Below are 54,209 nucleotides of genomic sequence, written 5' to 3'. Positions count from 1 at the left end.
GCATGGCTTCAGCACCAATTTCAGAAGTTATATTTGGAGTTCCATAAAGCATAGATTCCAATAATTTACCTTTAATACCAGCGCCAAACGGAATGGGAGCAAGCAAAGTTCTGTATTTTTTAAATACGGCAGCACTATTTTCAGCTCTTCCTTTTATAATAAAACCTTCTTTTGAATTATGTAATTGTTTGGCCTTTTCTGGAATATACGCACCGTAAATATGTAATTCAGCTTGAGGTAATTGTTTTCTAATTTTGGGCCAAATTGAATTTTTTAGTTGCAAAACGGTTTCCCAATTAGGCTTATGATGAAAATTTCCGATGGAAAAAAAATGTTCTCTTTCTTCAAATTTTGGATAATCTTCTAAAACAATTTCATTTAATTCATCATACATCATTGGAATATAATGTACTAATTCAGATGAAATATTAAATGTATTAACTAATAAATCATGTTCAAATTTTGAAATAATTAAAGTCAAGTCACATCGATAAATTGAAGCAATTTCGCGTAAAGCAATATCATTTTGAAGATGTTTTGTTTCGCATTTAATATTTAGTTTGAAACATTGTGATCTTGCCTCACGTAAAAAATGTAAATCTTCAGAATCTAATATTCGCAATGCATTTGGACAATTTTCTGAAACTCTCCAGCCAAATTGTTCTTCGGTCATAAATCTATCAAAAAGAACAATTGTTGGGTTTTGTACTTTTATAAATTCATCAAAAGAAGAATCATTTAATTGAATGGCATTAGTTTCTATTCCTAATTCATCTAGATTTATAGTATATTCAGAAGTTGCAGCAATAGAAGTAAAGGTGAGTTTATAATTTAATTGTTTAAAAACAGCAATTAATTGCATCATTCGTTGACCAGCAGCAGTTGAATTTGGTTCTGGCCAAACAGCACCAATAATAACAATTTTTTTCATAGAAGATAAGTTATGGCAAAGGTATAAAATAAAAAGTGTTGTATAAAAATATGATTATGAATTAGATAAGTATATCTTTAAAAAAAATATTTAAATTAAATTAAAAAAGGTTTGTAGAAATAAAAAATGATACTATATTTGCACTCGCATTACGGAAGTAGTGTGGTCTTATTGGAGAAATGGCAGAGCGGTCGAATGCGGCAGTCTTGAAAACTGTTGACTGTAACAGGTCCGGGGGTTCGAATCCCTCTTTCTCCGCTGAAATTGGGAAGTACTATTTATAAAGGCTTCCCAGTTTTTTTTTAAAAAAAGTGAACAAAAAAGTGAACACTTTTAAGATTGATTAAATGTTTCCCTCAAGCATTTTAATTTTTAAAACAATTAAAATGAAATCAATCTACTCAATCCCAAAGGTTGTCAAATACGACGATCTAAAAAAATCATGGTTTGTATATTTTAGATACAACAAAATTCTTTACCGTTTTAAATACGGGATCAACTACATTAATAATTACAAGGAAAGAGAATCAGAAGCAAATGCCCTTCGTGATGCTTTACATCAAAAATTAAAAGAAGGCTGGAATCCATCTGTTCCAGAAATTGAATCAGAAAATAAAAATTTGCTTTTTTCTGCAGCTTTGGATTTTGCAATTGAAAAAAAATCTAAAAACATTTCCAAAAAAACATTATCAGGATATAATGGAACGATCAAGTTTATTAAAACTGCACTTTCAGATATTTCATTAGATAATCTTACCATTTCAGATACTAAACGTTCACACATTAAACTTCTGGTTGAAAAGGCAGCAGATAGTCGTAAGTGGTCAAATAATGCTTATAACAAACACTTAAATCATTTAAAGGCTATTTTAAGCGAACTTTTGCAATGGGATATAATAGAAGTTAATCCAGCACATAATATTAAAAATAAATACGTCGAGGATTCAATTGCTCATATACCAGCAAATGAAAACCAACACAAATTAATTAAGAAGTGTCTTCAGGAGAATCATCCTTATTTTTATAACTTTATGCAGTTCATGTATTATTCTGGAGCACGTCCAAAAGAAATACTTCAAATTAAATTATCATTTATTGATATTAAAACTAGAGAGATACTTTTACCAGCTAAAATAACAAAAGGAAAAATAAGTTATAGAAATATAGTGATTGATGATGGTTTGCTTGATGTCCTTTTAGATATGGAAATTGATAAATATCCTAAAGACTTTTATTTATTTGGAAGTTTTAGAGAACCAGGAAAAGGGAATGTTGGAAAATATATCGATTTTATTCCTGGTCCAACTTCTATTAAAAGAGATACTGCCACTAAGAGATTTAAAAAAATTGTAAAAGATGGTTTAGGTATCGATATTACAATGTATTCTTATAAAGGAAAAGGTGGTGATGATAAATTACGAGCTGGTGTTGATTTAGATTCAATTAGAAATCAATATGGCCATACTAATAAAAAAATGACTAAGGTTTATGTTAGATCAATAACCGGTTATTACAAAGATGATATAATTAAAAACAGTACTAAGTTTTAATTATATAATTTTGAAGAAATGTTGTATATAATTTTAATCAAAAATTGTAATTATGGAATGGTATGAAATAGTTTTTGTTGTGATAGCTTGGATTATTGGTTTGATACTTATTGGAAAATCAAAAAATAAGAAGTTTTAATTGTGGCTTATGCCATAATAAGAAATGAACTGTAAAGTATTATTTTACAGTTCATTTTTATATATTCCGTTTTTATGGAATAAAATCGATTATTACCTATTTATGGAATAATTACTTTGCCAATAGAAACCCACCAACTAATCCAACACCAACTTGAAATAAAGTTGTTTCATAAAACCTTTTTGGAACAGCTACTTCATACGTTTGCACTTCTTCTATGTTAATGTATGGATTTGTGAATGAAATGTCTGAATGATATGTTTTTTTACCTAAAAACCATTTTCTTTTAAAACCATCAACGCGTTGAATTTCTGTCCAGGTACTGAATGGTTCGATTGATAATGAATCTTGTGTTACGTTATATCCGAATTCATACCATTCATTAAAATAAGCACCGTTTCTTTTGAATTTCAATTCGTTCGTAGTTGAATCAATTTCTGTAATTGATATTGGTTTGTCAAATTCAATTGAAGATTTTGGAAAAGATGCTTTTATTTTTACAGTTTGAGCTGCAGTTATTTTTGAGAATTCGGCAGCCATTTCTTTCATTTGTGCATTCATCATTTTCTGAATGTCTTTTTCTGAAATAACTGCAATTTCTTGACTAGTCACATTTTGACCATTTTTGAGTTTGTATGTTTCAACTTCTGAAGTTAATGCTGAAATTGAATCGAGTGCAATCTTTTCATTATGGCATTGCACAAATGAATAACTTGCTAAAAATAGAATAACTATCATTAAAGTTGACACTAATAACCTTTGTTGTGTTTTTGTTTCCATAGTTTAAAAATGAAATTTAAAATCGTTTAGTCTGTTTTTCCATCCTTTGATGAATCGTTTTTGTGATGGATTGTTCTTTACAATATCATCCAAGAATTTAACTCTAGCTGCAAAAATCCTATTGAATAACGCTTCTGCATCTTTGTCGATTTCTGTATTTAGTTTTCCTAATGTTATTGGTCCAACTGAACCATCTTGTGTTAAACCAAGCAATCTTTGTGGAATAACAATTCCCCATTTACCAGAACCCCAATACCAATCCACTAAAATATTAGCAATAGATTGATTTTTGATTTCATCGGCTTTCCATTTGTCCCAATATTTGCGAAGAATTACTTTAAAATCTTCTTTTGAAAGTAACTTTACATCATTGGCATCAATATCACCATCATTGTCTTTATCGTAGCCAAGAAGCTTCCAAGTGTTTAATGTGATTCCCATATTAGTTGCTCCACCTTTGTCTAATGGATCATTCACATAACCACCTTCCCATTTTGCAACAATTGGTGCTAATTTTTCAATTTTTGACTTTTGGTAGTTTGTTTTTCCAAAAGGTGCTTTTTCTAGTGTTGCCATTATTCCTCTGTTTTATCGTTTAATTCTTTTTTTACTTCTTTATAAAATCCTATCATTTTTTTGAATGACTTCCAAAGGTTAAAACCACATTTTGGAAGGTTTTCGTGAAAGATTGAAAATCCTTCATTAGCTATAAAAATCAACAAAATAAAAGTTGCAATATCAAATTCGGCAGCAGATAAAACTTCATACTTAAATCTTTTTATATGAAAAGATTCTTGAAATTTGATTACAGCCATTGGTGTCATTAAATAGACAATTAGCTTGACAAACATTTTTTTGAATTTATCTGAAGAAAATCCTTCTCCCTTACCAAAAAACCATTTTTCTTTTCGGTTTGGATTTTCTTTCCAAATGAAATATGAAGCTGTAATTCCTGTTACAAAATCGGCTATAAATGCAAAAGCTAATAAACTTGCAACTGAATAGAAATCAACAACCAAAACAGATAATGTAGCAGTTGTTGGTATAGTTAAAATTGCCACTTTAGGATTCATAAACAAATCTCCTAAAAAAGTGAATTTTGGAAATATTGTGTTGATGGTGTTGTAAAAATTGTTTTTCATTTTTTATAAAAATATTTAGGTGTGAAAAAATAGCAATAAGGCACGAAGAATATTCCTAAAATAAGCAATCCTATGAAACGAAATAATTGATTTCCGTTGCCTAATTTGAAATGATTTAGATAGTAATTATAAGCTGATTTAAACCAAAGTTTGAAGCTTCTATTTGCCCCAATTAAACATTCGTAATCGTGTAGCATTGCTTTTAAATCTAAACCTCTTATGTCGTGTAAATCTTTGACGATTGTTGCACCATCAAACTTTGAGGTGAACTTGCAAAAGAAGTCATAAGCATCTGTGAATGGTTCAATTTCTTCTACAGATAATCCTTTATAGGTTAGTAGCATTATTACTTCGTGTCTTTTTTCGGCAAGTGTTTCTCTGTCTTGTGAGAAGAATGTGTTTTTACTTCTTTTGTAGAAGTAATAGATAACTAAAAGCGTGATGTATAGGCTAAAACTCCACATATATTAATAATTTTCAGTTATATAATTTGATATTTGGTTATGCAACCTATCGTATAAATCAACTCCAATAGTTGAATTTCCAATTAATTCTAATTCGTTTTTTGCTGAAATCCATTGACCAGCTAAAACTTCATTTCTAACAGGAATTAATATTCTTTCAATTGCTGATTGAGTAGATTCTGACATTAAGCCATTTAGTTTTGCCAAACGAAATTCTGCTGAAATTTCTGCATACATTTGAACTCCATCGGCTTGACGTTGTTTGTATTTTTCTGTTTCAGAAGAAAGAGCTTGTTTTATTTGTTGTTCTTGAATTTCTTGTGGTGTTGGTTCTGTTATTATAATTGTTTCAAAAAACCCATTTTGTGGTTTCTCAAAGGTTTCATAATAACCTCCATTACTTGTATTAATTCTGTATTTTTCCATAATTTAAAAATCTGTTAGAAATGAAGGTTTTGAAGCCCAAAAACCCATTGATTGTAATGCAAAAATATTTGTGTCAGACGTTCCAGATGTTCTAATAGCTCTCATTCCTGTTGACATACCACCATAATAATCAAAAGATTGAATATTTGATATTATATCCTCATTGTAAATTAATGTCCCATCTATTTTTCTTGCTTTAAATCTTATTCTTTTTGATATTGCATTATTTTCTATTACTTCTATGCATAACAATAACCATTCTCCAGCTATAATTGTCACAGCAGTGGCGGCAGTTGATGCTCCTCCAAAAGCACATTTTCCTTGTAATTGATTTCCAGATATTGAGAACCACGCTCCAGTCGTTAATATTTCTGAAGGTGTGTTGATTGTGTTACTTGCTGGCATTCCTATAACCGCTGATAGATTTGTTGTTATAATTGGACATACAATTGCAAAAAAAGTTGTTTCCTCTAATAATGATGTCGGATGTGAATTTCCATCTGAAAATCTAAAACCTGAATTTGCATTTGAGCCAACAGCTATGAATCTAACGTGTGCATTTGAATATTTAGTTATTAAAGAAGTATCTGCACCCTGTATTACTCCAGAACTCATTTGAGCTCCAACAAATGGGTAGTGACTCGTTGCCGCTTGATTGAATTTTACATATACGCCTAGATTATTAAGAATTGTTTCTAAAGAACCACCACCACCAACAACCAAATCACCACTTCCTAAAATAGAGTTTCCATTAAGAGTTTTAATATTTGTGCCTGAAACTAAAATAGCTTGAAAATAAGATAAAGCCTTAGTCCAAATTGCATTCCAAGTCGGAAACTTTGAAGTTGAAGCAAAATCTGTATCGCTATTTGATTTATTTGAAACATCTTCTTTTCCAGAAATATCGACAACACCAGAAAGCTTATCCCAATCAGAACCATCCCAAGCATAATTATCTCCTGTATCTAATAGATTGTATGTCCAACCAACTTTTTGACCTGAAGATGGTAAAGCAGCAAAGTTTGCAACATTCCCTTTAAAAATATAAACTGCTGAAAGTTTTGAATCAACTTCTGTTTTTGTGTAAGTATCTGATTTATCTGCTTTATCATTTAATACTGAAGTTAAAGCTGCATTATCGGATGGTGAACCGGTTAATCCACTAAAAGGAGTTGATGTTGCAGTTATCCAACTTCTATCTAAATCTTTTGTTCCTGATGCAAAATATTTAATCCTTAAAAATTCAAATGGAGGAACTACAATATCAGCCCCACTTCTCCACCAAAAAGGTAAATTATCAGCATTATCAGTATTTAAATATTGTAATGTTAAAGTTGTGTTTTTATTATTTACAATTATAAATTCTTTTCCCTCTTCTGGAACTTCTGCACCAACAACTCCTATTATTTCAGATAAATTAAAACCAGCTAATGAAGTTAATGCTGGATTGTTGAATGTTAAAAAAGTTTTTCCTGATGCTGGAAAAGGAAATGATACATCTATACCAGAAATCATTGTAGTAATAGCACCGCTTGAAATTTTCTTTACAAAAGCATCACCAATGATAGCATCAACTGGACTTCCAATTGATGAATCATTTACTAGAATTTCAGTTATGTAAACAGAGTCTAAAGGAAGTATTGGAGTAGTAGCAATTGCTCCTTCAACACCTGAAATAATTAATACATTACCTAAAGAATTAATAAAGAATATATCTTTTCTAATTAATCCAGTATCAGATAATGTTATTGGGAATATAGTATCTGTTGATTTTGAAACTGTGATATTATTTATCATTGCTTCAACAGTAGCTCCAATAGTTAATTCATTTGTCATTTCATCAACTGAAATTGCACCAACACTGATTAAATGATTATAATTATCATTGTTAATAGCTGAAATAATTTGTTGAATATTAACGTGCTCAGTTTCTCCACTTCTTGAAACTGCTATCTTTGAATTTGGGTCTAAAGTCGTTTGAAAAGGCAGTTCTTCAATCTTTTTAGAATTAGTTTCTATTAGATTAAGTTTTGATATGGCTTGTTGAACCAATTGAGTTAAATAAGTTATAGCACTCATAATTCCTTTTTTATTGTACAAATATAATTATTTATATTTATTTAGACTAAATAAGAATAATAATTAAATGTAAAATCTTAATAGTTAAATTACTAACTTTGTGAAATGGGATTTATACTAGTTTTATTCTTTATTATTGTTGGAAGTTGTTACCTAATTGCGAAGTCATTAGGTAATGCATTATTTCCAAAAAGTAAAGATTATAGAGTAGGAGATTATGTCGATAAATCTGTGCACCATCATCATTATCATAATGACAATAGAACCATCAATGTAAATGGTGAGGAATTTAAAAGTTTGAAGAAATGATAGATAAAGGAGAATATTTTCAAAAAGCAATGAATGAAGCTTCTGAAAAACTTGAAGATTTATTAAATAAAGAATCAGTAAAATTTACTTCTAATATTGTTGAATTACCAAAAGAAAATAATAAACCCGAAATTATTGTTAATAAATTTGGAGAACGTCAAGGAACCTTTGAAGGCTATATAAGGCTAAATAAAAATGAAATTGACTTTTTAAGATCATTTAGAAACAAATAAACCCACTAATTAAGTGGGTTTTTCTTTGCAGTTTCTTTTGAGAAATTAATTATATCTCAAGTAACCATTATTACCATTACTAATTAATCCAGGTATTTGAGAATTTGAAGTATTAAAGTCAATAGTTCCATCACTTTGAGAAGCAAATACATTTCCAGTCTTAATCATTTTTGCAGTCAAAACATATAAGTTAGTATCTTCTAATGGTCCTTCTGTTTCAAATTCTCCATTCTTAACATATCCTACACCATCAATAATTACATTTTTATGTGCTAAAGCAATCATTAATTTTCTCCAAATTTCTTTTGTAACTGGTTCAAATTTAAATTCGTCAACTTCATATATTTCAGCACTTAATAATATTGAATTGGTATCTGTTTTATGAACTTCTGAACTTTCTTCTGCAACTCCTGAGCGTTTATGATATGGAATTCTAATTGAATGCTTAATTCCAGTTGCATAAAATATATCCGTATTATCATTATTCCAATAGTTTATAGATTTTGTATTTTCTTGTTTTACTTGAATATTCAAATCTTCTGAAAGTTGAGTTACTGTTGTGAAATTATCATCTGAAGAAAGTATTCTTACTTTTATAGTCTGATCAATATAATCTACCATATCAATAGTAAATTCATATATTTCATAATCAAAAATATTATAAATAGTTCCAGCGATTACAGAAATATCGGAACCAGAATAATTACTTGAAATAACTATAATTTCAGCATTTTTACTTTCATCATAAAGTATATCTTCAATCAAAAACCATTCATTATCTACTTTAACATAGTTTCCTGATTTCGCCCAAATAGGCAAACCTCCATTCAAATAATGTGTTTCGCCAGTTGTTAAACCAGTATTGAAATCATAAATATTTCCAGTTAAGAAATAGATTGCAGTATGGCCATTTCCTAAATCATATTTTCTCGCATCCTTTGAGTCTTTATTTCCAATGTAGTTTGATTTTTTAGTAACTAAAATATTATCCTCTGAAGAATCTTCTTTAACTACCTTAACTTCATTAGTCTCGTAATTAGACTTAAATTGTGTTGTGATTACATCGGCAGTTTGAAATAATTGAGTTTCTTTATATGGAAGCAAAACATCAACCTCACAACTCAAAGTGTTTTCATCATTCTTATAGTTTGCAGCATCACCAAAATCAACTCTGTTTGCAAACCTTAAACTATTGGCTTTGCTGATATAAAAATACGGCTCAGTTATTCCAAATACAGTTATTATATAATCAATAGAAATAGAACAACCATATTCATCTTTTATATAAACGGTATAATTTCCAGCAATTTGACCACTAAATGTATTTGATGATTGCCAAGTAATATTATCTAATGAATATTGAAATACTAAACTCGAAAAATTAGTATTGTTAACTATTACTGTAGCACCATTTGGAGAATTATTAATCTGAACTTGAAAATTATTAGGTGATAGTATTTCTGGAACATCAATCAATTCGATAATATTATTATCATTGGCATCTTTTAACGTTAATGTAATTGGATTTGAACCCCTTAAAACATCAATTGAAAAAGGATTATTTGTATTTGGATCAATTGCAAATGGACTTAAAATTTTAGTTGCTAAAACCGATGTTTGAATATTTAATTTAATATTCTGACAAGGCAAAGTATCAGCTTGAGAAAATGATTGACTTGAAATATTAAATGCTGGTCCTCCGTAATTAAATATAGCAACCGTAACATCACTAGGTAAAGTTATTCCTGAAACATTGAAGCTCCATAAAAGATCTAATCTAATTGTAACAGTATTACCAACTCTAAAAACTCCATAAGGTGGATTAGCTCCAAAGAAACCGTAATAATCAAGATTTAGATATTGTGCATAATTGATAGCACTTCTTTCTCCTATTGTTGAAGTAGGTACTCCAATTGGTACTTCTCCAAAATTTGTTCTTGTATCTGTGAATTTTTCACTTATTAAAGATTCTCCTAACTGCATAGGATGATTCTGTTTAAATGAAACTATTTCACCAAATGCTAAATCTCTGCCAAATGTTACTGTAATGTCTGATAATGCCATGATTAATTACTTTTTAAAATTTTAAATTGTCCGTTTCCGTTTGGTTTTACACTTAATAAAAACCCTTTTTCAGGATCTCCATCTTCATTAATGAATTCTACTCTTCCATAAATATTTGGAATTTCATTACCTAAAACTATAGTTCTTCCATGAATCATTTGGCTTACATCAAAATCAACCTCATGCTCAAACTCAATTATTTTAGATAAATACCTAGCTCTTTTAAGTTCTGAATTCACTATGTTTCCATTTTCAGCATATTCATTACCATTTGCAACTGAATGTAAAGGATCCAATAAATACTGTGAATCTGTTCTTAATTTAGTTGATAGATTACTATTTGCAGTTGAACTTGTGTACCTAACAAAATCAGATAAATATTTTGTGAATCCTGAAGCAATTACCCAGCCATGTCTTAGTAAACAATTGAATGGTGATAGTCTTAAATTATATGCTGTTTCTGGAGAGAAAGTTCCAGTTGGCAATTGTTCAAAATCATCTTGCCATTTTCTTAATTTAAATAATCCCGTTATACTTCTTTTTAAATCAATATTGAAAACATCAGTATCATAATTAGTATCTGTTGTAGCATGAGTTAATTTTTGTTTTCTTCGAGCAAATTCTATTCCATAGCTATCAGCTCTATATTTTGATATTTTTGAGTAAATATTTTTCAGCTTTTTAATTACTGTTGAAAATTTACTTGTTCCATTATATTCAACTAGTCCAAAAGCTTCTTCATAAGTAGCTCCTTTTTCATATCCAATTTCAATAGCTGAATAGGAATAATCAGTTGATGTATATCGCTTCACTTTTTTAACTTGATTTGGAAGTTTTATAGTAACATTTTTATTGTAGAAATAACTTAAATCTTCTATTCTAACATATTCTTTGAAACCATTACTTTCAATTCCTAATCCTAAATTTTGAGTAGTGGAAAAACTCTCCATAAATTCTTTTAGATTTGTTGTTAATGGTTTGAAAACTTCATCAACAGAAGAAAAACCTCTAATCCAGAAGCCATGAAGTAATCCTATTAAAGAAGATTTTCCATCTTCTAAATATCCAATATCAGTTCTACCTAAAGCATTAGATTTAAGAACCTTTTTATTAGTGTATATTTGGATTAATCTTTCTGCAGCTTCAAATGGCAAAACCATATTAGAAATAGTTTTATCAAAAAATGAATCCTCTTCAATAGTAAGACCTCCTGATAATTCCTTGAAATTAACTGTAAAATGTGCCGTTACTGTTGGAAAGTTTTTTAAATCTGATTCAATAAATAATTCCAATGCAATACTCTCTCCAGGTAAAAGTGTTATATTCTTAATAAAATTCAATTCACGTAAAACTCCATCAGCTTGCATTAATTGATTATAAGTATTACCACCTAAAGTTTGCGAAGAAAATAAATAATCTCTAGACTTAACATTATAATCTCCACCATCTTTAAAAACTGTCAAACAAACTGATATAATTCCCCAATCAATCTCATTTAAAACTCCATTACCAGGATATGGAGAAATAATAACCGGTTTAAATTTTATAGCATTTCCTTTTATAACTAAATTTCTAATAACATCAGATTGCCTGATTATCATCATACCAGCTGAACCAACATTTTCATTTCCTTCAGATCCAAAAATTGCAGAAGATGCTTCTTCGTGAGATTTATTTATTAGATTAATTGGAAATGCTTTAGTTAATCTTCTTGTATTTCCATCATCTGATTTAACATCTAATTCAACTTCATTATTATTAGCATCAGTATTCCAAATTGACTGTAAAAATATCCTTCTTCCATCTATTTCAACTTGATTTAATGATAATGGTAATAATGTATCACCATCCATTGTTGTTAATCTTGTAAGTTCAACATCTTCTGATTCTCTTGATTTTAGTTCTGCTTCAATCCCTCCAGAGTTGAATTTTAAACTTATTTGATTATCTTCATCTGAAATCGTTGAAAAATCTAAATAACCATCATAAGTTCTAGTCCATTCATCTGTTTTTGGATGCTTTTCTTCCTTTACAAGCCTTACATCAACATTTACTCCATATAATTCATCTGCTAATTTTAAATAGTCATAAGCTGTTCCTATGAATTTTAAACTATTAGAGAATTTTGGAAAAATACCATGATAGTCTTTATGACGTTCAAGTTCTTTTTCATCACTATTCCATCCAATAGGTTCTGTGATTATTTCAGAACCTAAATCTATGTTTTGAATAATATATCTTACTCTATCGTTATATCCTTGATTTACGTTGCTCATGTCTTAATTCCATTTAGTATTACCCATTTTCCAAATTTCGTAACCAATATCAACTTTAATATTATTTATAGGTTGTTTTTGATTTAGAATTGATTTTCTTGTTTGCCTTAACTCATTTAACATTTCTCTTGAATAAGCATTATCAAAACTTTTGTTTGAAGTTACTTGGCTCATTTTTCTACCTTCCATTTGAATAGATGCCATTATTGAAGCTCTTTTAATTTTTTCATATTCATCAATAGAAGGAATTACTTCTGTTCCTTTTGCTAAATTCATTACACTTGGAACATCAACTATGTAAGGCGCTTTCCCTGGTTCAATTACAACCTCTGGTCTTTTTTCTCCTAATAATGCTGGACCTCCTTTATGCGGTTTTCCTTGTGTTCCTTTTTCGTATTTAGGAAGAGGAGTTAAAGCAACTGCTGCGGCTTGTGCAGCTGCAGTTCCAATAGCTAATCCAACTTGCAAACCTTGATAAGGCAAACCACCTAAACCAAAAGTAATTGTGTCAATCATTCTCGCTGCTAAATTAATAGCTGAAAGTGTTCTTGCTAAATCAACTGCAATTTGTGCGGCTGCCATAATTTTACTTACTACTGCTGCTTTGTACTCTTCTTTTCTACGTTCTTTTTCTAAAGCATCTTTCTTCTTTTTAGCTTCTGCTTGAATGGCTTCTTTTTGAGCAGCATCATCACCAGCCAATTCTAATTGATTGTTGTAATATTCATCCCAATAAGCCATTTCATTGTCAATGTTAGCAATTTTAGCATCGAAAACGGCATAAGCTAATGACTCTAAACTATTAGCTAAATCAGTTGCTAATTGTTTTATTCTTGCATCATTATCTTCTAATATTTGAGTCAGTTTTTCAGAGTTTTCAATTTTAACACCTGTTGTTAAATTGGATTTTTCTATTTGAAATCTTGCTAAATCAGCCTCATATCCTTTTATTAAGTCAGATGAAATTCTTTGATTTTCTGGTAACTTTTTTTGGTCATCTAAAATCTTTTGAGTTTTACCAATTTGTAAATCCAATCCTAGCAAAGCGTACTCTCTCTGAATATCTAAAATCCTTTTTTCGTGGTCAATTCTTGCTTTTTCAATAAGCTTGAAGTTATTACCAGCCGCATCTAATTCTAATGAATAGCGATCATTTTCACTTACTAAATCTTTGTTTAATGAATTTTCCTGAAGTTGAAGTTGAGCATCAATTGATTTTTGAATTGTGGCTACTTCTGCATCAATAATTGTTTGACGCTTTTTAGCTTCAATATCTAATACATTAGTAACTCCTTGCTGATACTTTTCAAAGATTAACTTTTGCTCATCAGTTAAAGATTTTTTAGTTTTTCCAGTATTGATAAGTTCAGTTATTTCAATATTGGATAACTCTCTAACAAATTTTCCAGTTTCTTCATTGTACTTGCCTAATTGTTGAAGTTGATATTCAATAGCTTGTTTATTTTTAGCTAATAATAAAGCATTTGATTCATCTAATGCATCAAGCCTTTCATCGGTTGATGATTTATCATTTTCAATTATAGCATCATTAAAATCAATTTCATTTTGAAGTCTAAACTGTGATAAATTAAAAGCATCATTGTTTGCTTTCTGTTGTAATTCGTATAAACTTTTTAATCTTTTAAGTTCCGCTTGTTTGTATCGTTCAGCAGCTTCTTTTTGTCTTTTTAACTCTTCTTCTGTTAGTTTTTTAGATTCTTTATCGTTTTCAACTGCAACTGCTTTTAATGAATTTTGAACACTTTGAGCAGCTTCTATTTTAGCTTTGTAAACAGTAATGAAATTGGTTGCATTTTCTATTTCAGCATTATTAGCTTTTATTTTGTTAATTCCGTTATCTGGAATAACATTGCCTAGTGGAGTACTAATCTCTGACGCTTTTATAGCTTTGTTTTTTGCTTCTAAAGTTTTTACTTGATCTTCATATACTTTTAGTTCAGCAGTAGCCTTATCTAATGTTGTTTGCGAAACCATTTTTTTAGCTAATTCACTCATTTTTTGATATGATGCAACTTCTTTGTCAAGCGTTTGTTGGTAAACACCAGTCAATACTTCTTGCCTTAAATCATCTTTTGATTGATTCAATCTTCTTAATCCATTAATTGCTCCTGTTGTCCATTCAATTAATTTTCCAAATGTTTTTGAAATAGGTCCATCACCAGAATCTATACTTAAAATAAATTCCTCCCAAGTAGAAGTCATAATTTTAATTTGAGCACTTGCTGATTTTAATTGTTTTTCAGTTAATTCTTTTAAACTTCCAGCAGAACGATTATACTCATCTGTTAGTTCTGACATTCTATCTCTATTATTAGCTAGAATCAAACCAATTTTTGCACTTTCAGCACCAAATATTTTACCAGCCAATGCCAATACTTCTAACGTACTAGCCCCATCTTTTTGAGCTTTATTTATTTTATCTAAAGCACTTTCCAAAGTAAGTCCTTGTGTTGCTAATCTTGTGAATGAAGTAGATAATAAACGCCCAGCACTTTCTGCTTTTATATTGTTATCAACTAAAATAGAAACAAAAGCAGCCGTTTCTTCAATTGTATATCCTAATGCTCTAGCTGCTGGTGCAACATATCCAAATGAATCTCTTAAACCATCAAAACTTAAAGCCGATTTATTTGCAGAAGCAGCCAAAACATCTGTAACTCTCGATGCTTGAGTTGCATCTTCTCCGTACGCATTCAATATACCTTTTACAAGTTCAGCACTTGCTTCGGCATCCGAACGCAAAGCAATAGATAAATCATTTACAGGTTTTAATAACTTAATTGCTTCTTCTGGAGTAGCACCAAGTTTAATTAATGCAGTTGTAAGTTTTGCAACTTCTGTAGCTGAATTAATAGATGATTTTGCAACATTTCTGATTTCTGCTTCTAATGGTGCTATTTCTTTTCTTGATTTTCCAGCAATAGCAGCTAAGTTGACTATTTCTTCTTCAAATTGAATTATAGTTTTTGCAATATCTTTTATCACAGATGCGAAAAGATAAATACCAGTAGTAACTCCAAATGCTGAAATTAGATTTTTTAATCCTGCAACTGCTTGGGTTGGATAGTTACCAACATTTCGATTGAATGTTCCTACCGCTGCATCAGCAGATCTAACTCTTGCATTTAATTTATCGTATTGAGATTGTGCTTCTTGAAGTCTTTTGTTGTATTGTGCTTGTGATTCAGAAGCTAATTTTCCAGTAGCGACAATATTTTTTAAAGCATTTCCTGCAATAGTAACTTTTGCTGATAATTCTCTATATGCGTTTCCTAAAGCTCCGTTCGCAATAACCTGTCTTTTAGTTTCAGCTGTTTGTTCTTGTAGCAATAACTTTTCCTCTATACTTAACTTATTTCCTCTATTTTGAGCAGCTTGTTTTTTATTTAAAACATCAAGTTCTAATTTTTCAGTTTTAATTTTCTCTTGTCTAATTTTTTCTAATGAAAGCTCAAGTTTTTTTTGTTCATCAATTGATAAATTAACCTTATCAGTTGCAAGTTTTAGTTCATTTTTTTGTTTTAAATATTCAACTTGATTTTCAGATTTTCTAAGCTTGATATTTTCCGCATTTAAAGTAACTATACTTTGAATAAATGTATTATTTACAGCAATCGCTTCATTTACCACATTAGCATATTCTTTTCCCCAACCAATTGCTTCATCGGTTATAATTTCTTTTCTAGTAATTTGACCACTACTCATAACAATTAATTTTTAGTGTTTTGTTGTTCTAATGATTCTATTTTGCTGTGAACTGATTTCTCAATAGATTCAAATTCCTCTACCGAAATTTCATAAGGTTTGATTGGGTAATTTAAAATCACACCATAACTTGTAATTATATCAACTATTGAATATTTCTTTTGATTGGTTTGTTTTTTCTCTTTTGGTAACTGTTCTTTAAGTTTTTTAATTCTCAAAATAATACCTTCTGATTCTCTTAAAATACGTTCAATATCATTTATGTAATTATCATCTGTAATTGAATAACCTTGCTCTTTTAACATTAAAATCAAATCGTCATTTTTATCAAACAACAATGATGAACAAGCACATTTAATAATTAAATATCTATTTGCCTGATAATCTATTTCTTTGATGATAGGTAGTATTTTACTATCCTCTTTATTACCGTTTCTTGAGTTATATTCTTCATCTAATCGTTCCCATATTTCAATCAATATTTCATCAGGAACATTGATATCTTCAGTAAGAAGTCTAACGTTTCCAGTTTCATAAATATCAATCTGAATTACTTTTGGTAGCTTTCTTAAACTATCGTAAACAGGACCATATTTAATTGGCTCAACGACTTCTTTTTTTCTTTTGAATAACTTTATCATACTCCTAATGATTTTCTGTAATACTCAATTACAAATGGTTTAAATTTTGTTTCAATTACTTCTTTTAAATTTTCCTCTGACAATCCGAATAGATCAGATGAAAGCCAATTTGGAGAATCTAAAATATCATCGGTTTTTGGGTCAGTAGAACCGAAATAAAATGTTTCATTTAAAACGGTCATGTAAAAATTATTAAGGAATCCACCTGTGTCTTTTGCATCAAATGGCTCACCTCTTTTTTTTGATCCTTTGCTTATTACTTCAGTAGCGTAGGAGTAGAAACCAATTACTTCTCCATAAATATCTTTGCTATCCTCGTTTAACTGCTTTTTATTTAAATCAATCAACTCCTTTTCAATGCTTTTTATAAAGTCAAATAGTGCCTTTGAAACCAATTCCGGTTTAATTGCATTTGCTTTTTCTAATTGTTGATTAAAGTTTGCCATGATTTTTTATAAAAAAAGGCTTTTGATGATAAACACCAAAAGCCTCTTATACAGTAAAATTTATATTCTTATTTTTCTTTAGTCACTTTTTCAGAATCTTTAACTACAACTTCTTCAACTTTTTTAGTTGAATTTTGTGTTGCAACTTTATAAGCTTCTTTTAAGGCTAATAAACGTTCTTTTGGAACAAGTTTTTTGAATGTGTGAACATTCTCAAATTCTGCTTTGAATTGCTCAAAGGTTTTATTCCCATTTCTCCAGCTTTCGCAAAAAGAAATTCCATTGTATGAGTTCTTTTTTGAAGAAGCCATATTATATAGTTATTGTTAACGGAGCTATACTTTCATAAGTAGCTTCAGTTAATTGAACAACACCATCTAAATCAACCGTGAATCCATTTGCAAAACCAGTTCCAGTTAATTCATAAACACCGTTAGCATCTGCAGCAACAAATGAATGAGTATAAGCAGATCCCGAAGCGTCTTTTAGAACAACACTTTCGTCAATAAATGCTTTTACTAAATCATCACCCGCACAACCAGCAGAAGCAGTAAATTTGATTGAAGTTGCAGTAGCTGAAACTTTCGTTAATTCAATATCAAAAATACCCTGTAACTCGATGTGGCTCCAAGTTGGTTTTAATACAACTGGTCCATTCTCAAACTCTTTGTAATCTTCATAAGTGATTGTCAAAGGAGTGTATTGTGGCTTATCATCAGTTGCATCTACCATTTTACCAACTTCTATAGTAACTAATTGACCTCTAACTTTTACACCGTCAATAGTGGTAGCTTTGATTTCTTGAGCATCAGTAAATTCATAGATACGCATTTTCTTACCATTGTAAGAAGCTAATGCTCTATGAGAACAAGCACCAAGATGAACCTCAGAAGTTCTGATTTTCTTACCGTTTTTTGTTTTATACTTTTTACGACCTTCGTAATATGTATCATCAGTATCAGCAGTTGCTAAAGCTTCTATTTCAAATAATGGAATAATTGCTTTTGATGCTTCTTCTGTTCTCCATTCAGCTAAAGTTTTAGCTAGGATTGCAGTTGCAAATTCTTGATCAGTTTCAGCTAAAGCATATCTGATAACTGGTGCGGTCAAGCATTGCTCTTTTGCTCCTGTGTTTAGCGTTTTTGCATCCGCTTGAGCACATTCTATAATACTATTCATAGATTCTGTTTTTTAAATTAATTAAACGTATAATTTTTTTAAGCAGTTTTTATAAACTACTAAATCCATTGTCAAAATAACACTATCCCAAATATCACATTGTTGAGATTTCTTATTGGTAGAAACGTTTGATTTTTCCAACCATGAAATACTATCTTTTCCAATTGTAAAATTTAGTTTTAACTTCTCAATTAATTCATTTGCTACTTTATATTGAACAGTAAAATCTCTATTTTCATTTAAAGTAGATGTTTCTGAATTTGATGAAATCCAAAATGTTACTTTCTTAAATTTATAACCAGCTGGAACTTCTTCCGAAATCCAATTATCAACTAACCACACCAAAGGATATTTTACACTTCCTGAAACACCTAAAATGCTTTCGATTTGTTTTTTATCCATTGAGATAATCCATTTATCTAAAGCTTCAGTATCTCCCCAACTATAAGCTACTGACTTTTCGTTGTGTTGAACTTTTTCAACTGTTTTTATTAGTGCTTTTGGTAGGCTAAAGATCATAATATGTGACTGGTTTTAAATCTATAAATTCAGGTTCCTCAAACAAATCCTCGTTATCACATAAGAAACTATATAAAGAAACATTTGTTGAAGAAAAACCATAGCTTGTCCATTTTACAAATTCATTCCAAGCATCACATCTTTTATTATGTGCTGATGTTTGATTTGTATTATTAGCGTTTAGCTTTCCTTCTCCAGTTCCTGTATTAACTGTTCTTGTGTTTAAAGAATATTGAAAGAAGATATAAGATGCCATTAATGTTTCAATGACATCTACATCTTGAACTTTTGCAACCTTACAAACTAAACCTTTCCACTTTTTGGATAAGTTATCACAATCAGCATATACATAAGAAGTACCATTTACAAGTTTTCCCCATTTGGCATCAGCATCTGTTTTAACTTTCCAATATAAACCATCTAACTCTAAATTTGTCATTAATTCATCAAATAGCTTTTGCCCTAAAATAAATTGTAAACATTCGTTCTCATACTTTTGAATTTGAATCAAGAGTTGAGTATCTACATTTACTTCAGTAGCTGTTAAATTAGCTATTTGGTAATTTCCGTATGAAAAGTTAGATATTCTTGTGAACATGGTTTATAGTTTTTCGATTACTTTTTTACCTTCGTAAATAGCAAGAGCAACGTCAGATACTTCTTGTTCATCTCCTTTTTTCATGAATCCGAAATCTTTTATGAAGCGAACTTTAGTTTTGTTAGTTAAACTAACTTTTACTTCTTCACCACCATTAGATTTATTCTCCTTGCTTTTAGCACCTTGAGCATCATAATACTCTTGAGCTGCACCTTTTTTAGTAACAACTTCTTTTTCTTCTGTTTTTGTAGCCTCTGCCATGATAAATTTTTTTAAATTATTTGATTTAAAACCTACCTAATTAATTTAGATAGGTTTATTTTTTTTACTCTAATTATGGTGTTGCTGTGATTAAAGTTTTCACATTAGCAAAAGTATCTTTGATGATACCAGCTTTTGTTGCATCTGGAATGATAACAGCGACAAATTTCTCTAATACGTGAGTTCTAATGTTTCTTGATAAACCACTCGCTGCATTAGTAGCAACTGCATCAGTTCTACCATCCGTTTCAAAGTAAAGTAATTCACTATCAACACCAACTTTAACACATTGCATTAAATCTCCAACAATAAATTCACCAACTGGCATTTTAGGGTCTTTAATGTAAGGAATTACAGTACCACCCCAATCTAAACCGTTTGAAACTAATTGCACTGATTGACCATTTGATAAAGTATAAATGCCTTCAGAATTTTTATCTTGTTTCATGTTTCTCCAGGCAATAGGATGCATAATAATTGCATTTGGAATAAACCCAAGAGTTTCTAAAGTTGCAATTACAGCTCCAATAGCATCATAGTTATTTGGGTTATCATTAATTGCTAATGCTGCATCAACAGTAAAGGCACTTGAACCAGATCTAACAGAAGTAAGAACATGATTTGGAATTGCATCATTTACCAATTCTGTGAATTTCTTCAACATTTGGGTTACAATAGAAGCAAAGAATCTTCTTAATTTTGTTGTAGTAGCCCATTCAGCAGCTACAGGATCAGCAGATTTTTCTTGTGTAGCATAAACTGCTTTTACAATTGGTTTCAGTTTGCACTCAGTTGTAATTACTGCTTCACCTGTAACAGTTTCATTAATTACAATTAATGTTGCTTGATCTAATGGCATAGCGTCAACCAAATCTAAAACTTTAGAATATGGACTTCTATAACCAAAGAAACCAAGTAATTTTCCCATCAATGTTTGAACTCCGGAACCAATCACTCCTGTAGAACCAGCAGCTGGAAAATCAGTTGAGTTAATTGTATTAACCGACATAACATCAGTTGATACACTTACTTTTGAAGTATCAATTTTGAATCCTTCATTTGGAATTGTAAAGTTTGTTTTCTCAACAACTTTATCATACTCTTCTTTAAAAGCATCTTCTAAAGATTGTTTTGCGGAGCTTGATGTTGATTTTGTTAAATCAACAATTTTAACTCCTTGAGCCTCTACAGTTTCTTTTAAAGTTTTGTTTTCATCTGAAACAGTAGTTAGTTTTTGACTGAAATCTTTTTCCAGTTCTTCTTTAACACCTTTGACAGCTTCATCAATAGCTTGTTTTGCTAATTCAGCTTCGTGTTTTCTTTTTTCAGCAGCATAAGTATCTCTTTCTGCTGCCGTCATTGCCTCTAATTGGGCGTCTGTTTTGTACTGAAACATGGTAAAAATGTTTTTAGTTAATAAATACTTTCTTTTTTTGAGTTTCCTCGATTTTGCTCTTATCTAAAGAACCTTCTTCAAGTGTTTCATCGGCTTGCTCTAAATTGTCAAGTGATTTATCGGCTTGGAATATTGTATTTGTTGTTGGAGTAATAGGATTACTTCCTTTTGGTACTGCTGAAAATTCTGCTAATTTCGCTTCTTTTACATACCAGAAATAACCATGAACATCAACATCATCTTTATTTGCAATCAACGGGTAATATTTATCCCATCTATCTTTATATTCCTTCATGTCCTCCATTTCTGAATTAGCACAAAATAATATTGTAACATATCGCATACCAACTGAATGATTTTTAACCCACTTGTTAGCATATTGATTATACATAAATAGGTTTCTATTAGGATCAATTATTGAAGTATGAGTTAATGCCTCAGTTGTTCCTTCATAGTTAAAACCTAATTCTTTAAAGGTTGTTTTTACAATTGTTGTTTTAGCATTTTCAGAAATGATATTAGCAAATCCCATTCTATGCTCTTGTAAATGGTCAAAACCTTTTTTATTATCTGATACTGTTTTTTTCCAAATACCATCAGCATGAACATCAAAATGACTATCAAAAAAATTTGTAGTATTTGAAATTGCAGTAACTTCAATATTTGGTAAATTAGCTTCTTTAGTATAATCAATAGATTTACTAAATGGATTCATAGCTTTTAAAGAAATAGACTTTAATGTTTCTATAACTTCATCTGTAACTCCTTTAACAGAAATTGATAAACCATAATTATCAGCTTCTTTATATTGAGCTTTTTTTGTATCTAAAACATTTGTCATATTTTCAGCAATTGCTTTAAACATCTCTTCTTTAGATTCAAAATTTTTATCTAATTCTTTACAATAGATTTTCATTTCGTAATGGGTTTATCGTTAGATAATAATTCTTTTTTCTTTTCAATTTGTAACCTTTGCTCTTCAGATAGGTTTTTTTTATCTAAAATTTTATCTAATTCTTTAGCTTTAGTTTTCATTTAGAATTTTATTTTCAATTAATATTTTTTTGTACTCCTCTTTGGTGATAGATTCATTTTCGAGAAGTATTTTATATTGATTAATTATCTTCTCATTAGTATCAATAATTCTGTTTTTAACGATTGACATAACCCCTACATGGTCATAACTTAAATCTAGTTTTCCTTTGCCTTCAAATTCTGCATTTAAGCTATTGATGAAGTTGTTTGCTAAAGGAAATATCTCACTTTCATAAAGCTTTAATTCAGATTCCCCTTTATTGTCATAAGTCGAATCTTTTCCAAAAGGAGTAAGTTCTTTATCAAAGTTGTAAGCGTCATACAAAACCATTGCATCGGGCTCTACAATCTTATTAAAATCAATATTATTTAGTTTTTCTGAAAGATTAATAGCATCTAATCCTTTTGATGAAACAATAATTCTATTTGATAAACCTCTATTATTAAGCTTATCTTCCATTTCTTGTTTTTGAGTAATCAGATTACCTCCCATAACTGGAACAGGAGTATTTAGTCCTTCATCAATATTAGAACCAGCTGAAACTTGTTTAGGAGAAACTATTGTAGTTCCTGAGTTTTGTACTTGAATATTTTTAGCTTTTTGAACCAAATTAATATTGTCAATTTGTGATTTATAAGGAATTAAACGACTATAGCCTTTTTTATTTGTGTTATTTTGTCTTGTGTCATAAAACAAAATAACCTCTGTAAGAAGTACAGATTCAGTATTTCCTTTATACTCAAAAGAGATACTTTCTTTTTTTAAATCAATATGACATTTTGAAGGATTGATATTTATCAATTCCATTGTTTGGAAATTTCCAAACGAGATATATTTTTTCCATATTGCTGTAAATCCAGCTGCTAAAACAAATGAAGAGAATTCTTTTAAAAACTCATCTTTAGATTGATAATTATTTGGATTGTTTATTTTATCTAATAGTCTTGAGTTCTTTTCATCTAAAAATTTAACACTTGAAAACTTACTTGAAATCTTTGAAATGATACTATTTACAATAAAATTATCTTCATATACTTTTATAAAATCTGTATTTTCATTGTAGAAAGTAGAAGTAGAGCCACCCATTGAGAATGCATCTAATGTCAACACATCAGATTCCATATTAATAACTTGGCCATTAACAGTTAATGTTTTCTTGTTTGTACCAAAGTACTTTCCAATAGATGTGTTTTCCCAGAATCCCATTAAGTTGCTATTAATGATACAAATATATAAAAATTATTCTTATTTAGTCCAAATAAAAATAATACAAATTAAAACAAAAAAAACCACCTCGAGAAGAAGTGGTTTGATTGATTGTTATTTTTGGTTTTTTTACTCAATTCTCCAGCCTTGAGCTTGTAAATACCAACGTCCATTATGTTCAGAACCTCTCAAATTAATTTGAACCTTTACAACCTGACCAATTTGTATATTGTCTAATAAGTTAGTATTGTCTTTTACAAAATCAATAGGTAACTTTTGTGGATGTTGTCCTTCTGTTTCAACTACTAATAATCTTTTTGTAAATCCATTTTGACCTACGCTTTCTGTTTGTCCTACAACGACAACTTTTCCTGATACTTCCATTTTTATTTAATTATTTTGATTTATTTTTTTTTATTAACATCAAGTTTGTTTGCAGCCCATGATTGGTCCTGTAACAATCGATAAGTTCTAACATGACAGAAATTTAAAATTTTAAAATATTCAAAATCTATTCCGTAGCCTAATTTTTTTAATTCTAATAAAATAGAATCTTCAATGTTTTTTATTTCAATCTTTTCAAGGTAAGATTCTGAAATATTAGAAACAATTAAAGACTTTGTCAAACCCATCAATGCTAATTCAGGTTGGTATAAAGTATCATATAATTCTTTTAAATTAGATATTTTATAACCAATTGCTCCTTCAATTGTTATTGTTTTATTATCTTTTGTTGTTAGAGTTTGCATTGACATTTCAATAATTCTTAATCTATTCTCTTGAACATAAATAGAATCAATATAAGGGATTTTAAAATGTAATCCTGATGCTAATTGCTTTATATTCTTACCAGCTCTAACTCTTAATCCACTTTCCCAAGGCTGTATAATAACCCATATTTTAATAGCATTAATAATATATTCTATAAAGTCTTTTACTTGATTCATATTATTGGTTTTGTTCGTTCATAAATAAATATCTCATGTTAGCCCATACATAACGAATTAATTCAGTGATTGCATCTTCTGCATCATCGTGACCATCATCATGTTTTCCTATTTTTGGATAGGATTGTAAATGCTTGATGAATTGTCTGTATTCTTGACTACTATTTTCATTAGGCTCTACAAAATATAAGTATGATATAAATTGAGCCCATGCACTTATTCTTTGCTCTTTGTTACCAGTGCTGTAATATCCTGATACATTTACTCCCATAGATTGTAGTAATGTTACAAATACACTCCCTTGATTATTTACTTCAACTTTATTGACAACAGAATTGTATTGTTCAATTTTTTGCTTTAATTTATTTGAGGTAATTCCACTTGCTTCTTGAGTATAAATTGCATCGAAAATGTATATTTTATTTTTGTTTATTTCTGCAAAAGGAGTAGCAAAATAATCGCTTCCTGTGTCAGCTACATCTGTAAATGAATACCTAATTGCACCTTCTCTATTTTCTGGTAATGAGCTAACAAAATTTAATTTTCCATATAATAATCCTTCAATACTTTCTGATGCTTGGTTAAATTGAATATTGTAGGCAATTTCAGAAATAGGTTTAGTGTCATCTAGCAATCCCATTTTAGTAGATTTTAATATCTCTAGACTTAAACGAACAGGGTCTAATAATCCTTCTATGTAAAAATTCTCAATTTCTTTAGGCTCAATATTTTTATATACATTTTCTGCTGGTAGACAAACATGTCTGCATTCATCTTTAAAAACGTTTAGAGAGTGAGCAGTTGTATCTTTACTTGATAAACGTTGTTCAACTAAAATATAAGGTGTTTTTGCTTTATCTTTTTTTCTAGTTTGAAAGGCTTTAAATTGATTTATAGCTCTTTTTCTCTCAGCTGGACTATCAGCAATTCCAACATCCATTCTATCATCATCAATTAAAATACTAGCGTGTTTTCCAGTAACTGATCCATTAGTTGAAAATGAATATCGAACACCTCCTTTATCAGTCTGATAAAATGTTTTTGCAGAAACATCTCTTCTTATTTTTACATTAGGGAAATACTTTTGAAACAATTCACTTTCTATTATATCTTTTGATTTAGAAGAGAATTCATTTGCATTAGTCTGAGATACAGTATTCGTCATTACTGTTTTTGAGCTGTCTATAGCCCATATCCAAGCTGGCAATATCCTAGATGTAATTGTGCTTTTTGAAGTACCAGGAGGAATATTAAATAATAAGTTTTTTTTAATATTTTTAGTCATTCCTTTATACCATTTGTTATCTTGAATATGTGGCTTTCGATCTAAAACATATTTATCTACAACCAATTGAATTTCATCACACATATATTCAATATGCCAATTGTGAACATATTCATCAGTTATTATTGTATTCCAAAATTGTGTAACGAAAAAAAAAAGCGATTCTTTACACTTTTTTCTTGCTATATCAATTTCCTTTTCTTCTAAAAGTAATTCAAGCTCCAGTAATTCATCTTCTGTCATTTGTTCATTTACAGCCATAAATTATTTAGGTTTAAACATTTTCAACAAACACATCTTGTTCTTTCAATTCAATAACAATCCCATCATCTTCTAATGATTGAGCAAAGTCAAGGATAGCATAGCCGATAAATTCGGCATCTGTTGTTTGCACTCCATCGATAAATACTTTTCCATTACTGATTGAAATTCCTTCCATGATTTATATTTTTTAACCAGCGTTAATACATAGTAATTCGTTAAACAATTTCATTACTTCTCCTTCTCCAGTAATCTGAAAAACTTTGTATGATAATGTTTCTATTTGCCTTTGAGTAAACAACATTTCTCTTTGATAAGGTTGTATTTCTTCAACAAGAACCTCTTTTTCAACGAGCATTGGGGCAAATGTGCTTTTGGCAATCATTTCTTCATAAACAAAAACTTTAGCTTCTAAAGCTCCAATTTTTTCGTCTCTGTCATCAAGTATGTGGTTTCTGATAATTTGTTCTAAAACTTCACTATTCCCTCGTTGAATTAATTCTGTTTTTGATATTGTGTTATCATAACTCTTAAAATCTACCTTTTTATTTACTAATTCTTTTATTAGTTTTTGTATGTTTTCTGATTTCATTTATTTGTTATTTAGTAGTTCTTCAATTAGTTTTATCTCAATTGAACTCTTTGAATATTGTTTAACATAATCTAATCCAAGCCTTTTAGCTTGTTCAAAATCATGGTATATGTTTCTGTAATTTTTTAATATTAGTTTTTGTTTGAACTTATCTGTTCCAGTAAGTGTTGAATATGTTTTTGATTCTTCAATAAACTTTCTGAAATTAATTTCATTGATTGATGGGCTTGGCATTTCTGCGTATGCTTCTTGTATTTGGTTTTCCATTTTATTATTTATTATATTAAAAAAAACAACTCACATTTGATTTTTTATAAGACTTAAAAGGCTTTAAATACACTTAGAGAAACTCCTAAATCTAACGCTAAACGGCTCAAATTATCTACGTGCCATACCAATAATCCACATATAGCAGAATGTTTTAACGAGGCATTTAATTCCCCGAATGGTTCTACTTGAGGGCTTATCCTCATGAGTTGTTTTTGTTTGTAGGAGTAGAGGGAATCGAACCCAAAAAGCCAAAAGGCGACAGTTTTACAGACTGCTGATTTAACCACATTTACCATTACTCCTATTTAAAAAAAAGGAAGGGCTTAAAACCTTACTACAATAAATTGTTCATGACCAAATTATGTAAGCGTATTTTTCCTTTTTTACCTCTCTACAATTACCTTTTCACCGTTGTTACTTTAGGAACATGTATATCAGGATTTTGTGGAGAATAACGGATTCGAACCGTTGCTGTATAGGTTTGAATTAACAGTTTTATGCATCTCTTATTAATTCCTAACTAAATGCTGACCACTTTTCGTGCGCTCTATCCAGCTGAGCTAATTCCCCTGATCACACTTTCACTTTTAACCTAAAGGAAACGGCTTCTCTGATAACGAAAGGAATTCCCCATAATGTCTGGAATTAATGGCCTCTTTAAAAACACTACGATATGTGAAACTTCTTAAACATCGGATTATTTCACAATCTTATCCGACACGATTATGCAAGTGTGTAGTGCTTGAAATTGATTAATAGAATTTTTTCATGATGTCTTTTTTTACTTACTTTAAGTTACACCAAAAATAACATAAAATATTATTAAATAACATATTATGTTATTAAATAAGTAAAAAAAAGCTATTTGAGTATTTTAAGTTAAATAAAAAAATAAATGCGTTCTATTAAACAAGGGTTTCTATATTTTGATTTTTTAGTTACTCTTGTTTGGTTTCCTGATTTAATACATCTTGATATAGTAGTATTAGAAAACATTTTTAAAAGCTCTTGGTCTTGAGTGTTTTTATATATTAAAACTTCTTTAGTTATAACATCTGTAACTTTTATTTTTCCTTTATTTAATTTGTTTTTTAACATTCTATATTCTCTTTCTGGAATTGTGCATTCTTTTTCAGTATTTCCTTTTCCAATTCTTTTAACAACAGCATGGTATTTAATGTTATATATTTCAGAAACATAACGAGCAAAGCTTTTTAAAGAATTAAAGCCTTTACCGTCTAAGAAATATTTTTCACTTCTTTTTATTAATATTTCTTTTTTAATTTTATTTTTTAGTTCTTCTGTTAAATTTTTGTCTGAGTATTTACGTTTTTGATATTGTTTAATATACGAGTCTCCAATATTTTCAGTTTGTGTTTTTTGAAAAACTGAATGCATATCAGAAGAACATAATTTACAAATACTTGCAAATCCTCCAAGTAAATTTTTATTTTTATGAAATTTATTAATTTTCTTTATTTCTTTGCAATTTGAACACTTTTTAAACCCTTTAGTAAAAATATTGTCAGAAAATCTTTTTTTACCAATTTCTAAAATACCATTATCTTTCATTTGGCAGTCTCTACATTTTGTAGCCCTTCTTCCTGTGTTTTTATCTTTAATATAGAATTCATCTATACTCAATTCATTTGAACAAGTTCTACATCTATATTTTTCTAAATAGATATTTTCTTTTACATTTTTTCTAATTAAAATTTGTTCTAGAGATAAATTAGAATAATTTGTATTAATGTTTTTTGGGAAATTATTTATAGTGTATTGTTTATCTTTTTTCATAATTTATTTTATGTTATATTTTTAATCAAAAATTAAATCTCTCTTTACTAGCCTTATACTTATTAATCAAAAATGATAATCTATTTTGTTGCTTTTCTGTAAAAATATTTTTTACTAAGCTTTGATTAGTAATAGAAAAATATATTTCTTTTAGTTCATCTAAAAACAATAATTGTTTTGTACAATCTTTAAGAACTATGAAAGCATTTCCATTTGGGTAAATATTAATTCTAATTGAATTTCCATTAAATGGTTTTGCATACTTTTTATAATCTTTTTTATTACTCATTTGAATAAAAACAAAACCATGCTGAAGAATAACTTCTTCACTGATAGCCACTTTATTTTGCTTTTCAAAACATAAAATATCTATTTCCATTTATTCTTTATTTTCGATTAATAACAATTTAGCTTTCAACGCATCAAGTCTTTTCTGTTTTTCTTCAGAGAAACCATCTGTATCTATTGTAAGTGATGCTTTTTGTTTGTTGTCGGATTCGTAACCTCCTAAATGCTTCATAAGTTTTTCAACTGCTTGAAGTTTATCGAATACTTTTAATTTTTTAGTGTGTCCAATAGTTTGGCCTTTGATATTAATTTCATCTGTTTCAAGTTGAGCAATCATTATTCTAGCTTTCTTTGGAATTGAATGAATATTTTTAAGATTACCGTTTGAATCGTAAAGCTCTGAAATATCAAATCTCAACATATCGGATAAAGTATTGACTATTTCGGATATTGTAACCTTGTTATCTTCTTGAATTTGAGAGCGTAAGAATTCAATCCTTGTACTAATCTTAACCTCGTTTGATAGGTGAACTGCTTTAACATGAATTGATTCAGGTTTCATCTTAGAAGTAGAATAAGCCTCACGATAAGCAGCGGATTTATCACCTAATCGAATATAAGCTTGACAAAATGCTTCTTGTTTGATTGTGAGGTTACTAGTTTTCATAAGTAATGATTTTATTTGATTTTTTAATATTATCGATAGCCCAAAGAGGTTGAAAGTTTGAGTAATGATTTAATTCAATTAGATGTTTTTCATCTTTAGCCAAACTAATTGGGTATATGTGGTCAAGATGCCATTCACTTCTGTTTTGCCAATTCATTCCCTCTTTAAAAAGTGATTCAATATGTTTTTTGAAATTAATAGAGGAACAACCTAATATTTCAAAAGTTTTACTTTTTTTAGTATAGCCTTTATTATTTAAAGCATTATAAATTAAATTTCTTACTGAACATTCAAGTTTATAAATTGGTTCATTGTCTCTTCTTGTTTTTCGAGTAGTATTAATTTTATCTCTTGAGGTTTTTTGATAACTTTTTACCTTCTCTAATACATTTTTTTTGTTGTTTTGATAATAAGTGTTGTCTGTTTTTTTTTTAGTTGTATTATTATGCTTATTTGAATCGTAAGATTTTTTTAAGCATTCCTTACAAGAATAATTATAACCATTTTTATTTGCATTGTTTATTGAAAATTCATTAGATGATTTTTCTTTTTCACATTTATTACAAATAATAGTTTCAGATTCTTTTTTTTCTCCACCTCTTTCTAGAACTGTTCTAATTACTTTGTATTGTTTATTTTCGAAAGTATCTTCCTTTTTGGTACTGAAGCAATATTGTAGTTTTCTCATTTCAATACCTGAAAATTCAACTAATACTGGAAGTGAGCCAAATAGCTTGTAGTGGTCGTGTTCTTTTATATGAAGTATGAATGGCATAATTAAATTTTAACAAGACAAATATATAACATATTTTGCAACTTAATAACATAATATGTTATAAAAAAAGCCTCGATTGAGGCTTTAGTTTAGTTTTATTAAATAATACATTTTATAATAAATGAATTATTTCATCTGATTTGTTAAAACATTTTGAGATAAATTCTGCATGAAGTAAAGCTTCTGATTTTTCTTTGGTGTCAATAATTTTGTTTCCAGTAATTAGATAAGGAATTCTTGCAATTTTATATTTTTGAGCTAAAGCATTTCCGACTATATTCCAAGCATCTTTAGATTGAGAATGAACGACTTTAGTTTTTATTTTTGGATTTTGCATAATTAATGATTATTAGGTTCAATTTCTCCTTTAGCAACCATTTCATCATATTCTTTTTTCATTGTTGGAAATAATTCATCAGCACATAGTTTACAGAAATAGTTATCATCTGAATCTCTTTGCATTGTATCCATATCGAAATCCTTTTGACAACTTTCACATGTTTGTTCGCATCCGTTCCATTCCCAAAAAGAAAGTTTCCCTTTTACGTTTAGGATTGGTTTGTCGTAAAGAACTGGATTAGCTAGAACCCAATTGTAGATTGGTTTTTGATTTTTCCATAATTCTAAATCCATATTAAATGCTGAGTGATTATAATCTACAAAGTTTCCGCCTATGTAGTAATTTTCAATTTTAGGTTTTGAATATATTATTTGATTTCCTGAACTTTCAGCCCAAATACTCGGATGATTTATTACACAATCGATGATATCAACTTCTCCTATGATGGCTGATAATGGTCTATCTGGAAAATAATCACTGTTCCAGTTTTGAATAGTTTTATCCCATTGTTGTTGATTTAAAGCTTGTGATAATGATCCAAAATCTTTAGCAGAAGCATGAATATAAATTCTACCTCGAAAGTGAGTTTTCCATGTTCTGTTTTCTATGTCTTTAATACCATGAGCAATTAGTGAAGCCCATGGTTGTTTTATTGATAGTGCTTTCATTTATTAAATGCGTTAGTTTCTTTTAAATACTCAATGGCTTCTTCTCTTATTTTATGAAGAATTGTGCTCTCTTTTTTCCCTTTATAAGTAAATACTTTAATGCTTTCAAATTCTTCATCAGTTAGCTTTTTAATCGGAATGTAGCTAATGTATTGAGTTTTAAAAACATTTTTCTTTGTACAAAGTATATAAATGCTTCCTTCTTTGTAAATATGACAATGATTTACATTAAGCATTTTATAAATTTGTTTTGGTTTAATCTGTTGATTTTCTACCAAGTCTATTTGTTGTGAATTCATCTTTTCTTAAAGTTGTTTTTTGGTTTGTTCATAAATTTACTAGGCTTATGCTCATAGTAGTTCATTGGTTCGAAATCTAATCTGTGGTTAAATATTGGAATCGGTTCTGGCTGGAAAACTTTCATTCTTCTCAGTTGATTTTCTTCTTCTAATTCGATTATCCTTTGAAGAATGGCATGTATTCTTAACTTATTAATTCTACTTGCACCAGATATAATAATTATTCTTTTCATCCCTAAACAATTTTATTAATAAATTCAATTGGATTGCAACCGAATTTTTGAGCAAGGTTTTGAATTGTCATTGCTCGGTTTCGATCCTTTGTGATTGATATTTTGTTTTCAATTTCGCAGAACAGGAAATTAGTTTTACATCCTTTGAATGTAATTTTTGAAACATCCATTGTACCAGGAATACATTCATAAGCCATAAAGTCAATTTCAGAGCCACCGATTAAACCTTGATTATGTGGTTCAATAACTTCTTTGTAATGTTTCTCTACTTCTGGAAAGTGAAGCCAAGCAACATAGTAATTGCTATGATTATCCCATTCATAACCACTCTTGAAAGGCTTAGAAACTTCAAAAGGTTTAAATTGTTTTACAACTTCTTCAGAGCATAGGTAATACTCACATGGCAATTCTTCGGTTTCGAATTTATTTTCTCCTATCAATTGAATTTCTAGTTTCTCTAATACTTTTTCTGTTGATTTAGCATAAATTGTGAGTTCCATTTTTAATTCAGGTTTTTCTGCATCCCAAATTTTTGTAATAAGATTAACACCCAATCTTTCAGAACCATTTTTAGCCAATGGTTTTATAATGGGCTGGTAGTATATAAATTTTTTCATCGTTTTTTATTTAAAGAGTGAAAGTTTTAATTTCGTAAGTTATTGTTAATTAATAAGTTGTAAATATAGGTTCGTATAGCAGCATGTTATGGTTAATTAAATCAGAAACTTAGTGCTTCTAATCAATCCTTTTCCATTTTCATCAGAATAATGATATTCCCATTTACCAGTACGGCAATTATGTTTATCGTAAATGCTTCTTTTATAAACAATAACTGATTGCCCTTTATTTAATTTTGTGCCATAACCACAAACTAAATCTTCTTTCAATACTCCTGTATATTTTTTATTTGCCATATCTATAATTTTAACTAACCATAACAGCGGTTTTATTCAATTGCGAGTTTTGTGGTATCATCACGTTCACGTTTCGCATTACGCTTTGTGGTAGCGGAAAAATCTCGGTTACGATTTTCGCAACTGAAATAAAGCCGCAGGACGTTAACCTTGTATATTAAAATTTCTGATTTTATTATTAATACTTTCATCGTTTGAGCCATGTTCCAAAAGGTATGTTTGAATTGCTTTAAGGTTTGAAAGCTTACAAATTTTTATACATCCTTCAAGTAGTTCATTATTCATTTCTCCACCAAATTCATCAGGAATAAGGGAGTTAAATTCTTCTTCTAAATTCATGATTAAAGAGTATTAGTTGAAGTTACCAATGAGCTTTTTATCAAACCACGTTCATATATAATTCTGTGTAAATTTGCTTTTTTATCAATGTAATTATTGATTATTTTTTTTTCTCCTTTGTAGTGTTTTTGACAATCATAACAAACTTTACTTGACGACATATCAGAATCATCACGACCTAATTGCCTCATATCAAGATTGCTTATTTTTTTTACTGTATCATCAAATAAACTCATTGAAAATCCATCAGATAAATAATAAGGGAATTTTAAAACCTGATAAAATCCAATTGACAAACCAACTTCTTTAGATGCATATTTATTAACATACAAAACTGTTTCTTCTGGAGTTTCAGGATTTTCAAAACTATCTTCACAAATACTACAATAAGTCAGATAATCATCTGAATAACAATTTGAGCAAATAATAGATTCTTCATCACTATCAGCAAGTTTATCGTTTACAACATTGTAATCTTCATAATCTTCTTTAAAATCATGACCACAAGTAAAACATTCAAATTCCTGTTTTACCATTAATTCTTTATCTGATTCCGAAAATTCAAAACCATTATATTCTTGATATTCTTTAAAAAAAATTTTATTTTTCATTTTAAAATAATGTTAGTTGTTCTTGTGGTTTTTCTTCTTTGATGTGCTCCCATAATTCAGGGTACATTTGTAAGTAGTTTTTCATGTATTCGTATGCATGGCCTTCAAGTATATTAATATCTATGAATTTTTGCTTTAACCTTATCAATGGAACTTTCGAACCATCAATAAGGTTTGCAATGATTATGTTATTTTCTCTACTGAAGAAATAACAGTTTTCAATAAATGGAATTGAATTAATCATGAATCAATGATGGCATGACTAACATTAGGATTTCTTCTCCTTCTTCAAGTCCATTAACTGCAGTTAAAATTCCAGCCCTATTTGGCATAGACATTTCCAATTGAACTTCTGAAGAACTAATATTTTTAAGCATTTCCATAAGATATCTTCCATTGAATCCAATTTGCATGTCATTACCTTCGTAGTTACATGTTAGTTTTTCATCGCCTTTGTTTGAGTAGTCCTTATCTTCTGCTGAAATTTCTAATTCTGGACCCGTAAACTTGCACTTAATTTGATGTGTAGTTTTGTTTGAGAAAATAGAAACACAATTAATTGAATTTAAAAACTGAATTCTATCAATGATTAATTTGTTTGGATTTTCCTTTGGAATTACAGCTTCATAATTTGGATATTTTCCATCTATAAGCCTACTACTTATAACGAAATTACCAAAGCTGAATGAAGCGTTTGTTTCATTGTATTCAATTTCAACTTCTAGTTCACCGGTTGAAAGAACACTTTTCAAAACGTTTAATGGTTTCTTTGGCATGATGAAGAAAGCATCTTGATCTGATTTAATATCATTTCTCGAATACTTAACCAATTTATGAGCATCGGTTGAAGTAAAAATTAATCCGTTAGTTGTAAGTTGGAAATATACACCAGTCATTACTGGTCTTAAATCATCCGTTCCAGTTGCAAAAATTGTTTTGTTTATTGCTGAAGAAAGAATTTTTGAAGAAAGAATTGTTTTTGATGGATTCTCCAGGATAACTTGTTTTGGAAATTCATCTGCTGAAGCATAAGCTACTTCATATTTTCCTGACATTGAAATTAGTTCAACAACATTGTTTTCAGAAAAAAGAAAAGTGATTGGTTGTTCTGGAAGTGTTTTAAGTACTTCAATCAATAGCCTTGCTGGTATGCAATAAGAACCTTTGTCTGTTGAGTCTATTTTCATCGAAACAGTCATTCTGTTTTCTAAATCGGAAGATGTTACTTGAAGTTTGTCGTTTTCAAAATTGAAAAGGAAGTTGTCAAGAATTGGTAAGGTGTTGCTGTTGTTGATAACTCCACTTAATACTTGTAAATTTTTTAATAATTGTAAAGACGATACGATAATTTTCATAAGTTTAATTTTAATTGTTTATGCTGCGTGTTTTTTGGTGCTCTTTTTTCTTGTTTTAATAATTATTTTTCTGATATCAGGTATGCTTTTATTGAGTAGTGCTAGTATCTCATCATGGTATTTTGTAGGCTCATTACCTATACCTCTTGATTGCTCAATTTTCAAGCTTGGAAGTTTAATTTCTATTGTTTCGATTGGTTTGTTTCTAATTCTTGCAGAAAGAATCAAAGAATCTTTTTTTGAATAATACTCGCTTGTAAATACACAATGATTTAGAATATCTCCCTCTTTTTTGAATTCATCAATGCTTTTAAGAGGAACAATATTTATTAGTCCTTTTTTAAAATGCAAGTCAAAGAATTTTTTATTTCGTTCTAAAAATTCAATACTTGCTTTTTTTAAATTTTCCTGACGTTTAATAATTGCCAATCTATCTCTCTCTTGTTCTTCAAGCCTTAATATTTCACGTTTCTTCTTCATCCAATAATCATGAGCTTTCATTAAATTTTTAGGGCAAACGTATTTTGCATTTCTTAAGTCTTTTTTGAAGTATTTTAGAAAATCTAAATAATCAATATAAATTCTATGGTCTTTTACTTTGTATTTATTTCTAAGGCAAATTTTAATTGATGGCCAATAAGAAGTTAGCCTATAACTATCACCCATTTGAAGTAATTCATATTGTTTTGCTTTTAGTAAAGTTTCAAGTTTTGAGTTTCTTGGAACTTTTTTAATTGCTTCAATAAAAGTCAAGCCTTGTAGATTTGTATCAATTCCAAACTTTTTATATTCTGGCTTTATAACTGAACTTGGATGATAGTATCTTGCATATACATCGTATTTTGCACCGCTCCAGCTTCTCTGATTTTCAACTCTAATTTCCATATTACCACTCCAACAATCACAATAACTTTGTGTATTATGATTTTTACCAAACATGGTAACTTTTAAATCTGGGTCAATCCAGTACTGTAAAATTTCGTGAAGATGATATTTTACTGGAACTCCTTTTTTGTAGTAAGCGATTAATTCGTAGTTTCTAATTATTTGAAATTCTTCAAGAACATCAGCAATAGCAAAATAGTTTATTTGCTTATCGGTTGTGCATCGCGATGATTTGACTTGAAGTTTAGTTTCACAATGAGGACAAACTGCTTTTTTTCTTGAAACTAGAGTAGGAGAGAACGTTTCTCCACAATCCAAACATAAAACTCTATTTTTAGTAGAATAACCTCTATGCTCTAATGTGGTTTGATAAGCCCATTGTTTGGCTTCTTTTGTAATAGTTGGTAAATAACTCGCTAAATCAACTATTCTATGGTGTAATTTAGTTCTTGGCTTCATGTTTACGAGAATAAATCTACTTGTTCAACTTCTTCTTTTACTTCTACCTTTTTTGGAGCTTTCTTTTTGGTTGTCATTTTTTCCATTTCTTGCTTAACAACTCCATCAAGTGCAAGTTTTTTAGCTTTCTTCATATCCTCTGGAGTAAGTTCCACTTTAGTTTCCAAAACAATTTTTTGTCGTTGTGCTTCAACCTCTTTTTCAAAAGCTTTTTCTTTTGCTGCAGCAATATCTTCTTCGGTTAATTCTACATGATGATTAACTACTACTTGACCTTTGATTGGTTGACCTACTTCAATAACATCTTCATCGTAGTAGTGAATGGCCATGTTGAATATTTCTTCATCTGCAAATCCATTGCAACCAGAAGCTTTAACTTGATTCATAATGTAGGTTACGCAATCATTGATATTTTTCTTTTCCTTTTTCAATGTTTCAGCGAATAAAGGGTCGTTTTCTGCTACTTTTTGTAAGTGATTTTCAATAGCTTTTTTGAATGGTTCTGTTGTTTTCATAAAGTTGTTTTTAATTGTTAAAGATTATCTATTAGCCATATATTTACTTATAATTTGTAAAGTCATTTCTAATGACCAGCTAAAACAAGCGTAATAACCTTTTGCTTTTAGTTCGTTAATAGTTTTCATTTGATTTTCTACGTGTTCACTTTTCAATAGTGTTACACCGTCAACTTTGTAAATTGATTTTACTTTTAGCTCAATAAATAAGCCTTTGAAGTCTTTGTTTGGTTCTAAAATCAATAAATCAGGACAAGAAAAATCATTTTTTTGTATCAATTTATTTCTGTTTTGTTGTGGAATTGTTAGTTTAACAGAAGCAACGGTATCGCTTAAATAAAGCACTTTTGGAAACTGAAAACTTAACCATCTGCAAACTGCTTTTTGAAGCTCAAATTCTGGTTGGTTTTTACTCATAAGTGAAAATGTTTTTTTTAATAGTTCTATTTCTCAAAGTGTGATAGTTAATATTTAAAAGTTTAGATAACTCTGAAATAGTATATTTTTGAGATTTATATTCAATAAATACATTTGTAGTTTTATTATTTTCTTGTTCAATTTTATTAGCCCATCTACAATTAGATGGTTCATAATTTCCATGAACATTTATTCTATCGATTGAGTGTTCTTTTGTGGGTTTTTCTCCCATATCATTTGAGAAGTCTTCAAATGAATTTAGCCATCTATCACATACTTTTATTCCCCTACCTCCATAGTTTGAATATGATTGAGAATTTGGATTATTACATCTACTAATCATTGTATGGTAAGTATTGTAAATAGATGTTTTTGATAATCCATGAGTTTTATTATCTATTTTAGAACGATTTGAAGTAGTTTCCTTTTGTAAACAAGAACAAGATTTACTCCATCCATTTTTTAATTTACTTCCAATAACATTAACTTCTTTTCCGCAATCGCATTTACATTTAAATAATACTTTCCCATGAGGATTTCTTTCTTGTAATTCTGAAATTACTGTTAGTTTGCCAAATTTTAAACCGATTAAATTTAACTTTTTCATGATTTTAAAAATAGAAATGCCTTACAACGCTTCGGGCATCCACTCCCTCCACGTTATAAGGCTAATATTTTAATGTAGTATTTTGTGGATGTTTCAACTACATAGCAAAAATAACATATTATATTATTTAATAGCATAATATGTTATTTTATTTTTAATTTTTTTTTTCAATTCCGATTAGTATTTTATCTTTTTGCATTTGATTATTTTTCAATTAATGATAAAAAAAGGCTTTCTATTTCTTCAAAATTTCTATTTAGATAATCAGAAACTATAATGCTTTTACATCTATTCTGCACTGTAGCAATTGGATTCTTTGAAGTGATTTTTTGTTTTAGTTCTTCGAAAAGTTTTGATTTAGAGTAAAATCCTCTATCAGAAATATGCTTAATTTCTTCTTGATTGTATTTTTCTAATTCCTTTTTGTAGAGAATTTTTTTATCTAAATCAGATATTTTAATAATTCCTTTTTCAAATAAATCATCATAAATGAAATGTGCTTCATGACTAAATTTATTTTCTTGGATTTCTTTTTGGATTAACTTTAATAGATTTTTTCTAATTTCTTTTTTTTCTGATTCTGAAATTGGAACTTCTTGAGTTAATAAAAGTTGTTTTTTTTGAGAATAAGTTCTTAAAGATTCATTTCTGTATTCTCTAAAAGCATTTAGGACATCACCAACAACAATTGAATCGAGTATTCTAAAAACTTTTATATCTGGAAACTCTTTAGCTACATACATTTTAAAAGCTTGTTTAATTTCTTCAGCAGTTAAATCACCGAATTTATCTTTTATAAAATCTAAAATAACCAGCATTTGAATTTGTAAATCTTTTGATTCATTTTCATTTGAAACTTTAATATTCAAAAGAGTTATCAAGTAATTAATTAATGGATCAGTTTGCTTACTATCGACTATATCTCTAATTTTTGGAAAGTCCTCGCTAATTTTGGCTAGTAACGGTCTCGATTGCTTCATCAGTATTAAATCTGAATTGCTGTTTTGAACCTGAATTGAATTGTTGTTTTGTTCCATTTTTTTCTAAATTTTTATGCAGCCAGTTTATAAAATGACCAATGAATTCTTTTTTGTTTGGATGTTTTTTTTCAGTTGTAAAAAGAAAAATTGAAAAATCGTCTAATTTTTCTTTTATAAAATCCGCTGGTTTTTTTTGTTGCATTGAAACAGTTTCTAACCATTGCTGACTTTCAAATTTTAAAACATCTCTAAAATTGTCGTTGGTGGTGTTGTCGAATTTTTCTTTATCAACAACATCTACTTTAGTAGATGTTATATCATTTACATTTACACTAACACTAACACTATCATTAACAGCGATTTTTGCGATGCTCTGCGATGGTATGCGATGATTTTTATCGCTATGCGATGTTTTGCGATTTTCTGCGATGATTTCAGCCTCCTCTAAAGTTATTTTTTTAGACATTATTTCTTCATATAAATCATTGTGCCAACGCTTAATATTTCCAATTCTACCTCCTTTTGATTTGATTTCAATTGTCTTTTCCCACTTTTTTAAATCCCTTTTAAACTGTTGTTTAATAGGTTCAAACGACATTTCAACAATAAAATCAATAGGGTTTGGATCATTGTCATTTACGTATTCTAAAATATGTAAGAAAAGCTCACCAGAATAATTAGTTTTATCTTGCCTATCTTTTAAAACAAGTTTTTTAACCGTATGAATTAAATCAGAATAAAGAACAAATGATTTTTTATTTTCTGCCATTACAAATATTTTTTTGGTGTTATTCTGAATCTATGGATATCTAAATGAGGAAACATATCATCTAAAAATTTTATCTCATTAAAACTTAAAGGAAATGAAACTGTTTTCCTTTTTATATCAACCTCAACTTCCACATTATTGTCTTGGAATAAATAATAGATATTATTTTCAAAAATTGATTTTACAAAAGGTATTTCATTAACTATTGGGCTTCTATTATTTATTTCAATAATACTTTCTCTAATTATTTCCATGATTTTTATTTTTGAAAAGGAACGTTTGTAAGTTGTTTTCCGTTATTTGAAATGAAGAAAGAACCGTTTGAAGTTTGTTCAATTTTCATCGTTTCAATTTTTCCAAAGAAGTTTATATTTCCTCCCATATCAATTACCCATCCTTTCTTTTTTGTACCATCTGGGTATGTAAATATTCTCATCACACGACCTACAATTTGATAGTAAAGAGATAGTGACATTGTGGAAATTGACATAAGTATTGCCTCAAGTCCAGGATAGTCAAACCCGGTGGTTAAAACTCCAACATTAATAACACATCTTATTGTTCCGTTCTTAAACTGACTAAGTATCTTTTCACGTTCATTTTTTTTAGTTTCTCCTGTTAAAACAACAGATCCAGGTATTCTTTTAGAAACCGCAACCGCTTCTTCAATTAGAGAGCAAAAAATCAAAAGATTTTTTCTTTTATTTAATATGGTTAAAGCTGTTTTAGATATCCTTGAAGGCATATCAATTGACTTATAATACCTTCTTAATGAATTCCTTGTAAAATCTGTTCCTGAAGCATTTACTTCAAGTTTTGAGCGATCAATAACATCGAAATTATAATACTCTAACTCCGCTAGATATCCAGCATCAAAAAGAACTGAATTTTGAACGTAATAAAGTACGTTTTCAAAAATTCTAGGTGTTGTTCTTGTTATGAAGTTTAGTTGTGGTCCTTCTGATGTTTGAGTTAATCTGTATGGTGTGGCTGTTAATCCTAATACTTTTGCGTTAGGGAAAGAATTAATGAATTCTTTATACATTCCAGCATCTGAATTAACTAGGTGGCACTCATCTATCAATATGTGTTTTAAGTTCTTGAATAGATGTTTTTTATTGATGATACTTCCAATTGTACAGAATGTAACTGTATCAATTCTTTTTTCTCCAGCTGATGCACTATAAATTGAAGCCTTTCCATATTTAGAATACTTTTCAAAGTTTTGTTCTAATATTTCTTTGGATGGTTGGAGGACAATAGTATTGCCCTCCAATGGTTCCAAAATTTTAGCTATAATTACAGATTTACCAGAGCCAGTAGGTAGTATCAATAAACTATTCTGATTTGAATAACCTTGAAGATAACTAACACCTAACTTTACAGAATCCTCCTGATATGGTCGTAATTTGAAAGCCATAATTAATCTACTTTGGCATTATCAAAAGCAGCATCTTCTTCAGAGAATTCCATGTAAACTTGATTTGGATCATCAGCTGGTGCTGCTTTTCCATTCATGTATTGTTCCACTTCGCTAATTGCTTCATAAACACGAACTTTTAAATCATGTAAATACAAGTAGTTTCCGTTAAGTTTTTCTTTAGGTGTTTCAAACTTTATAACTCCTCGATCAACTTCTTTCCAACCAACAATGACAACTGATTTATTTTCTTCAACACCTGAAATTTTAAAACCGGTTACATAGTATTTTTCAGTTTCTGGCTCTTCCTCTAAATCTTTTAAAGATGTAGCGTTTGTGTTTCCAGTAAAAGCATCATCAATATGAGCTAAGAAAACTTTTAAGTTGTCAAATTTTTCCTGAAGATGGTCATGTACAATGTGAGCACCTTTTCGAGATAAAGTATCTCCTTTTGTTGGTCCTTTCAATAATTCATAAGAGTAAGTACATAAAGCATCATTGATTGTAGCTCCTTTGATTTCAACTTCTTTATCTTGAAGTGAAAGCATTTCATCGAAATCATTTTCTTTTTTCGATTTATCAGCTAATTTTCCTAGTTTCTCCAATTTTTCTGGAGTCATTTCAATAACATTGTTTTTTGACATGATATATAATTAAGTGGTTAAATAATATTCTTTAAATTTTCCTTTGACATATTCTGATTTAATAGGGACATTCCATTGATCCTTTAAATCTTTAATTCTTCTTCTCAAATCACCAATTCCATATTCAATAAGCGCTCTGGTAGTTGTAAGTTTTTCACCTCTCAAAAGAGCTTCATAAACTATTTTACATTGATTAGAAAAACGTTCTTTGTTTTCTTCAAAATGCTTTTGTGAATCGATGTTATTTTCAACATGGTTCAATTCTGTAAAATCAATTTCTAAATCCATTGTTCGTTGTTTTTAATTTGTAATTCAATCTCTTTTAACATTATTCCTTCTTCTGGAGTAGGTAAGTAGATACCAGCTTCTTTTGATGAGTAGTTTCTAAATCTTTCAATAGCATCAGTCATTTCTTTGGTATTTAGTGATGCAGAACTCCTGTAGTCAATTCTAATTTCTCCAGTTTTTACATTTATTCTTTCGTACTCAAAAATCTGTTTGTTGACTAATTTTTTAAAGAATTCAAATTTTACATACTCTAAAGTTTCTCCATATTCTAATGCGAAAAACGAAAGAATAAGATGTAAGTAACTGTTTTGATTTAGAGTTCTTTTTTCTTTCTTTTGAGTAAGTTCAAAAGTTTTCTTTTTTTCAATTAAATGTTGAAATTTTACTATTGCTCTTTGAACATCGATTGGTTTTTCAGCGTTGTAGAACATGTTCCAATGCTTTACAATTTGCTTGTGCAACTAATTTTTCAAGATTCTTCCAATTCTCAAAACTCATTGACATTGAATTTCCATCGTTTGTAACCACTATCCACATTCCAGCTTCATCATCAGTATCAATATGTGCTTCTTGTATAATCTCCTTTTTATCAATTTGAGTTATTTTTACTTTGTGTTTTGCTTCAAATTTTGGCATGATTTATTTTTTAAATTATTGTATTTTCCTTTATAAGAATTTGCAGAACGCTGTAATCTTTCATTCTCCTTATTTAAACTTTGATTTCTTTTTCTCAAATATTCATTATCACTTTGAAGTTTCAAAAAGTTAGTGGCCATCAATTCTGTTGCATCTGCTATTCTTTGAATTGAACCACAATTAATATTATCTAATGATGGTGGACCAGAATAATGTGATTTAGATAATTCTCTAAAATTTGTCATAACTAAAAAGGTGTTTTATTAAAATTAATTTCCATTCCATTGACCGCAGCACATACATTTTTTGAAGTTAATTCTGTTACTTCTTTTACAAACTGTACTTCATCTGAATTGCTATCTGATAAATGGATTAAAACAATGTTGTTGACTTTTGACAAGTCATTCGCTGACAACATATCCTTGCAATTTTCTAATGAGAAGTGAGATTTTAAAATTCTATTTCTCAAAAATTCCTTTCCACTATCAGCACCATATTTTCTATCAATAATCGATTTAGAATAATTGGCTTCAATAATGATGTTGTTTAGTTCTGGGAAAGTGTACTTGCAATAATTTGTATCAGTAAGGAAAAGAGTTTTTCCACATTCTGGATGTTCGATTAGAAATCCTAAAGGCTCCTTAGCATCGTGAGAAACATCAAAGGCCATTATTTTGAAATTGCCAATTTTGAAATTTTGTTTTGATTCTACTTTTTTTGCTCTGGCTTGAGTGTCTACAAATCTAGCTTTCAAAGTTCCTGCAGAAGCGTAAACATCAACTCCAATTTTCATTACATCCCAAATAGCTTTTGAGTGGTCCATGTGTTCATGTGTACAAATACAACCAACTACTTTTGAATAATCAAAATTTAAAGCCTTTTTGATATCGTCTATTTTTACACCGCACTCGATGAGTAACGCTTCATTCTCATTGTAAAGAATATAAGCGTTACCTATTGAGCCAGTTGATATTACTTTAAGTTTCATCTTAGAATCCTGGTCCAGTTAATTCAGGTTGTTCTTCTTGAGGAACTTCTTCTGCAACTGTTTCAATTTCTTCAACATTTGCTTCTTCTGTTTTTGAAAAGTCTAAAGTTTCTTTGTTGGCTTTAGTTTTGATTTCGTGTTGAACGTTAGCATCAGTAACATCAATTGTAGTTTCTTCTTCCAATGGATCATAAAGAACAGAATCATCTGAACTACTAATTAGCAATTTACAAGCTCTATTTAAAGCCGTTTTTATTGCCATTTGGTCAGGGAAATTCTTATGAGCTGGTGAGTTACCTTTTGAACCTCCTTGACCCCATGAAGTTTGAATTTGATTGATATTCATTACTTCAACATCGATAGTTCCATCATTCAATTCATAAACTGCATAAGCACCTTTTATTTTGTTTGTGCCTACACTTTCAAGAGTTTGAATATGTTTAGTGATTTTTCTTCTTCCTGATGTTTGGTCAACTTCAAATTCGAAAGTATCACCTTCAAAAATTGCATTTCCTTTAATGCTTTTAAGATTTCCGTATCTTTTAGCAATTGCAATATTTCCAGCGTAAGATATTGAGCATTCAAGCTTATCACCGTAAGGAATAAAGTAACATTGTTTTTTGATAGGAGACACACCATAAATAACCATTTTTAGTAATGCTTCTGCAATTGAAGATTTATCACATTTTGCAAGAATATTATTCTTTGGGTCTGATAGTATAATGTAAGCAGATTTTAAAGCATTTTCTACTTTATAATCTTTTGGTAGTGTTAACTCTCCAGAAGATTGAAATGATTCAATTTTTGCTAATACTTGAGCAGAAATATCATTTTTTACTGCTACTTGTCCGTTTTTTTCTGTTGTACTCATTTTATTAAATTTCTATTGTTAATTGTTCACTTGATTTAATTTTATCGCATCGAACAAACTCTAAATCGAAAGCCTGTTCTTGAATTTCCTTCTTTGTGTTTTGATTGTGTTGGCAATTTGCAGTACAATCAAAGCTTCCAATTTTAACTCCGATGTTTACTTTGCAATTCTCGGCAAGTGTTTCGTCGGAGTTTCTTTTGATTTTATACTGCATCTTTTATTCTTTCTATTTTATAAAAATGGCCACCATTTAAGGTTGATAATACTAATCGTAATGGCCATGATAAAAAGAATGATGTAGGATGAACCCTATGCCTCCAAAAAATAGATTTTTCAGTGTTTAAATAATCAACTAAGTCAAGTAAACAGTCTATTTTTTCAACTAAAATAAAGTTCCCTATTTTATCTCCAACTTTCATTATGCAACTAATTCTCTAGCTTCAACTAATAATTTTTTGTGTTGTTCTGATACAACTAATCTTATTAATTGGCTTTCTGTTTCAATTAGCGTGTGGACGCTTTCTGCATTATCTATGAAGATTGGAGCTGTAATTCCGTAGAATTCTGAAAGTACATTGATGATATCCAAACCAGCATTAATTTTTGAAGCAGTATTTACATCTGAATAAGGAACTCCGTTAACCATTGCTTCGCAAGTTTCTTTTAAACCTCCGTTAATTTGTAAATCAAACATTTTGAATTTTACATACTTGAATTTACTATTGACAACATTTTCCAAAGCATCAACTTTAGCTTTGATGAAGTTTTCAATTGTGAATTGTTCCTTTTCAACATTTGCAATTTGTTGAGCCAATTTTCGCTCTTCATCTTGCAGTTGAATAATTCTTGTATTGCAATTATCAATTTGTGTTTTAGATTGAAGTTTTGATTTTATAGAATCAATTTCTGCAATAATTCCTTTTCTTTTAGCAACTAATTCTTCGTTGTTAACTGAAGGAGTTTCTTCAATTTCTTTTTTGGTAGCTTCCAATTCAAGTAATAATTCTTGGTAAGTATTATTAGCATCTAAAATTGATTTGAAAACTTCTTCTTCTGATTTAGCTTCTGTGTTTTGAGAAGGATTAGAAAAAGACTTAATTTTTGTTTCTAATTCTAAAACAGTTTCTTTAGCTACTTTTATTGAAGAATTTCCTGTTGTTATTCTTGCTGCTAAAGTTTCAATCTCTTTTTCAAGATTTGTTTTTTCTTGACCTAAAGCAGCTCCTTGTTGATTGATTTCTTGAAGCTTTGAATTCTTATCTTTTTTAAAGTTTTCTAATGCTTCACGTTTTTTAGTTTCAACATCACCACTTTCGAATTCTCTTTTACAAGTAGGACAATGAAAATCATTATCATCAAAGGTTAATTCTTTGGAATTTGTATCAGCCCATTCTTTTCTTTTAGCTTCAATTTTAGTTTCAAGAGAAGTTTTACTTTGGATTAAAGCAGAATGTTTATCTGATAACGTTTGAACTGCATTTTCGTAAGATTGAAGTTCTGCTTCTTTTTCAGTTTTTTGCTTCTGTAAATTATCTAATTCAGAAGTATCTGGTTTAAGTTGTTCAGACGCTTCTTTTTTGGCTTTAGATTCAATTACTTCTATTGAAGATTGTAATTCACTTACCTTTAGCTTAACTGTTCGCTGTGAAGCTAATTTAGAATCAAAAGCTTTGTTTAAATCAGCTAGTTCAGTATCAACAGTTTCAAGTTGAATTTCGTAACCTTTCAATTCAATTTCCAAAACTTTAAAATCTTGTGGTTCTGGCTTACTTCTTTCTACTTCATCAATTCGAGTAGGAATAACATTTAAATCTTCTTTTGCCTTTTTAACCGATGCTTTAATTTGAGCATTGTAATCTTCAATTGTTTTTCCTTGAGTAAGTTTTGCAACCAAAGCTTCATAGGCTGGATTTCCTTTTGCGATATCTTCATTTGAAACTTCTCCAAAAATGTCAATCAAAAGGTTTCTTCTATCTTGCCACTTAATCGAATTGAAGTAAATAGGAGAGGTGATCATCTTGAAAACTTGCTCATTTAGTACTTCATTTACTTTTTTGGTAAATTCAGTAACATTTAATGGAACATCATTCCAATATAAGTCTGTTACATTTCCAGCAAATTCAGAAGTTTCCGAACCTCTTTTTTTGACCCAATTTTCTTTTAAAATTCTTCTTAGTGTTACAACATCATTATCAATTAATAATGAAGCAGAAACTTCGTGTTCAATTTTTGGGATTATATTTCCTGATGAATCAAGAGTTTTAATTTCAAAGTCTTTTCTATCGGTTGAATCTTTTCCAAAGAGCAACCAAGTGAAAGCATCTGAAATTGTTGTTTTTCCTGTTCCATTTGCACCAAATATGTTAGTTTGGTCGTTAAAGTCAATAGATAATGACTTTATACCTTTAAAGTTCAAAAGGCTTAATGATTGAAGTGTGATAATTTTTTTCATTGTGATAATTTTATTTGTTCCAGTAATTATGTTCGTAAATTTCATAGTCAAATTCATCTATGAATTTTGGTTCTCTTTTGGTAATTATTTCAGCTAATCCGAAAATGAATTCTTTTGATACTTGAATAAATTCTTCAAAAAGATTTAGTTCTTTGTTATCCTTTTTTGGAAGTTTTATTTTGTGTTTTGCTAAAATCAATTCACAATTAAGAAGCAATATGAATTGCTTTCTTTTTATTTCAGGTAATCGAAAATATGTTTCTGTTGAACCATCTTCTGAAACCCAAACCCATTTGCCGTTTATTATTTTTAGTTCCATCTAATCGTTTGATTTATAGTTTGTTTGTTCAACATATTTCTTTGTCAAAACTCTTGAACGCTTTAAATCTCTTTTTAAAATTTTTTCTTTTTTGAATATTTTCGTTATTTCTAATTCTAATTCAGTTTTTGTTAATTCAAATCTATTTACTTCCATCTTCTTATTTTTTTAGATAAGTCAATTCCTATTGAGAAATAAAGTGATGGTTTAAGTGGCTTTGATTCATTGTAACGAGCTTTTAAATCCTCTCTGTAAGTAAAATTTCCTTGAGCTTCAAAAAAGATGTTATTAAACGGCTTGTACCTTAAAGTTAAAGAAGCACCAGCAGATACATATGACCTATATAAATCAACCCCATCAGACTCTCCACCCCAAGTACCTGTTCTGTCAATAATACTTGGCTCAACTGAGCCTATTATATCAAAGTTGTTTAATATATTTATACGCCTTCCAACTGTAACAAAAACCTTTGTATAATCAATGTGTGGAAAAACTTCTGCTCCAATTCCAATCTCCATCATTCTGTCATTTTGAATTGTTAGCTTGAAAAGTAAATCAGCTTTTGGTTTATTTTCAGTTGGATTAGAACCTACTAAGCAGTTTCTAATATCTCCACCTAAAGAAAAGGTGATTTTGTTTTGTGAATATGTAAATGCACTAGCTACTAATGCAAATACTAATAAGTAATTTTTCATAATAATTAATTGTTTAAAACCATTTAAAATCAGTTATTTCATAATCATCAACCATTTCATTGAATTGAGGAACATTCCATTTAAAAGCGAGAAATAAAAGCTCAAAAGCTCTATCCTCATCTTTTTCTTTATCAAATTCTTGTTTGATAATTTTGCCTAACATCTCTTTAGATTTATTACAATCAATTTTTGTGTTGGCTAGTTTCTGTAAAATTTGTATTTTTGGCATGTGATAATTTTTTATTTGTTATGAATAAAATTTTATTAAAAGCCACTCGTTCCAGGAGTGGCTTTTTTATTTTCTTAAGTGATTAGGTTTTTTTACTCTCTCTCCAGAAGCAATTAATTTTTTATATTTATTCACTTTCTGTAATTTGCTTTCTTTTGGTGGTTCAATGGGAGTAATACGCTCAGTTGTTTTACTCCCATTTCCACCATTGCCATTAATTATTAATTCTATGGCTTTTAAATGCTCCCTCAAGCACTTGTATTGTTCAATTGGTATTGTTATTTTTCTACTCATCTTTAAGTTGTTTTAGGACATTTTGTATGTACTTAATTTCTTCACTACTTAAAAAACCTAATCCTTGATTAGCTGAATGATTAGCAGCTAATGTTCCTTCTAAAATCTGTTTAAATTGTTTTAAACTTTCACCTGATAATTCTATTTTTAGAATTACTTCTTTTGTAATTATCATGATTGATAATTTTAAGTTTCAAGTAGTTCAGAATCATCAATACTTAAATGATCCTTGATTATATCCAACACAAAAGGTTTTTGTAGTGTTCTTGATTTTCTTCTTGCATATTGGTAAACAGAATTAACTGTGATACCTAATTGAGAAGCAATCTTATCTCTTAATGGAATATCATTTCTGATGATATGATATATTTCACTTTTTAATTTTGGTTTTTTAATAATTACAGACATATTATATTTTTTTTAATGATCATATATTTAACAAATTCTTTTTTGCTTAAAAGCTCTGGTTTTGCTTTGTAAATTTCGACACCATCAACAAATACTTTTTTATTGTCATTGTAGTAATGATGATGTGTAACTATTGGTTCTGAATAAGATTGCATTCCGAATATGAAAGCAAATAATTGTATAATATTTTTCATTTTATTTATTGTTTTAAGTTTTTATTTTAATCTCCAAATTCTAATTCCCTTTTCTGTAGAAGCAGTTGTAAACTTCTTTTCAGTATTTTCTTTGCAAAATCTCCAAATTGCCATGTAAACATTTTGCTTTTTTGAGTATGCCTTATTGTTATTTTCAATTTTAACCTCAAAACTGTCAGCTACTTCCATTATATCTAATGGATAAATGCGTCTGTTTCTTTTTAGAGGAAGTGGCACTTTTTTATCTATTGTAATTGTTGACATTATTATTCTTTTTAGTTAGTATTAATTTGTGCCTTTGCTGGTATCGAGCCAAGTATCATTTCTTTGCAAAGGCTTATGACAGGTATAAAGCCCCTCGTGGCTTCCATTTTTATTACTTAAAAGTTATCGAACTTAATTTCAGTTGTGCTAAAGGCGTTCCACCTATTATTTAAGTATCTCGTACTTAAACTTTCCACATTGCCGTAATCGTTATTTACTTTTAATCATCAAAAAATGTCGAAATGTCAAAGAGCTTAGTTTTTTTTGTACTTTTGTTTTCTACATTTGTACAGAGCAAATATAAAACACAATATTGTGAATTACAAAAATAATTATCACAAAATTATGTTTATTGTGTAATTTATAATTAATCTAAATAATGAAAGGAATAGAAATAAGAAGCAAAAGGAAGCAGCTAGGCTTAACACAAAAGGAATTAGCTGATAAATTAGGTGTTTCTCATAACACTATATCAAATTGGGAGAAGGGAGAAGTAATCCCTAATTCGAAAGATAGTTTGATTGATAGTTTTTTAAATATCAATATTGAGAATGTAAAAAATGAAAACAGCAACAATATTGTGAATGAACCACCAACTGGATATTATCACCCAGACGTTTCTGCAAGTGCTGGTTTAGAATCAGAAATGGTAAATGATGAATTAAAACGTATTCCTATAAATATTCCTAATTGGGAAAAAGGAGTAGAATTTATCAATGTATATGGAGATAGTATGTATCCAAAATTTTGTAGTGGTGAAATTATTGGTATAAAAGAAGTAGAGCGTCAATATATGAATTATGGCTATGCTTATGTAATTATATTTAATGACGGTCAAGTGTATTTAAAATACATAAGAAAAGGAAAAGATGATGATCATTGGCTTTTGGCTTCCGAAAATCCAAAGTATGAAGCTAAAGAATATCATTTATCATTAATAAAAAAGATTTTTATAATAAAAGGAGTAATAACTAAAACAACAATGTAAAACTATGGAAATAATTATAGGATGTGTAATAATTGCTGCTTTCGTATTTTTAATGAGAGCTTTTGGAGCGTGGATGCTAAGAATTGATGATGTGATTTATTATCAAAAAGAAATATTGAAAGAACTTAAAAATAAAAACAACAATGTAACATGAAAAAAATAATTACAATTTTAATAGTATCAATACTATTTTTTAGCTGCTCATCAGACGACAGTTCAGATAATTCAAATAATACAGAACCACAAACTATTAAATTAAAGAAAATAACTTATAGCGATGGTTCTACTTTAAATTTTTCATACTCAAATAATATTTTATCTCAAACAGTTGGTGTATCACAAAATGAAACTTTTAAAAGAGAGTTTGTTTATGAGAATGATAAATTAGTAAGAATTAAGAATTATGTTAATAATTTATATTTGAACAATGAAGATATAGTTTATCAATATATTGGAAATAATATTTCTTCTTCTTTGGGTTATGAGGGTAATATTTTATTTTCTCACCAATTTAGCTATAATAATTCTAACCAAATGATTGAAGACTCTCAATCTGACAACTCTGTTTATTGTTGCAGTAATTACTACACTTACAATTCTAATGGAAATATTTTAATCAAAAGTAATAGTGATAATAATTTCACAACCAATTATACTTATGATGACAAAAAAAACCCATTATTTTATTCATTTCCAGAAGCATATTCAAAAATAAAGGAAATATCTAAAAATAATATAATTAGTGAAGATTTCAATTATAGTTACACATATAATTCAAGTGATTTCCCAATTACTAAAAACCAATTATCATCTGGTTTAAGTGTTTTGGTAGAAACATACGAATATGAATAATACAGACGAAAAAATTTTAAGGTTAATTGATCTGTTGAAGTTTGAAAAAAAGATTTCAACAACAAAGGATTTTTGCATTGAAATAAGCATGTATGAACAGAGCATTTCTAAAATTAAAAAAGGTGAAAATCATTTTACAGTTAGTCAAATTGAATCCATTTGCAAAGTATATAATGTAAATGCAAATTGGATATTTGGTTTAGATAAAAAAGTATACAACTCTAAGAATAGTATAGAAATTTAATGAACAAAAAGTGAACAAAACAGTGAACAAAAACTAATATTAACACATTTTAATTTGTTTGTAAAACATTAATAATCAATATAATAAAAAATAAGAAGTATTAATCGGAGTTTCCCTCTTTCTCCGCGAGCTGAAAAGCAAATGGTAACAAAACCCACTAAATTCAACAATTTAGTGGGTTTTTACTTTTTGGGCTATATCAAATTATTCATAAAATCTCAAAGTTTAGGTGTCTTTCGAGGTGTCACTAAAATATAAAAAATTAAGTGACTCCTCTCAATGAAAAACACTGCTACAACAAGCAGTTCAACAACATATTCAAAAAATGAACATCTTGTGTGTAGTTATTAAAAATAATAAATTTAATAATAACTTTAAGGTCACCACCAATGAACACATCAGTATCAATTCTCTTTTACATCAAGAGAGCAAAAGTCAACATTTTAGGAGTTTGCCCAATCTATGCAAGAGTTACTATCAATGCAAAACGATTTGAATTTAGTACCAATAAGTATATCAGTCCAGAAAAATGGTCATCAGAAGGTACTAAAGTTAAGGGTTCAAATGAAGAAGCTAGAACAATCAATAGTCATCTTGATTATTTAAAAAATCAAGTGTTAGAAGCTGAAAAAAGACTATTTAAAAAAGATATTCCTGTTAGTACTGAAAATCTTAAAAATGAATTGTTTGGATTAGCTGAAACTAAACGAATGTTAGTTCCTATATTCCAAGACCACAACAACAAAATCAAAGAATTAATTGGTAAAGAATATGCACCAGGAACATTAGAACGTTACACAACATCTTTGAAACATACCATTGAGTTCATGCAATGGAAATACAATGTTTCAGATATAGATATTTCCAAGATTGATCACGCTTTTATAACTGATTATGAATTTTGGTTAAGAAGTGTTAGAAGTTGTGCAAATAACACAGCTGTAAAATACATCAAGAACTTCAATAAAATTATCAAGATATGTTTGGCCAATGACTGGCTTGACAAAAATCCTTTTGCAAACTACAAATCCAAAGTAAAAGAAGTGGAAAGAGTTTATTTATCTGAAGAAGAAGTTCAAGCTATAATTGAAAAAGAATTCAAAACTGAAAGACTATCACTAGTTCGCGATATCTTCCTTTTTAGCTGCTTTACTGGTTTGGCTTACATAGATGTTAAAAACTTAACAAAGTCGCATATAAGCTTTGGAATTGATGGTGAGAAATGGATATTTACACATAGACAAAAAACGGAATCAGCTTCTAAAATTCCAATCTTACCAGTTACACAAATGATTATTGATAAATACGAGAATCATCCACAAAGTAACAATCAAGAAAAATTACTTCCTATCCTATCCAATCAAAAAATGAATGCCTATTTAAAAGAGATTGCTGCTGTTTGTGAAATAGAAAAAGAATTAACCTTTCACATTGCCCGACATACATTTGCGACAACTGTAACGCTTACAAATGGTGTTCCAATAGAAAGTGTTAGTAAAATGCTCGGACATAAAAATTTGAGAACAACACAACATTACGCAAAAGTATTGGATAGAAAAGTAAGTGAGGATATGCGAATTTTAAAAGAAAAATATTTAGGCAAAAATGTACAGTTAAATCATAAAACAAATTGATTTTAACATTTTATTTATAAAAATCAATTTGTTTTGATTAACTTTGGTATGTTTTAGAACAATAAATGAGAAAATCATACATCATATTAATTTTATTTTTGGGAGTATTTTTTATTCCTAATAATACTTTTGCTTGTGATAATGAAAAGCATACTTGTGGAAAAGAAGTTTCCACTACTAAAACAAAAGAGAAAAGTTGTTGTGATAGTAACAATAATTCTGATGATAAAGGATGTAATGGTAGTTGTGGTCACTCAAAATGTGGCTGTCCTTCAACTTGTATAAGTAGTTCAACATCAATAATACTTTCTTACAAATCAAATAGTATTTTTAACTTTACAACTTTAAATAAAGTTAATTTTTTCTATATAATACCATCTATTTTAGAGGGTTATTCTTCTATATGGCTTATACCTAAAATAAGCTAAATTTAAAATTTGACAGCCATACTTATGTCAAATTTATAGCATTTGCTATTTTTTTATAACATTTTATGAATCTTAAATTGTCATGTTTAACATGCTTATTTAATTCATTATGGCTGCTATTCAATTTAAATTTATTTCAAAAATTCATTCAAAAAAAATTCTTTTTGAATACTAAAATCATATAAAATGAAAAAATCATTATTAAAAATAATGATAGCAATCACAGTATTGTTATCAACCACTATGAATGCACAATCAAAAAACACAAAAACAGAGGAAGTGAAAGTTTCAGGGAATTGTGGAATGTGTAAAAAAACGATAGAAAAAGCAGGAAACATCAAAGATATTGCTACAGTAGTATGGAACAAAGAAACTAAAATAGCAACAGTAACTTACGATGAATCTAAAACAAATAAAGAAGAAATAGCAAAGCGTATAGCTTTAGCTGGTTATGATTCAGAGCTTGCTAAAGCAAAAGATGAGGATTACGACAACCTTCCGGGATGTTGTCAGTATGATCGTGAGTAGTTGTGCTTTAATAAGTTGTAATTAACCTATTCCTCTAAAGCAAAAAAAACTTTAGAGGAATATTGAAAAATTGATTGCCAAAATATTTGGTAAAAAGTATTTCTATGGTTATAAATTTTATATTCAGATGTTAAATAAAATAATTAAATATTTCCTAGA

77 protein-coding genes, 3 tRNA genes and 1 pseudogene (1 of these 81 running past the window's edge) are annotated in these 54,209 nt (G+C 29.0%); 11 read left to right on the top strand and 70 right to left on the bottom strand.

Features of this window, described 5'->3' with window-relative positions; translation table 11 throughout:
- On the bottom strand, positions 1–931 hold the 5' portion of the coding sequence (locus AAC008_RS13405) for a glycosyltransferase (protein WP_339889869.1). Its footprint begins 302 nt before the window's first position; only the first 931 of its 1,233 coding nucleotides appear in the window; its start codon is at positions 929–931; the stop codon falls past the left edge of the window.
- A gap of 173 nt (positions 932–1,104) precedes the next feature.
- On the opposite strand from AAC008_RS13405, the gene AAC008_RS13400 reads away from it, so the two are divergent.
- Positions 1,105–1,189, top strand: a tRNA-Ser gene (locus AAC008_RS13400).
- A 128-nt stretch (positions 1,190–1,317) separates the two neighbouring features.
- On the top strand, positions 1,318–2,481 hold the full coding sequence (locus AAC008_RS13395) for a tyrosine-type recombinase/integrase (protein ID WP_339889867.1): 1,164 nt from the start codon (positions 1,318–1,320) through the stop codon (positions 2,479–2,481).
- A gap of 250 nt (positions 2,482–2,731) precedes the next feature.
- On the opposite strand, the gene AAC008_RS13390 is transcribed toward AAC008_RS13395, so the two are convergent.
- The 6 genes from AAC008_RS13390 to AAC008_RS13365 are packed head-to-tail and all read right to left on the bottom strand — an operon-like array spanning position 2,732 to position 7,532.
- Positions 2,732–3,400, bottom strand: coding sequence for a DUF6549 family protein (locus AAC008_RS13390; RefSeq protein ID WP_339889865.1), 669 nt, complete (start codon positions 3,398–3,400; stop codon positions 2,732–2,734).
- 3 nt (positions 3,401–3,403) lie between these two features.
- Complete coding sequence (locus AAC008_RS13385; RefSeq protein ID WP_339889864.1) at positions 3,404–3,976, bottom strand: glycosyl hydrolase 108 family protein; 573 nt, start codon at positions 3,974–3,976, stop codon at positions 3,404–3,406.
- Entirely contained in the window at positions 3,976–4,542 is a 567-nt protein-coding gene (locus tag AAC008_RS13380; RefSeq protein ID WP_339889863.1) for a phage holin family protein, read from the bottom strand. Before AAC008_RS13380 ends, AAC008_RS13385 begins: the two co-directional genes overlap by 1 nt.
- On the bottom strand, positions 4,539–5,006 hold the full coding sequence (locus AAC008_RS13375) for a hypothetical protein (RefSeq protein WP_339889862.1): 468 nt from the start codon (positions 5,004–5,006) through the stop codon (positions 4,539–4,541). Before AAC008_RS13375 ends, AAC008_RS13380 begins: the two co-directional genes overlap by 4 nt.
- A gap of 3 nt (positions 5,007–5,009) precedes the next feature.
- Complete coding sequence (locus tag AAC008_RS13370) at positions 5,010–5,432, bottom strand: hypothetical protein (RefSeq protein ID WP_339889860.1); 423 nt, start codon at positions 5,430–5,432, stop codon at positions 5,010–5,012.
- Positions 5,433–5,435: 3 nt separating this feature from the next.
- Complete coding sequence (locus AAC008_RS13365) at positions 5,436–7,532, bottom strand: hypothetical protein (RefSeq protein WP_339889858.1); 2,097 nt, start codon at positions 7,530–7,532, stop codon at positions 5,436–5,438.
- Positions 7,533–7,616: 84 nt separating this feature from the next.
- Between AAC008_RS13365 and AAC008_RS13360 the strand changes: the two genes are divergently transcribed.
- Together AAC008_RS13360 and AAC008_RS13355 are read left to right on the top strand one after the other, a co-directional pair.
- A complete protein-coding gene (locus AAC008_RS13360; protein WP_339889856.1) occupies positions 7,617–7,820 on the top strand; it encodes a hypothetical protein in 204 nt (67 codons plus the stop codon).
- Positions 7,817–8,053: a hypothetical protein gene (locus AAC008_RS13355; RefSeq protein ID WP_339889854.1), complete on the top strand. Its 237-nt coding sequence runs from the start codon at positions 7,817–7,819 to the stop codon at positions 8,051–8,053. Before AAC008_RS13360 ends, AAC008_RS13355 begins: the two co-directional genes overlap by 4 nt.
- Positions 8,054–8,098: 45 nt before the next feature.
- Here the strand turns inward: AAC008_RS13355 and AAC008_RS13350 are convergent, their stop codons facing one another.
- From AAC008_RS13350 to AAC008_RS13040, 63 genes are all read right to left on the bottom strand, one after another.
- Positions 8,099–10,117 carry a hypothetical protein gene (locus tag AAC008_RS13350; RefSeq protein WP_339889853.1) on the bottom strand — a complete coding sequence of 673 codons (2,019 nt, stop codon included), beginning with the start codon at positions 10,115–10,117 and terminating at the stop codon, positions 8,099–8,101.
- Between the two features lie 2 nt (positions 10,118–10,119).
- Positions 10,120–12,393: a hypothetical protein gene (locus AAC008_RS13345; RefSeq protein WP_339889852.1), complete on the bottom strand. Its 2,274-nt coding sequence runs from the start codon at positions 12,391–12,393 to the stop codon at positions 10,120–10,122.
- A 3-nt stretch (positions 12,394–12,396) separates the two neighbouring features.
- Complete coding sequence (locus AAC008_RS13340) at positions 12,397–16,119, bottom strand: phage tail tape measure protein (protein WP_339889850.1); 3,723 nt, start codon at positions 16,117–16,119, stop codon at positions 12,397–12,399.
- Between the two features lie 5 nt (positions 16,120–16,124).
- A complete protein-coding gene (locus AAC008_RS13335; RefSeq protein ID WP_339889848.1) occupies positions 16,125–16,760 on the bottom strand; it encodes a hypothetical protein in 636 nt (211 codons plus the stop codon).
- Positions 16,757–17,206: a hypothetical protein gene (locus tag AAC008_RS13330; protein ID WP_339889846.1), complete on the bottom strand. Its 450-nt coding sequence runs from the start codon at positions 17,204–17,206 to the stop codon at positions 16,757–16,759. The genes AAC008_RS13335 and AAC008_RS13330 overlap by 4 nt, the downstream gene beginning before the upstream one ends.
- Positions 17,207–17,274: 68 nt before the next feature.
- The gene (locus tag AAC008_RS13325) at positions 17,275–17,517 is read right to left on the bottom strand and encodes a hypothetical protein (RefSeq protein WP_339889845.1); all 243 of its coding nucleotides are present in this window, start codon (positions 17,515–17,517) and stop codon (positions 17,275–17,277) included.
- 1 nt (position 17,518) lies between these two features.
- Complete coding sequence (locus tag AAC008_RS13320; protein ID WP_339889844.1) at positions 17,519–18,385, bottom strand: hypothetical protein; 867 nt, start codon at positions 18,383–18,385, stop codon at positions 17,519–17,521.
- A gap of 21 nt (positions 18,386–18,406) precedes the next feature.
- Positions 18,407–18,904 carry a hypothetical protein gene (locus tag AAC008_RS13315; protein WP_339889843.1) on the bottom strand — a complete coding sequence of 166 codons (498 nt, stop codon included), beginning with the start codon at positions 18,902–18,904 and terminating at the stop codon, positions 18,407–18,409.
- A complete protein-coding gene (locus AAC008_RS13310) occupies positions 18,894–19,502 on the bottom strand; it encodes a hypothetical protein (protein ID WP_339889841.1) in 609 nt (202 codons plus the stop codon). Before AAC008_RS13310 ends, AAC008_RS13315 begins: the two co-directional genes overlap by 11 nt.
- 3 nt (positions 19,503–19,505) lie before the next feature.
- Entirely contained in the window at positions 19,506–19,763 is a 258-nt protein-coding gene (locus AAC008_RS13305) for a hypothetical protein (protein ID WP_339889840.1), read from the bottom strand.
- 73 nt (positions 19,764–19,836) lie between these two features.
- Positions 19,837–21,159, bottom strand: a complete 1,323-nt coding sequence (locus AAC008_RS13300) for a hypothetical protein (protein WP_339889839.1) — start codon at positions 21,157–21,159, stop codon at positions 19,837–19,839.
- Positions 21,160–21,172: 13 nt separating this feature from the next.
- Positions 21,173–22,075 (bottom strand): hypothetical protein, encoded by a 903-nt coding sequence (locus AAC008_RS13295; RefSeq protein ID WP_339889838.1) that lies wholly within the window; start codon positions 22,073–22,075, stop codon positions 21,173–21,175.
- A complete protein-coding gene (locus AAC008_RS13290) occupies positions 22,072–22,194 on the bottom strand; it encodes a hypothetical protein (RefSeq protein ID WP_339889837.1) in 123 nt (40 codons plus the stop codon). The genes AAC008_RS13295 and AAC008_RS13290 overlap by 4 nt, the downstream gene beginning before the upstream one ends.
- Positions 22,184–23,401 carry a phage portal protein gene (locus AAC008_RS13285; RefSeq protein WP_339889836.1) on the bottom strand — a complete coding sequence of 406 codons (1,218 nt, stop codon included), beginning with the start codon at positions 23,399–23,401 and terminating at the stop codon, positions 22,184–22,186. The genes AAC008_RS13290 and AAC008_RS13285 overlap by 11 nt, the downstream gene beginning before the upstream one ends.
- Positions 23,402–23,530: 129 nt before the next feature.
- The gene (locus AAC008_RS13280; RefSeq protein ID WP_339889835.1) at positions 23,531–23,785 is read right to left on the bottom strand and encodes a DUF3127 domain-containing protein; all 255 of its coding nucleotides are present in this window, start codon (positions 23,783–23,785) and stop codon (positions 23,531–23,533) included.
- Positions 23,786–23,805: 20 nt separating this feature from the next.
- Complete coding sequence (locus AAC008_RS13275) at positions 23,806–24,348, bottom strand: SPFH domain-containing protein (protein WP_339889834.1); 543 nt, start codon at positions 24,346–24,348, stop codon at positions 23,806–23,808.
- A gap of 1 nt (position 24,349) precedes the next feature.
- Entirely contained in the window at positions 24,350–25,894 is a 1,545-nt protein-coding gene (gene terL, locus AAC008_RS13270) for a phage terminase large subunit (RefSeq protein WP_339889833.1), read from the bottom strand.
- Positions 25,895–25,907: 13 nt separating this feature from the next.
- Positions 25,908–26,072 (bottom strand): hypothetical protein, encoded by a 165-nt coding sequence (locus AAC008_RS13265; RefSeq protein WP_339889831.1) that lies wholly within the window; start codon positions 26,070–26,072, stop codon positions 25,908–25,910.
- A 12-nt stretch (positions 26,073–26,084) separates the two neighbouring features.
- Positions 26,085–26,486 carry a hypothetical protein gene (locus tag AAC008_RS13260; RefSeq protein ID WP_339889829.1) on the bottom strand — a complete coding sequence of 134 codons (402 nt, stop codon included), beginning with the start codon at positions 26,484–26,486 and terminating at the stop codon, positions 26,085–26,087.
- Positions 26,487–26,753, bottom strand: coding sequence for a hypothetical protein (locus AAC008_RS13255; RefSeq protein WP_339889827.1), 267 nt, complete (start codon positions 26,751–26,753; stop codon positions 26,487–26,489).
- A gap of 53 nt (positions 26,754–26,806) precedes the next feature.
- A complete protein-coding gene (locus tag AAC008_RS13250; RefSeq protein WP_339889825.1) occupies positions 26,807–26,959 on the bottom strand; it encodes a hypothetical protein in 153 nt (50 codons plus the stop codon).
- Between the two features lie 16 nt (positions 26,960–26,975).
- A tRNA-Tyr gene (locus AAC008_RS13245) sits at positions 26,976–27,059 on the bottom strand.
- 142 nt (positions 27,060–27,201) lie between these two features.
- Positions 27,202–27,326 (bottom strand) — tRNA-Phe (locus tag AAC008_RS13240).
- Between the two features lie 309 nt (positions 27,327–27,635).
- Positions 27,636–28,553: a hypothetical protein gene (locus AAC008_RS13235; protein ID WP_339889823.1), complete on the bottom strand. Its 918-nt coding sequence runs from the start codon at positions 28,551–28,553 to the stop codon at positions 27,636–27,638.
- A 25-nt stretch (positions 28,554–28,578) separates the two neighbouring features.
- Complete coding sequence (locus AAC008_RS13230) at positions 28,579–28,932, bottom strand: hypothetical protein (protein ID WP_339889821.1); 354 nt, start codon at positions 28,930–28,932, stop codon at positions 28,579–28,581.
- Entirely contained in the window at positions 28,933–29,508 is a 576-nt protein-coding gene (locus AAC008_RS13225; protein WP_339889819.1) for a terminase small subunit, read from the bottom strand. It lies immediately after the preceding gene.
- The gene (locus tag AAC008_RS13220) at positions 29,498–30,283 is read right to left on the bottom strand and encodes a hypothetical protein (RefSeq protein WP_339889818.1); all 786 of its coding nucleotides are present in this window, start codon (positions 30,281–30,283) and stop codon (positions 29,498–29,500) included. Before AAC008_RS13220 ends, AAC008_RS13225 begins: the two co-directional genes overlap by 11 nt.
- Positions 30,284–30,395: 112 nt before the next feature.
- Positions 30,396–30,620, bottom strand: coding sequence for a hypothetical protein (locus AAC008_RS13215; protein WP_339889817.1), 225 nt, complete (start codon positions 30,618–30,620; stop codon positions 30,396–30,398).
- 2 nt (positions 30,621–30,622) lie between these two features.
- The gene (locus tag AAC008_RS13210; RefSeq protein WP_339889815.1) at positions 30,623–31,291 is read right to left on the bottom strand and encodes an ASCH domain-containing protein; all 669 of its coding nucleotides are present in this window, start codon (positions 31,289–31,291) and stop codon (positions 30,623–30,625) included.
- The gene (locus tag AAC008_RS13205; protein ID WP_339889814.1) at positions 31,288–31,590 is read right to left on the bottom strand and encodes a hypothetical protein; all 303 of its coding nucleotides are present in this window, start codon (positions 31,588–31,590) and stop codon (positions 31,288–31,290) included. Before AAC008_RS13205 ends, AAC008_RS13210 begins: the two co-directional genes overlap by 4 nt.
- 235 nt (positions 31,591–31,825) lie before the next feature.
- Positions 31,826–32,440 (bottom strand): hypothetical protein, encoded by a 615-nt coding sequence (locus AAC008_RS13200; protein WP_339889813.1) that lies wholly within the window; start codon positions 32,438–32,440, stop codon positions 31,826–31,828.
- A gap of 96 nt (positions 32,441–32,536) precedes the next feature.
- Positions 32,537–32,737 (bottom strand): hypothetical protein, encoded by a 201-nt coding sequence (locus AAC008_RS13195; RefSeq protein WP_339889812.1) that lies wholly within the window; start codon positions 32,735–32,737, stop codon positions 32,537–32,539.
- A gap of 144 nt (positions 32,738–32,881) precedes the next feature.
- Positions 32,882–33,076 (bottom strand): hypothetical protein, encoded by a 195-nt coding sequence (locus AAC008_RS13190; RefSeq protein ID WP_339889811.1) that lies wholly within the window; start codon positions 33,074–33,076, stop codon positions 32,882–32,884.
- 2 nt (positions 33,077–33,078) lie between these two features.
- Positions 33,079–33,687: a hypothetical protein gene (locus tag AAC008_RS13185; protein WP_339889810.1), complete on the bottom strand. Its 609-nt coding sequence runs from the start codon at positions 33,685–33,687 to the stop codon at positions 33,079–33,081.
- A gap of 1 nt (position 33,688) precedes the next feature.
- Positions 33,689–33,931: a hypothetical protein gene (locus AAC008_RS13180; protein ID WP_339889808.1), complete on the bottom strand. Its 243-nt coding sequence runs from the start codon at positions 33,929–33,931 to the stop codon at positions 33,689–33,691.
- Complete coding sequence (gene dnaN / locus AAC008_RS13175) at positions 33,924–35,042, bottom strand: DNA polymerase III subunit beta (RefSeq protein ID WP_339889807.1); 1,119 nt, start codon at positions 35,040–35,042, stop codon at positions 33,924–33,926. The genes AAC008_RS13180 and dnaN overlap by 8 nt, the downstream gene beginning before the upstream one ends.
- 18 nt (positions 35,043–35,060) lie before the next feature.
- Complete coding sequence (locus tag AAC008_RS13170) at positions 35,061–36,386, bottom strand: PcfJ domain-containing protein (protein WP_339889806.1); 1,326 nt, start codon at positions 36,384–36,386, stop codon at positions 35,061–35,063.
- Positions 36,387–36,388: 2 nt separating this feature from the next.
- On the bottom strand, positions 36,389–36,901 hold the full coding sequence (locus tag AAC008_RS13165) for a PcfK-like family protein (protein WP_339889805.1): 513 nt from the start codon (positions 36,899–36,901) through the stop codon (positions 36,389–36,391).
- Between the two features lie 24 nt (positions 36,902–36,925).
- A complete protein-coding gene (locus tag AAC008_RS13160) occupies positions 36,926–37,318 on the bottom strand; it encodes a hypothetical protein (protein WP_339889803.1) in 393 nt (130 codons plus the stop codon).
- Positions 37,311–37,925, bottom strand: a complete 615-nt coding sequence (locus AAC008_RS13155; protein ID WP_339889801.1) for a hypothetical protein — start codon at positions 37,923–37,925, stop codon at positions 37,311–37,313. The genes AAC008_RS13160 and AAC008_RS13155 overlap by 8 nt, the downstream gene beginning before the upstream one ends.
- Positions 37,926–38,128: 203 nt before the next feature.
- Entirely contained in the window at positions 38,129–38,962 is an 834-nt protein-coding gene (locus AAC008_RS13150) for a hypothetical protein (protein WP_339889799.1), read from the bottom strand.
- Positions 38,871–39,674 (bottom strand): DUF6291 domain-containing protein, encoded by an 804-nt coding sequence (locus tag AAC008_RS13145; protein ID WP_339889798.1) that lies wholly within the window; start codon positions 39,672–39,674, stop codon positions 38,871–38,873. Before AAC008_RS13145 ends, AAC008_RS13150 begins: the two co-directional genes overlap by 92 nt.
- A complete protein-coding gene (locus tag AAC008_RS13140; RefSeq protein WP_339889796.1) occupies positions 39,674–39,928 on the bottom strand; it encodes a hypothetical protein in 255 nt (84 codons plus the stop codon). Before AAC008_RS13140 ends, AAC008_RS13145 begins: the two co-directional genes overlap by 1 nt.
- 5 nt (positions 39,929–39,933) lie before the next feature.
- Positions 39,934–41,094 (bottom strand): DEAD/DEAH box helicase, encoded by a 1,161-nt coding sequence (locus tag AAC008_RS13135; protein WP_339889794.1) that lies wholly within the window; start codon positions 41,092–41,094, stop codon positions 39,934–39,936.
- Positions 41,095–41,096: 2 nt separating this feature from the next.
- Positions 41,097–41,738 (bottom strand): hypothetical protein, encoded by a 642-nt coding sequence (locus AAC008_RS13130; RefSeq protein WP_339889792.1) that lies wholly within the window; start codon positions 41,736–41,738, stop codon positions 41,097–41,099.
- Between the two features lie 9 nt (positions 41,739–41,747).
- The gene (locus AAC008_RS13125; protein ID WP_339889790.1) at positions 41,748–42,026 is read right to left on the bottom strand and encodes a helix-turn-helix domain-containing protein; all 279 of its coding nucleotides are present in this window, start codon (positions 42,024–42,026) and stop codon (positions 41,748–41,750) included.
- Complete coding sequence (locus AAC008_RS13120) at positions 42,017–42,457, bottom strand: hypothetical protein (RefSeq protein WP_339889789.1); 441 nt, start codon at positions 42,455–42,457, stop codon at positions 42,017–42,019. The genes AAC008_RS13125 and AAC008_RS13120 overlap by 10 nt, the downstream gene beginning before the upstream one ends.
- A complete protein-coding gene (locus AAC008_RS13115) occupies positions 42,441–42,662 on the bottom strand; it encodes a hypothetical protein (protein WP_339889787.1) in 222 nt (73 codons plus the stop codon). Before AAC008_RS13115 ends, AAC008_RS13120 begins: the two co-directional genes overlap by 17 nt.
- On the bottom strand, positions 42,632–42,907 hold the full coding sequence (locus AAC008_RS13110) for a hypothetical protein (RefSeq protein ID WP_339889786.1): 276 nt from the start codon (positions 42,905–42,907) through the stop codon (positions 42,632–42,634). Before AAC008_RS13110 ends, AAC008_RS13115 begins: the two co-directional genes overlap by 31 nt.
- Positions 42,908–42,909: 2 nt before the next feature.
- Positions 42,910–43,650: an MBL fold metallo-hydrolase gene (locus AAC008_RS13105; protein ID WP_339889785.1), complete on the bottom strand. Its 741-nt coding sequence runs from the start codon at positions 43,648–43,650 to the stop codon at positions 42,910–42,912.
- Position 43,651: 1 nt separating this feature from the next.
- Positions 43,652–44,521, bottom strand: coding sequence for a RecT family recombinase (locus tag AAC008_RS13100; RefSeq protein WP_339889784.1), 870 nt, complete (start codon positions 44,519–44,521; stop codon positions 43,652–43,654).
- A 4-nt stretch (positions 44,522–44,525) separates the two neighbouring features.
- Positions 44,526–44,735: a hypothetical protein gene (locus AAC008_RS13095; protein WP_339889782.1), complete on the bottom strand. Its 210-nt coding sequence runs from the start codon at positions 44,733–44,735 to the stop codon at positions 44,526–44,528.
- Complete coding sequence (locus tag AAC008_RS13090; protein ID WP_339889781.1) at positions 44,725–44,940, bottom strand: hypothetical protein; 216 nt, start codon at positions 44,938–44,940, stop codon at positions 44,725–44,727. The genes AAC008_RS13095 and AAC008_RS13090 overlap by 11 nt, the downstream gene beginning before the upstream one ends.
- Positions 44,940–46,973, bottom strand: a complete 2,034-nt coding sequence (locus AAC008_RS13085) for an AAA family ATPase (protein WP_339889779.1) — start codon at positions 46,971–46,973, stop codon at positions 44,940–44,942. The genes AAC008_RS13090 and AAC008_RS13085 overlap by 1 nt, the downstream gene beginning before the upstream one ends.
- Positions 46,974–46,983: 10 nt before the next feature.
- Entirely contained in the window at positions 46,984–47,292 is a 309-nt protein-coding gene (locus tag AAC008_RS13080) for a hypothetical protein (protein WP_339889778.1), read from the bottom strand.
- A complete protein-coding gene (locus AAC008_RS13075) occupies positions 47,293–47,448 on the bottom strand; it encodes a hypothetical protein (protein WP_339889776.1) in 156 nt (51 codons plus the stop codon).
- Positions 47,439–47,987, bottom strand: a complete 549-nt coding sequence (locus tag AAC008_RS13070; protein ID WP_339889774.1) for a hypothetical protein — start codon at positions 47,985–47,987, stop codon at positions 47,439–47,441. Before AAC008_RS13070 ends, AAC008_RS13075 begins: the two co-directional genes overlap by 10 nt.
- A gap of 13 nt (positions 47,988–48,000) precedes the next feature.
- The gene (locus tag AAC008_RS13065) at positions 48,001–48,216 is read right to left on the bottom strand and encodes a hypothetical protein (RefSeq protein ID WP_339889773.1); all 216 of its coding nucleotides are present in this window, start codon (positions 48,214–48,216) and stop codon (positions 48,001–48,003) included.
- Positions 48,217–48,282: 66 nt separating this feature from the next.
- Complete coding sequence (locus AAC008_RS13060; RefSeq protein WP_339889772.1) at positions 48,283–48,510, bottom strand: hypothetical protein; 228 nt, start codon at positions 48,508–48,510, stop codon at positions 48,283–48,285.
- Positions 48,503–48,685: a hypothetical protein gene (locus tag AAC008_RS13055; protein WP_339889771.1), complete on the bottom strand. Its 183-nt coding sequence runs from the start codon at positions 48,683–48,685 to the stop codon at positions 48,503–48,505. The genes AAC008_RS13060 and AAC008_RS13055 overlap by 8 nt, the downstream gene beginning before the upstream one ends.
- 11 nt (positions 48,686–48,696) lie before the next feature.
- On the bottom strand, positions 48,697–48,918 hold the full coding sequence (locus tag AAC008_RS13050; RefSeq protein WP_339889770.1) for a hypothetical protein: 222 nt from the start codon (positions 48,916–48,918) through the stop codon (positions 48,697–48,699).
- Positions 48,909–49,112, bottom strand: coding sequence for a hypothetical protein (locus AAC008_RS13045; protein WP_339889769.1), 204 nt, complete (start codon positions 49,110–49,112; stop codon positions 48,909–48,911). Before AAC008_RS13045 ends, AAC008_RS13050 begins: the two co-directional genes overlap by 10 nt.
- Positions 49,113–49,133: 21 nt before the next feature.
- The gene (locus tag AAC008_RS13040) at positions 49,134–49,376 is read right to left on the bottom strand and encodes a hypothetical protein (RefSeq protein ID WP_339889768.1); all 243 of its coding nucleotides are present in this window, start codon (positions 49,374–49,376) and stop codon (positions 49,134–49,136) included.
- A gap of 379 nt (positions 49,377–49,755) precedes the next feature.
- Here AAC008_RS13040 and AAC008_RS13035 point away from each other — a divergent pair, with 379 nt between their 5' ends.
- The 7 genes and pseudogenes from AAC008_RS13035 to AAC008_RS13005 form a co-directional block, all read left to right on the top strand.
- Complete coding sequence (locus AAC008_RS13035) at positions 49,756–50,364, top strand: XRE family transcriptional regulator (protein WP_339889766.1); 609 nt, start codon at positions 49,756–49,758, stop codon at positions 50,362–50,364.
- Between the two features lie 4 nt (positions 50,365–50,368).
- Positions 50,369–50,518, top strand: coding sequence for a hypothetical protein (locus tag AAC008_RS13030; RefSeq protein WP_339889765.1), 150 nt, complete (start codon positions 50,369–50,371; stop codon positions 50,516–50,518).
- A complete protein-coding gene (locus AAC008_RS13025; RefSeq protein WP_339889764.1) occupies positions 50,515–51,216 on the top strand; it encodes a hypothetical protein in 702 nt (233 codons plus the stop codon). Before AAC008_RS13030 ends, AAC008_RS13025 begins: the two co-directional genes overlap by 4 nt.
- Positions 51,209–51,460, top strand: a complete 252-nt coding sequence (locus AAC008_RS13020) for a helix-turn-helix domain-containing protein (RefSeq protein WP_339889763.1) — start codon at positions 51,209–51,211, stop codon at positions 51,458–51,460. Before AAC008_RS13025 ends, AAC008_RS13020 begins: the two co-directional genes overlap by 8 nt.
- A gap of 389 nt (positions 51,461–51,849) precedes the next feature.
- The gene (locus tag AAC008_RS13015; protein WP_339889762.1) at positions 51,850–53,094 is read left to right on the top strand and encodes a site-specific integrase; all 1,245 of its coding nucleotides are present in this window, start codon (positions 51,850–51,852) and stop codon (positions 53,092–53,094) included.
- Between the two features lie 65 nt (positions 53,095–53,159).
- Positions 53,160–53,522: a hypothetical protein gene (locus AAC008_RS13010; RefSeq protein WP_339889761.1), complete on the top strand. Its 363-nt coding sequence runs from the start codon at positions 53,160–53,162 to the stop codon at positions 53,520–53,522.
- A gap of 186 nt (positions 53,523–53,708) precedes the next feature.
- A pseudogene (locus tag AAC008_RS13005) lies at positions 53,709–54,044 on the top strand (heavy-metal-associated domain-containing protein); the annotation flags it as partial.
- Positions 54,045–54,209: the final 165 nt, after the last annotated feature.

It is taken from the genome of uncultured Flavobacterium sp. (assembly GCF_963975515.1).
Classification (GTDB): domain Bacteria; phylum Bacteroidota; class Bacteroidia; order Flavobacteriales; family Flavobacteriaceae; genus Flavobacterium.
This window is presented reverse-complemented; position numbering and strand designations above follow the sequence as displayed.

Coding starts and splice junctions, on each gene's coding strand:
- AAC008_RS13395 (WP_339889867.1), top strand. CDS start 1,318: ATGAAATCAATCTACTCAATCCCAAAGGTTGTCAAATACGACGATCTA.
- AAC008_RS13390 (WP_339889865.1), bottom strand. CDS start 3,400: ATGGAAACAAAAACACAACAAAGGTTATTAGTGTCAACTTTAATGATA.
- AAC008_RS13385 (WP_339889864.1), bottom strand. CDS start 3,976: ATGGCAACACTAGAAAAAGCACCTTTTGGAAAAACAAACTACCAAAAG.
- AAC008_RS13380 (WP_339889863.1), bottom strand. CDS start 4,542: ATGAAAAACAATTTTTACAACACCATCAACACAATATTTCCAAAATTC.
- AAC008_RS13375 (WP_339889862.1), bottom strand. CDS start 5,006: ATGTGGAGTTTTAGCCTATACATCACGCTTTTAGTTATCTATTACTTC.
- AAC008_RS13370 (WP_339889860.1), bottom strand. CDS start 5,432: ATGGAAAAATACAGAATTAATACAAGTAATGGAGGTTATTATGAAACC.
- AAC008_RS13360 (WP_339889856.1), top strand. CDS start 7,617: ATGGGATTTATACTAGTTTTATTCTTTATTATTGTTGGAAGTTGTTAC.
- AAC008_RS13355 (WP_339889854.1), top strand. CDS start 7,817: ATGATAGATAAAGGAGAATATTTTCAAAAAGCAATGAATGAAGCTTCT.
- AAC008_RS13350 (WP_339889853.1), bottom strand. CDS start 10,117: ATGGCATTATCAGACATTACAGTAACATTTGGCAGAGATTTAGCATTT.
- AAC008_RS13345 (WP_339889852.1), bottom strand. CDS start 12,393: ATGAGCAACGTAAATCAAGGATATAACGATAGAGTAAGATATATTATT.
- AAC008_RS13340 (WP_339889850.1), bottom strand. CDS start 16,119: ATGAGTAGTGGTCAAATTACTAGAAAAGAAATTATAACCGATGAAGCA.
- AAC008_RS13335 (WP_339889848.1), bottom strand. CDS start 16,760: ATGATAAAGTTATTCAAAAGAAAAAAAGAAGTCGTTGAGCCAATTAAA.
- AAC008_RS13330 (WP_339889846.1), bottom strand. CDS start 17,206: ATGGCAAACTTTAATCAACAATTAGAAAAAGCAAATGCAATTAAACCG.
- AAC008_RS13325 (WP_339889845.1), bottom strand. CDS start 17,517: ATGGCTTCTTCAAAAAAGAACTCATACAATGGAATTTCTTTTTGCGAA.
- AAC008_RS13320 (WP_339889844.1), bottom strand. CDS start 18,385: ATGAATAGTATTATAGAATGTGCTCAAGCGGATGCAAAAACGCTAAAC.
- AAC008_RS13315 (WP_339889843.1), bottom strand. CDS start 18,904: ATGATCTTTAGCCTACCAAAAGCACTAATAAAAACAGTTGAAAAAGTT.
- AAC008_RS13310 (WP_339889841.1), bottom strand. CDS start 19,502: ATGTTCACAAGAATATCTAACTTTTCATACGGAAATTACCAAATAGCT.
- AAC008_RS13305 (WP_339889840.1), bottom strand. CDS start 19,763: ATGGCAGAGGCTACAAAAACAGAAGAAAAAGAAGTTGTTACTAAAAAA.
- AAC008_RS13300 (WP_339889839.1), bottom strand. CDS start 21,159: ATGTTTCAGTACAAAACAGACGCCCAATTAGAGGCAATGACGGCAGCA.
- AAC008_RS13295 (WP_339889838.1), bottom strand. CDS start 22,075: ATGAAAATCTATTGTAAAGAATTAGATAAAAATTTTGAATCTAAAGAA.
- AAC008_RS13290 (WP_339889837.1), bottom strand. CDS start 22,194: ATGAAAACTAAAGCTAAAGAATTAGATAAAATTTTAGATAAAAAAAAC.
- AAC008_RS13285 (WP_339889836.1), bottom strand. CDS start 23,401: ATGGGATTCTGGGAAAACACATCTATTGGAAAGTACTTTGGTACAAAC.
- AAC008_RS13280 (WP_339889835.1), bottom strand. CDS start 23,785: ATGGAAGTATCAGGAAAAGTTGTCGTTGTAGGACAAACAGAAAGCGTA.
- AAC008_RS13275 (WP_339889834.1), bottom strand. CDS start 24,348: ATGAATCAAGTAAAAGACTTTATAGAATATATTATTAATGCTATTAAA.
- terL (WP_339889833.1), bottom strand. CDS start 25,894: ATGGCTGTAAATGAACAAATGACAGAAGATGAATTACTGGAGCTTGAA.
- AAC008_RS13265 (WP_339889831.1), bottom strand. CDS start 26,072: ATGGAAGGAATTTCAATCAGTAATGGAAAAGTATTTATCGATGGAGTG.
- AAC008_RS13260 (WP_339889829.1), bottom strand. CDS start 26,486: ATGAAATCAGAAAACATACAAAAACTAATAAAAGAATTAGTAAATAAA.
- AAC008_RS13255 (WP_339889827.1), bottom strand. CDS start 26,753: ATGGAAAACCAAATACAAGAAGCATACGCAGAAATGCCAAGCCCATCA.
- AAC008_RS13250 (WP_339889825.1), bottom strand. CDS start 26,959: ATGAGGATAAGCCCTCAAGTAGAACCATTCGGGGAATTAAATGCCTCG.
- AAC008_RS13235 (WP_339889823.1), bottom strand. CDS start 28,553: ATGAAAAAAGATAAACAATACACTATAAATAATTTCCCAAAAAACATT.
- AAC008_RS13230 (WP_339889821.1), bottom strand. CDS start 28,932: ATGGAAATAGATATTTTATGTTTTGAAAAGCAAAATAAAGTGGCTATC.
- AAC008_RS13225 (WP_339889819.1), bottom strand. CDS start 29,508: ATGAAAACTAGTAACCTCACAATCAAACAAGAAGCATTTTGTCAAGCT.
- AAC008_RS13220 (WP_339889818.1), bottom strand. CDS start 30,283: ATGCCATTCATACTTCATATAAAAGAACACGACCACTACAAGCTATTT.
- AAC008_RS13215 (WP_339889817.1), bottom strand. CDS start 30,620: ATGCAAAATCCAAAAATAAAAACTAAAGTCGTTCATTCTCAATCTAAA.
- AAC008_RS13210 (WP_339889815.1), bottom strand. CDS start 31,291: ATGAAAGCACTATCAATAAAACAACCATGGGCTTCACTAATTGCTCAT.
- AAC008_RS13205 (WP_339889814.1), bottom strand. CDS start 31,590: ATGAATTCACAACAAATAGACTTGGTAGAAAATCAACAGATTAAACCA.
- AAC008_RS13200 (WP_339889813.1), bottom strand. CDS start 32,440: ATGAAAAAATTTATATACTACCAGCCCATTATAAAACCATTGGCTAAA.
- AAC008_RS13195 (WP_339889812.1), bottom strand. CDS start 32,737: ATGGCAAATAAAAAATATACAGGAGTATTGAAAGAAGATTTAGTTTGT.
- AAC008_RS13190 (WP_339889811.1), bottom strand. CDS start 33,076: ATGAATTTAGAAGAAGAATTTAACTCCCTTATTCCTGATGAATTTGGT.
- AAC008_RS13185 (WP_339889810.1), bottom strand. CDS start 33,687: ATGAAAAATAAAATTTTTTTTAAAGAATATCAAGAATATAATGGTTTT.
- AAC008_RS13180 (WP_339889808.1), bottom strand. CDS start 33,931: ATGATTAATTCAATTCCATTTATTGAAAACTGTTATTTCTTCAGTAGA.
- dnaN (WP_339889807.1), bottom strand. CDS start 35,042: ATGAAAATTATCGTATCGTCTTTACAATTATTAAAAAATTTACAAGTA.
- AAC008_RS13170 (WP_339889806.1), bottom strand. CDS start 36,386: ATGAAGCCAAGAACTAAATTACACCATAGAATAGTTGATTTAGCGAGT.
- AAC008_RS13165 (WP_339889805.1), bottom strand. CDS start 36,901: ATGAAAACAACAGAACCATTCAAAAAAGCTATTGAAAATCACTTACAA.
- AAC008_RS13160 (WP_339889803.1), bottom strand. CDS start 37,318: ATGAGTAAAAACCAACCAGAATTTGAGCTTCAAAAAGCAGTTTGCAGA.
- AAC008_RS13155 (WP_339889801.1), bottom strand. CDS start 37,925: ATGAAAAAGTTAAATTTAATCGGTTTAAAATTTGGCAAACTAACAGTA.
- AAC008_RS13150 (WP_339889799.1), bottom strand. CDS start 38,962: ATGGAACAAAACAACAATTCAATTCAGGTTCAAAACAGCAATTCAGAT.
- AAC008_RS13145 (WP_339889798.1), bottom strand. CDS start 39,674: ATGGCAGAAAATAAAAAATCATTTGTTCTTTATTCTGATTTAATTCAT.
- AAC008_RS13140 (WP_339889796.1), bottom strand. CDS start 39,928: ATGGAAATAATTAGAGAAAGTATTATTGAAATAAATAATAGAAGCCCA.
- AAC008_RS13135 (WP_339889794.1), bottom strand. CDS start 41,094: ATGGCTTTCAAATTACGACCATATCAGGAGGATTCTGTAAAGTTAGGT.
- AAC008_RS13130 (WP_339889792.1), bottom strand. CDS start 41,738: ATGTCAAAAAACAATGTTATTGAAATGACTCCAGAAAAATTGGAGAAA.
- AAC008_RS13125 (WP_339889790.1), bottom strand. CDS start 42,026: ATGGATTTAGAAATTGATTTTACAGAATTGAACCATGTTGAAAATAAC.
- AAC008_RS13120 (WP_339889789.1), bottom strand. CDS start 42,457: ATGTTCTACAACGCTGAAAAACCAATCGATGTTCAAAGAGCAATAGTA.
- AAC008_RS13115 (WP_339889787.1), bottom strand. CDS start 42,662: ATGCCAAAATTTGAAGCAAAACACAAAGTAAAAATAACTCAAATTGAT.
- AAC008_RS13110 (WP_339889786.1), bottom strand. CDS start 42,907: ATGACAAATTTTAGAGAATTATCTAAATCACATTATTCTGGTCCACCA.
- AAC008_RS13105 (WP_339889785.1), bottom strand. CDS start 43,650: ATGAAACTTAAAGTAATATCAACTGGCTCAATAGGTAACGCTTATATT.
- AAC008_RS13100 (WP_339889784.1), bottom strand. CDS start 44,521: ATGAGTACAACAGAAAAAAACGGACAAGTAGCAGTAAAAAATGATATT.
- AAC008_RS13095 (WP_339889782.1), bottom strand. CDS start 44,735: ATGCAGTATAAAATCAAAAGAAACTCCGACGAAACACTTGCCGAGAAT.
- AAC008_RS13090 (WP_339889781.1), bottom strand. CDS start 44,940: ATGAAAGTTGGAGATAAAATAGGGAACTTTATTTTAGTTGAAAAAATA.
- AAC008_RS13085 (WP_339889779.1), bottom strand. CDS start 46,973: ATGAAAAAAATTATCACACTTCAATCATTAAGCCTTTTGAACTTTAAA.
- AAC008_RS13080 (WP_339889778.1), bottom strand. CDS start 47,292: ATGGAACTAAAAATAATAAACGGCAAATGGGTTTGGGTTTCAGAAGAT.
- AAC008_RS13075 (WP_339889776.1), bottom strand. CDS start 47,448: ATGGAAGTAAATAGATTTGAATTAACAAAAACTGAATTAGAATTAGAA.
- AAC008_RS13070 (WP_339889774.1), bottom strand. CDS start 47,987: ATGAAAAATTACTTATTAGTATTTGCATTAGTAGCTAGTGCATTTACA.
- AAC008_RS13065 (WP_339889773.1), bottom strand. CDS start 48,216: ATGCCAAAAATACAAATTTTACAGAAACTAGCCAACACAAAAATTGAT.
- AAC008_RS13060 (WP_339889772.1), bottom strand. CDS start 48,510: ATGAGTAGAAAAATAACAATACCAATTGAACAATACAAGTGCTTGAGG.
- AAC008_RS13055 (WP_339889771.1), bottom strand. CDS start 48,685: ATGATAATTACAAAAGAAGTAATTCTAAAAATAGAATTATCAGGTGAA.
- AAC008_RS13050 (WP_339889770.1), bottom strand. CDS start 48,918: ATGTCTGTAATTATTAAAAAACCAAAATTAAAAAGTGAAATATATCAT.
- AAC008_RS13045 (WP_339889769.1), bottom strand. CDS start 49,112: ATGAAAAATATTATACAATTATTTGCTTTCATATTCGGAATGCAATCT.
- AAC008_RS13040 (WP_339889768.1), bottom strand. CDS start 49,376: ATGTCAACAATTACAATAGATAAAAAAGTGCCACTTCCTCTAAAAAGA.
- AAC008_RS13035 (WP_339889766.1), top strand. CDS start 49,756: ATGAAAGGAATAGAAATAAGAAGCAAAAGGAAGCAGCTAGGCTTAACA.
- AAC008_RS13030 (WP_339889765.1), top strand. CDS start 50,369: ATGGAAATAATTATAGGATGTGTAATAATTGCTGCTTTCGTATTTTTA.
- AAC008_RS13025 (WP_339889764.1), top strand. CDS start 50,515: ATGAAAAAAATAATTACAATTTTAATAGTATCAATACTATTTTTTAGC.
- AAC008_RS13020 (WP_339889763.1), top strand. CDS start 51,209: ATGAATAATACAGACGAAAAAATTTTAAGGTTAATTGATCTGTTGAAG.
- AAC008_RS13015 (WP_339889762.1), top strand. CDS start 51,850: ATGAACACATCAGTATCAATTCTCTTTTACATCAAGAGAGCAAAAGTC.
- AAC008_RS13010 (WP_339889761.1), top strand. CDS start 53,160: ATGAGAAAATCATACATCATATTAATTTTATTTTTGGGAGTATTTTTT.